Annotated in this window: 53 protein-coding genes and 4 tRNA genes (2 of these 57 cut by a window edge); 39 read left to right on the top strand and 18 right to left on the bottom strand. The window is 69.8% G+C overall.

All coding sequences use genetic code 11. The features are described from left to right. Positions 1–595 carry the start of a leucyl aminopeptidase gene (locus ACPEH0_RS03405; protein WP_366213013.1) on the bottom strand. 878 nt of this gene lie to the left of the window's left edge, so the window shows 595 of its 1473 coding nt (coding positions 1–595); the start codon lies at positions 593–595; its stop codon lies beyond the left edge, outside the window. A gap of 86 nt (positions 596–681) precedes the next feature. On the opposite strand from ACPEH0_RS03405, the gene ACPEH0_RS03400 reads away from it, so the two are divergent. The 5 genes from ACPEH0_RS03400 to ACPEH0_RS03380 all read left to right on the top strand — a co-directional run bounded on the left by ACPEH0_RS03400 (position 682) and on the right by ACPEH0_RS03380 (position 5917). Continuing rightward, positions 682–1611: a proteasome assembly chaperone family protein gene (locus ACPEH0_RS03400; protein ID WP_366213014.1), complete on the top strand. Its 930-nt coding sequence runs from the start codon at positions 682–684 to the stop codon at positions 1609–1611. 222 nt (positions 1612–1833) lie between these two features. Then, positions 1834–3153 carry an RNA polymerase sigma factor gene (locus ACPEH0_RS03395; protein ID WP_064002136.1) on the top strand — a complete coding sequence of 440 codons (1320 nt, stop codon included), beginning with the start codon at positions 1834–1836 and terminating at the stop codon, positions 3151–3153. Continuing rightward, on the top strand, positions 3150–3854 hold the full coding sequence (locus ACPEH0_RS03390) for a coenzyme F420-0:L-glutamate ligase (protein ID WP_064002135.1): 705 nt from the start codon (positions 3150–3152) through the stop codon (positions 3852–3854). The genes ACPEH0_RS03395 and ACPEH0_RS03390 overlap by 4 nt, the downstream gene beginning before the upstream one ends. An 11-nt stretch (positions 3855–3865) precedes the next feature. Beyond that, positions 3866–4879: a sugar-transfer associated ATP-grasp domain-containing protein gene (locus ACPEH0_RS03385; RefSeq protein WP_366213015.1), complete on the top strand. Its 1014-nt coding sequence runs from the start codon at positions 3866–3868 to the stop codon at positions 4877–4879. Positions 4880–4903: 24 nt separating this feature from the next. Next, positions 4904–5917: a sugar-transfer associated ATP-grasp domain-containing protein gene (locus ACPEH0_RS03380; RefSeq protein ID WP_217531711.1), complete on the top strand. Its 1014-nt coding sequence runs from the start codon at positions 4904–4906 to the stop codon at positions 5915–5917. Between the two features lie 61 nt (positions 5918–5978). Here ACPEH0_RS03380 and ACPEH0_RS03375 read toward each other — a convergent pair whose 3' ends face one another. Continuing rightward, positions 5979–6200, bottom strand: a complete 222-nt coding sequence (locus ACPEH0_RS03375; RefSeq protein ID WP_018186680.1) for a DUF7455 domain-containing protein — start codon at positions 6198–6200, stop codon at positions 5979–5981. A 194-nt stretch (positions 6201–6394) separates the two neighbouring features. On the opposite strand from ACPEH0_RS03375, the gene ACPEH0_RS03370 reads away from it, so the two are divergent. Both ACPEH0_RS03370 and ACPEH0_RS03365 read left to right on the top strand, forming a co-directional pair. Further along, positions 6395–8467 carry a DNA gyrase/topoisomerase IV subunit B gene (locus ACPEH0_RS03370; protein WP_423719407.1) on the top strand — a complete coding sequence of 691 codons (2073 nt, stop codon included), beginning with the start codon at positions 6395–6397 and terminating at the stop codon, positions 8465–8467. Between the two features lie 31 nt (positions 8468–8498). After that, entirely contained in the window at positions 8499–8747 is a 249-nt protein-coding gene (locus ACPEH0_RS03365; RefSeq protein WP_359918804.1) for a DUF4287 domain-containing protein, read from the top strand. 1 nt (position 8748) lies between these two features. Here ACPEH0_RS03365 and ACPEH0_RS03360 read toward each other — a convergent pair whose 3' ends face one another. The 3 genes from ACPEH0_RS03360 to ACPEH0_RS03350 are packed head-to-tail and all read right to left on the bottom strand — an operon-like array spanning position 8749 to position 12488. Further along, complete coding sequence (locus ACPEH0_RS03360; RefSeq protein ID WP_366213016.1) at positions 8749–9417, bottom strand: DUF4166 domain-containing protein; 669 nt, start codon at positions 9415–9417, stop codon at positions 8749–8751. Continuing rightward, on the bottom strand, positions 9414–10022 hold the full coding sequence (locus ACPEH0_RS03355) for an SRPBCC family protein (RefSeq protein ID WP_366213018.1): 609 nt from the start codon (positions 10020–10022) through the stop codon (positions 9414–9416). The genes ACPEH0_RS03360 and ACPEH0_RS03355 overlap by 4 nt, the downstream gene beginning before the upstream one ends. 12 nt (positions 10023–10034) lie before the next feature. After that, positions 10035–12488: a DNA gyrase/topoisomerase IV subunit A gene (locus tag ACPEH0_RS03350; RefSeq protein WP_366213019.1), complete on the bottom strand. Its 2454-nt coding sequence runs from the start codon at positions 12486–12488 to the stop codon at positions 10035–10037. Positions 12489–12563: 75 nt separating this feature from the next. Between ACPEH0_RS03350 and ACPEH0_RS03345 the strand changes: the two genes are divergently transcribed. After that, positions 12564–13694, top strand: coding sequence for an alkaline phosphatase family protein (locus tag ACPEH0_RS03345; protein WP_366213020.1), 1131 nt, complete (start codon positions 12564–12566; stop codon positions 13692–13694). A gap of 3 nt (positions 13695–13697) precedes the next feature. On the opposite strand, the gene sepH is transcribed toward ACPEH0_RS03345, so the two are convergent. Further along, the gene (gene sepH, locus ACPEH0_RS03340; RefSeq protein ID WP_217531700.1) at positions 13698–14720 is read right to left on the bottom strand and encodes a septation protein SepH; all 1023 of its coding nucleotides are present in this window, start codon (positions 14718–14720) and stop codon (positions 13698–13700) included. A gap of 218 nt (positions 14721–14938) precedes the next feature. Between sepH and ACPEH0_RS03335 the strand changes: the two genes are divergently transcribed. Continuing rightward, complete coding sequence (locus ACPEH0_RS03335) at positions 14939–15232, top strand: DUF4193 domain-containing protein (RefSeq protein WP_018186686.1); 294 nt, start codon at positions 14939–14941, stop codon at positions 15230–15232. 20 nt (positions 15233–15252) lie between these two features. On the opposite strand, the gene ACPEH0_RS03330 is transcribed toward ACPEH0_RS03335, so the two are convergent. Further along, positions 15253–15723 carry a DUF3093 domain-containing protein gene (locus ACPEH0_RS03330; protein WP_064002128.1) on the bottom strand — a complete coding sequence of 157 codons (471 nt, stop codon included), beginning with the start codon at positions 15721–15723 and terminating at the stop codon, positions 15253–15255. A 12-nt stretch (positions 15724–15735) separates the two neighbouring features. Between ACPEH0_RS03330 and dut the strand changes: the two genes are divergently transcribed. From dut to pepN, 7 genes are all read left to right on the top strand, one after another. Next, on the top strand, positions 15736–16185 hold the full coding sequence (gene dut, locus ACPEH0_RS03325; protein ID WP_217531698.1) for a dUTP diphosphatase: 450 nt from the start codon (positions 15736–15738) through the stop codon (positions 16183–16185). Continuing rightward, the gene (locus tag ACPEH0_RS03320) at positions 16182–16766 is read left to right on the top strand and encodes a DUF3710 domain-containing protein (RefSeq protein ID WP_064002126.1); all 585 of its coding nucleotides are present in this window, start codon (positions 16182–16184) and stop codon (positions 16764–16766) included. Before dut ends, ACPEH0_RS03320 begins: the two co-directional genes overlap by 4 nt. Then, positions 16763–17542: a DUF3159 domain-containing protein gene (locus tag ACPEH0_RS03315; protein WP_217531696.1), complete on the top strand. Its 780-nt coding sequence runs from the start codon at positions 16763–16765 to the stop codon at positions 17540–17542. Before ACPEH0_RS03320 ends, ACPEH0_RS03315 begins: the two co-directional genes overlap by 4 nt. 42 nt (positions 17543–17584) lie before the next feature. Beyond that, positions 17585–18226: an LON peptidase substrate-binding domain-containing protein gene (locus tag ACPEH0_RS03310; protein ID WP_366213021.1), complete on the top strand. Its 642-nt coding sequence runs from the start codon at positions 17585–17587 to the stop codon at positions 18224–18226. A gap of 150 nt (positions 18227–18376) precedes the next feature. Continuing rightward, entirely contained in the window at positions 18377–21241 is a 2865-nt protein-coding gene (locus tag ACPEH0_RS03305; RefSeq protein ID WP_366213022.1) for an aconitate hydratase, read from the top strand. Positions 21242–21315: 74 nt separating this feature from the next. Beyond that, positions 21316–23283, top strand: a complete 1968-nt coding sequence (gene dxs / locus ACPEH0_RS03300; protein ID WP_253034606.1) for a 1-deoxy-D-xylulose-5-phosphate synthase — start codon at positions 21316–21318, stop codon at positions 23281–23283. A 28-nt stretch (positions 23284–23311) separates the two neighbouring features. Beyond that, entirely contained in the window at positions 23312–25834 is a 2523-nt protein-coding gene (pepN, locus tag ACPEH0_RS03295) for an aminopeptidase N (RefSeq protein ID WP_359918789.1), read from the top strand. 56 nt (positions 25835–25890) lie between these two features. On the opposite strand, the gene ACPEH0_RS03290 is transcribed toward pepN, so the two are convergent. The 4 genes from ACPEH0_RS03290 to ACPEH0_RS03275 all read right to left on the bottom strand — a co-directional run bounded on the left by ACPEH0_RS03290 (position 25891) and on the right by ACPEH0_RS03275 (position 31092). Beyond that, positions 25891–28032 carry a 3-hydroxyacyl-CoA dehydrogenase NAD-binding domain-containing protein gene (locus ACPEH0_RS03290; RefSeq protein WP_359918787.1) on the bottom strand — a complete coding sequence of 714 codons (2142 nt, stop codon included), beginning with the start codon at positions 28030–28032 and terminating at the stop codon, positions 25891–25893. Between the two features lie 11 nt (positions 28033–28043). Then, the gene (locus tag ACPEH0_RS03285; protein WP_064002119.1) at positions 28044–29249 is read right to left on the bottom strand and encodes a thiolase family protein; all 1206 of its coding nucleotides are present in this window, start codon (positions 29247–29249) and stop codon (positions 28044–28046) included. A gap of 72 nt (positions 29250–29321) precedes the next feature. Then, positions 29322–30518, bottom strand: coding sequence for a ribonuclease D (locus tag ACPEH0_RS03280; RefSeq protein WP_217531684.1), 1197 nt, complete (start codon positions 30516–30518; stop codon positions 29322–29324). Then, positions 30511–31092, bottom strand: coding sequence for a DUF3000 domain-containing protein (locus ACPEH0_RS03275; protein WP_217531682.1), 582 nt, complete (start codon positions 31090–31092; stop codon positions 30511–30513). Before ACPEH0_RS03275 ends, ACPEH0_RS03280 begins: the two co-directional genes overlap by 8 nt. Before the next feature lie 25 nt (positions 31093–31117). Between ACPEH0_RS03275 and ACPEH0_RS03270 the strand changes: the two genes are divergently transcribed. Beyond that, positions 31118–32338, top strand: a complete 1221-nt coding sequence (locus tag ACPEH0_RS03270) for an alpha/beta hydrolase family protein (RefSeq protein WP_366213025.1) — start codon at positions 31118–31120, stop codon at positions 32336–32338. Here ACPEH0_RS03270 and ACPEH0_RS03265 read toward each other — a convergent pair. After that, entirely contained in the window at positions 32310–33014 is a 705-nt protein-coding gene (locus ACPEH0_RS03265) for a dihydrofolate reductase family protein (protein WP_359918781.1), read from the bottom strand. The genes ACPEH0_RS03270 and ACPEH0_RS03265 overlap by 29 nt on opposite strands. 64 nt (positions 33015–33078) lie before the next feature. Here ACPEH0_RS03265 and zapE point away from each other — a divergent pair, with 64 nt between their 5' ends. The 5 genes from zapE to ACPEH0_RS03240 all read left to right on the top strand — a co-directional run bounded on the left by zapE (position 33079) and on the right by ACPEH0_RS03240 (position 37356). Next, the gene (gene zapE, locus ACPEH0_RS03260) at positions 33079–34110 is read left to right on the top strand and encodes a cell division protein ZapE (RefSeq protein ID WP_217531678.1); all 1032 of its coding nucleotides are present in this window, start codon (positions 33079–33081) and stop codon (positions 34108–34110) included. Positions 34111–34305: 195 nt separating this feature from the next. Further along, the gene (locus tag ACPEH0_RS03255) at positions 34306–35523 is read left to right on the top strand and encodes an ammonium transporter (protein ID WP_366213027.1); all 1218 of its coding nucleotides are present in this window, start codon (positions 34306–34308) and stop codon (positions 35521–35523) included. Positions 35524–35712: 189 nt separating this feature from the next. Then, entirely contained in the window at positions 35713–36060 is a 348-nt protein-coding gene (locus tag ACPEH0_RS03250; RefSeq protein ID WP_366213028.1) for a hypothetical protein, read from the top strand. A gap of 100 nt (positions 36061–36160) precedes the next feature. After that, complete coding sequence (locus tag ACPEH0_RS03245) at positions 36161–36607, top strand: DUF6098 family protein (RefSeq protein WP_366213029.1); 447 nt, start codon at positions 36161–36163, stop codon at positions 36605–36607. 44 nt (positions 36608–36651) lie between these two features. Then, positions 36652–37356 (top strand): MBL fold metallo-hydrolase, encoded by a 705-nt coding sequence (locus ACPEH0_RS03240; RefSeq protein ID WP_366213030.1) that lies wholly within the window; start codon positions 36652–36654, stop codon positions 37354–37356. A 52-nt stretch (positions 37357–37408) separates the two neighbouring features. On the opposite strand, the gene ACPEH0_RS03235 is transcribed toward ACPEH0_RS03240, so the two are convergent. Next, positions 37409–37481: transfer RNA gene (locus ACPEH0_RS03235), tRNA-Val, on the bottom strand. Positions 37482–37640: 159 nt separating this feature from the next. On the opposite strand from ACPEH0_RS03235, the gene ACPEH0_RS03230 reads away from it, so the two are divergent. From ACPEH0_RS03230 to ACPEH0_RS03220, 3 genes are all read left to right on the top strand, one after another. Continuing rightward, positions 37641–37712, top strand: a tRNA-Gly gene (locus tag ACPEH0_RS03230). A gap of 55 nt (positions 37713–37767) precedes the next feature. Continuing rightward, positions 37768–37841, top strand: a tRNA-Cys gene (locus ACPEH0_RS03225). A 24-nt stretch (positions 37842–37865) separates the two neighbouring features. Next, a tRNA-Val gene (locus ACPEH0_RS03220) sits at positions 37866–37937 on the top strand. A gap of 90 nt (positions 37938–38027) precedes the next feature. Here the strand turns inward: ACPEH0_RS03220 and ACPEH0_RS03215 are convergent. After that, entirely contained in the window at positions 38028–38342 is a 315-nt protein-coding gene (locus ACPEH0_RS03215) for a hypothetical protein (protein WP_217531671.1), read from the bottom strand. Between the two features lie 136 nt (positions 38343–38478). Between ACPEH0_RS03215 and ACPEH0_RS03210 the strand changes: the two genes are divergently transcribed. Further along, positions 38479–38829: a YnfA family protein gene (locus ACPEH0_RS03210; protein ID WP_064002111.1), complete on the top strand. Its 351-nt coding sequence runs from the start codon at positions 38479–38481 to the stop codon at positions 38827–38829. An 18-nt stretch (positions 38830–38847) separates the two neighbouring features. On the opposite strand, the gene ACPEH0_RS03205 is transcribed toward ACPEH0_RS03210, so the two are convergent. After that, a complete protein-coding gene (locus tag ACPEH0_RS03205) occupies positions 38848–39891 on the bottom strand; it encodes an NAD(P)-dependent alcohol dehydrogenase (protein WP_217531669.1) in 1044 nt (347 codons plus the stop codon). Between the two features lie 76 nt (positions 39892–39967). Here ACPEH0_RS03205 and ACPEH0_RS03200 point away from each other — a divergent pair, with 76 nt between their 5' ends. Beyond that, the gene (locus ACPEH0_RS03200) at positions 39968–40480 is read left to right on the top strand and encodes a glycine cleavage system protein R (RefSeq protein WP_253034616.1); all 513 of its coding nucleotides are present in this window, start codon (positions 39968–39970) and stop codon (positions 40478–40480) included. A gap of 107 nt (positions 40481–40587) precedes the next feature. On the opposite strand, the gene ACPEH0_RS03195 is transcribed toward ACPEH0_RS03200, so the two are convergent. Further along, positions 40588–41754, bottom strand: a complete 1167-nt coding sequence (locus tag ACPEH0_RS03195) for an SLC13 family permease (protein ID WP_366213031.1) — start codon at positions 41752–41754, stop codon at positions 40588–40590. Between the two features lie 154 nt (positions 41755–41908). Between ACPEH0_RS03195 and thrS the strand changes: the two genes are divergently transcribed. Together thrS and ACPEH0_RS03185 are read left to right on the top strand one after the other, a co-directional pair. Next, positions 41909–43918, top strand: a complete 2010-nt coding sequence (gene thrS / locus ACPEH0_RS03190; protein ID WP_366213032.1) for a threonine--tRNA ligase — start codon at positions 41909–41911, stop codon at positions 43916–43918. Next, entirely contained in the window at positions 43915–44463 is a 549-nt protein-coding gene (locus tag ACPEH0_RS03185; RefSeq protein WP_311283716.1) for an HIT family protein, read from the top strand. Before thrS ends, ACPEH0_RS03185 begins: the two co-directional genes overlap by 4 nt. Positions 44464–44484: 21 nt before the next feature. On the opposite strand, the gene pdxY is transcribed toward ACPEH0_RS03185, so the two are convergent. Further along, positions 44485–45336, bottom strand: coding sequence for a pyridoxal kinase PdxY (gene pdxY, locus ACPEH0_RS03180; protein WP_217531657.1), 852 nt, complete (start codon positions 45334–45336; stop codon positions 44485–44487). Continuing rightward, on the bottom strand, positions 45333–46685 hold the full coding sequence (locus ACPEH0_RS03175; protein WP_366213033.1) for an aminotransferase class I/II-fold pyridoxal phosphate-dependent enzyme: 1353 nt from the start codon (positions 46683–46685) through the stop codon (positions 45333–45335). Before ACPEH0_RS03175 ends, pdxY begins: the two co-directional genes overlap by 4 nt. Before the next feature lie 39 nt (positions 46686–46724). On the opposite strand from ACPEH0_RS03175, the gene pdxS reads away from it, so the two are divergent. From pdxS to ACPEH0_RS03125, 10 genes are all read left to right on the top strand, one after another. Next, positions 46725–47615: a pyridoxal 5'-phosphate synthase lyase subunit PdxS gene (gene pdxS / locus ACPEH0_RS03170; protein WP_366213035.1), complete on the top strand. Its 891-nt coding sequence runs from the start codon at positions 46725–46727 to the stop codon at positions 47613–47615. Then, positions 47609–48202 (top strand): pyridoxal 5'-phosphate synthase glutaminase subunit PdxT, encoded by a 594-nt coding sequence (gene pdxT / locus ACPEH0_RS03165; protein WP_366213036.1) that lies wholly within the window; start codon positions 47609–47611, stop codon positions 48200–48202. The genes pdxS and pdxT overlap by 7 nt, the downstream gene beginning before the upstream one ends. A gap of 58 nt (positions 48203–48260) precedes the next feature. After that, complete coding sequence (locus ACPEH0_RS03160; RefSeq protein WP_217531651.1) at positions 48261–49025, top strand: YebC/PmpR family DNA-binding transcriptional regulator; 765 nt, start codon at positions 48261–48263, stop codon at positions 49023–49025. 53 nt (positions 49026–49078) lie between these two features. Beyond that, positions 49079–49642: a crossover junction endodeoxyribonuclease RuvC gene (ruvC, locus tag ACPEH0_RS03155; RefSeq protein ID WP_366213037.1), complete on the top strand. Its 564-nt coding sequence runs from the start codon at positions 49079–49081 to the stop codon at positions 49640–49642. A 61-nt stretch (positions 49643–49703) separates the two neighbouring features. Further along, positions 49704–50315, top strand: coding sequence for a Holliday junction branch migration protein RuvA (gene ruvA, locus ACPEH0_RS03150; protein WP_217531649.1), 612 nt, complete (start codon positions 49704–49706; stop codon positions 50313–50315). Beyond that, positions 50308–51339: a Holliday junction branch migration DNA helicase RuvB gene (gene ruvB, locus ACPEH0_RS03145; RefSeq protein ID WP_253034626.1), complete on the top strand. Its 1032-nt coding sequence runs from the start codon at positions 50308–50310 to the stop codon at positions 51337–51339. The genes ruvA and ruvB overlap by 8 nt, the downstream gene beginning before the upstream one ends. A gap of 76 nt (positions 51340–51415) precedes the next feature. Continuing rightward, entirely contained in the window at positions 51416–51865 is a 450-nt protein-coding gene (locus tag ACPEH0_RS03140) for a preprotein translocase subunit YajC (protein ID WP_311283723.1), read from the top strand. 38 nt (positions 51866–51903) lie between these two features. After that, complete coding sequence (secD, locus tag ACPEH0_RS03135; RefSeq protein ID WP_366213038.1) at positions 51904–53619, top strand: protein translocase subunit SecD; 1716 nt, start codon at positions 51904–51906, stop codon at positions 53617–53619. Further along, positions 53619–54608, top strand: coding sequence for a protein translocase subunit SecF (gene secF / locus ACPEH0_RS03130; protein WP_217531645.1), 990 nt, complete (start codon positions 53619–53621; stop codon positions 54606–54608). The genes secD and secF overlap by 1 nt, the downstream gene beginning before the upstream one ends. A 69-nt stretch (positions 54609–54677) precedes the next feature. Then, on the top strand, positions 54678–56918 hold the 5' portion of the coding sequence (locus tag ACPEH0_RS03125) for a RelA/SpoT family protein (RefSeq protein WP_359918755.1). It continues 27 nt past the right edge of the window; only the first 2241 of its 2268 coding nucleotides appear in the window; it begins with the start codon at positions 54678–54680; its stop codon lies beyond the right edge, outside the window.

The raw sequence follows: 56918 nt of genomic DNA, 5'->3' as shown, positions 1-56918 counted from the left end.
CGTCGACGGGGAGCCCCGCGACGGCCTCGATGGCGCGCTCGGCGAGATCGGCGGGTCCGAGCCACTCCGCGGGCACGTTGACGAGGTCCTTCACGAGGGCGACGGCGGACCCGGTGACGTCGACCGCGCGCAGCTCCTCCGGGTCGACGTCGGCCGACAGATGCAGGACGACGTGGGAGGCGCGGGCCTTCCCGGACTCGGAGGACTTGTATCCCTCAAAGCGGTATCCGCCGAGGACCGCGCCTTCGGCCGCGGCGCGCCAGTGCGCTTCGGCGTGCGGGAGGGCGACGGCGAGCCGGGCGAACCCCGTCGTCGTGCGCACGGCGGCACCGACGGCATCCCGGATCGCCTCGGCCGAGGGTGCAGAGCCGGTCCCCACGACGAAGAGGGGGAGCGCGGTGGCGGCGGGGGCGAAGACCCGGGTCGTGGTCCCGGGGGTGCCGCTGAATCCGATGCCGCGGAGGACCTCCTCGACACCCGGCCAGTCCGCGAGGACCGACGCCGCGTCGTCGAGCGGCGGGAGGGCGAGGATGATCGCGTCGGCACCGCCGTCGCGTGCAGGAGAAGTGGACACGGTCAGCTCGGGGTACGGCATGAAATCCATCCTATGGACGGGGGCGTTCGCTCAGAGCGGGACGGGTGGCGCGCCGCCTGCTTCGGGCGTGCTCCTACAGTGGAGACATGCCCCTGTCTGGTCCCCTCTACGAGCGCATCACGACGGCGCCGCCCGTGCCCGCGGGCCTTCCGCTGGTCGTCGCGTTGACCGGCTTCACGGATGCCGGTTCCGCGGTCACCCGCGTCGTCGACCACCTGCACACCGAGCTCGACCCGCAACCGGTCATCACCTTCAACCCGGACGTGCTGTTCGACTACCGCGCCCGCCGGCCCCTCATCACCTTCAACGGCGACCACCTCGAGGATTACCAGCCTCCCCGTCTCGACCTCGCGCTGGTCCACGACTCGCTCGGTCAGCCCTTCGTTCTGCTGTCCGGCTACGAGCCCGACTTCGCCTGGGAGGCCTTCGTCGACACCGTCGTCGGACTCGCCGAGGGGCTGCAGGTCCGGTCGGTCACGTGGGTGCACGCGATCCCGATGCCGGTGCCCCACACGCGGCCGCTGGGGACGACGGTCAGCGGCAACCGCGCCGACCTCACCGAGGCGCACTCCGTATGGAAGCCCCGCACCCAGGTCCCCTCGACCGCCGGGCACCTCCTCGAGTACCGGCTCTCGGATGCCGGTGTCTCCGTGTCCGGGTTCGCCCTGCTGGTGCCGCACTACCTCGCGGAGACGGACTTCCCCGCGGCGGCGATCGCCGCGCTCGACAGCGTCTCCGTCGCGACCGGTCTCGTCTTCGACAGCGACACCCTCCGTGAGGAGAACCGGGAGTACCTCGAGAAGGTGGACGACCAGGTCGCGGCCAGTGAGGAACTGACCGCCATGCTCGGCAACCTCGAGAGCCGTTACGACGCTTACATGGCGGGCTCGACGCAGGCCCAGCCGATCATCCACACCGGCGATCTGCCGTCCGCCGACGAGCTGGCCGCCGAGCTCGAGCGGTTCCTCGCGAACCGTCCCGCCGGCGACGACGACCGGCGCCCCGGGCTCGGCTGAGTCGCACCCCGCGCCGCCGTGACAGCATTCCGCCGGGGAATGCGCACAAGGTATTCGGTGTTGACACGGGTACGTCCTTCATGCATCCGAGACGTATGAGAGAATGGACGAAATGACCCGTTGTCGGGCCCGTGGAGTCGCTTCCGTGCGAGTCCGGCGGACTTGACAAGGGTCTTACTAGTGTCCGAAACCCGGCGGAGTGCCGTCGGTGAAAGGCGAAACGTGACTTCGAGCACGAGGACCACCCGTACACGCGCGGCCGACACGGTCGACGACGCCGAAGCGGTCGAGCCCGAGGCGGCGACCACCCCGGCGAAGAAGGCCCCGGCTCGCAAGGCCGCGGCGAAGAAGCCGGCCGCGACGAAGGCGTCCCCGGCCAAGGCACGCGCCAAGAAGGCAGCCGACGACGAGGACGAAGACGAAGAAGTCGACGAGGTCGAGATCGACGTCGACGCCGCCGACGATGCCTCGGACGACGACACGAAGAAGGATGCCGAGAAGGCGGACGGCGAGGACGAGGACGAGCCCGCGAAGCCTGCCTTCACCGAGCCGCTCCCGACGGGCGCGATCGTCATCTCCTCCTCGGACGACGACGAGGTCCCGGTCTACTCGACGCAGATCACCGGTGCGACCGCCGACCCGGTCAAGGACTACCTGAAGCAGATCGGCAAGGTCCCGCTCCTCAACGCGGCCGAAGAGGTCGAGCTCGCGATGCGGATCGAGGCGGGCCTGTTCGCCGAGGAGAAGCTCTCGCACATGACGGCGGCCGAGAAGTCGTCGCAGCTGGGTCTCGACCTGCAGTGGGTCGCCCGTGACGGGCAGCGCGCCAAGAGCCACCTGCTCGGCGCGAACCTGCGACTGGTCGTCTCGTTGGCCAAGCGCTACACCGGTCGCGGCATGCAGTTCCTGGACCTCATCCAGGAGGGCAACCTCGGCCTCATCCGTGCCGTCGAGAAGTTCGACTACACCAAGGGCTTCAAGTTCTCGACCTACGCCACCTGGTGGATCCGTCAGGCGATCACCCGCGCGATGGCCGACCAGGCGCGCACGATCCGCATCCCCGTCCACATGGTCGAGGTCATCAACAAGCTGGCCCGCGTGCAGCGGCAGATGCTCCAGGACCTGGGTCGCGAGCCCACGCCCGAGGAGCTCAGCCGCGAGCTCGACATGACGCCCGAGAAGGTCATCGAGGTCCAGAAGTACGGCCGCGAGCCCATCTCGCTTCACACGCCCCTCGGTGAGGACGGCGACAGCGAGTTCGGTGACCTCATCGAGGACACCGAGGCCGTGGTCCCCGCCGACGCCGTCGGTTTCACGATGCTGCAGCGTCAGCTGGAGTCCCTGCTCGACTCGCTCAGCGAGCGCGAGGCGGGTGTCATCCGGATGCGGTTCGGCCTGGGCGACGGTCAGCCCAAGACGCTCGACCAGATCGGCGACACGTTCGGCGTCACGCGTGAGCGGATCCGTCAGATCGAGTCCAAGACGATGGCGAAGCTGCGGCACCCGTCTCGGTCGCAGTCGCTGCGGGACTACCTCGAATGAGCGGCGCCGCGAACGAGGGCAAGGAGCTCACGCGAGCGGTCGACGGCGCGACGTACGCCCGGATCCCGATCCGGACGCACGTCGTCATGCCGGGCGAGGACATCGACGAGATCGTCGCGACCTACGCCTCGCCCGAGCTCCAGCCCGGTGATCTGCTGTTCGTGACGGAGAAGATCGTCGCGATCACGCAGGGCAGGTCGTACCTCGTCGAGGACATCGCGCCGCGCCCGCTCGCGCGTTTCCTCTCGCGCTACGTCGTCAAGACGAAGTACGGCATCGGCCTGGGCATGCCCGAGACGATGGAGATGGCGCTGCGCGAATGCGGGACGCCCCGCATCCTGTTCGCCGCCGGCGTCGCCGCGATCACGAAGCTGTTCGGACGACGGGGTGACTTCTACCGGATCGCCGGCGACAAGGCGCGCTCGATCGACGGCCCGACTCCGCACACGATCCCGCCGTACAACAAGGCGGTCGTGCTCGGTCCGAAGGAGCCGGCCGCCGTGGCCGCGCGCCTGAAGTCCCGTCTCGGCGGCGCGTTCGAGGTGGCGGTCGTCGACATCAACGACATCGGCGGCAACATCCTCGGGTCGACGCTCGACAAGGCGGGGGAGCAGCGGCTCGTCCGCATCCTCTCGGACAACCCGCTCGGCCAGGGACACCAGTCCACGCCGCTCGGCATCATCCGTCCGTCGAAGGGCTGACCGTGGGCGCCGTGAACAGGCTCTACCGCCGTGCCCGCTTCTTCGTGCGCCGGGTGGTCAACTTCGACACCGAGCGTGTGCTGCAGTTCGCCCGTCAGTCCGCGCGGCTGTCGAAGGCGCCGCTGTGGTGGGTCGTCGCCGACATGGCCTGGTGCTCGGTGCGCTACGAGACGACGTTCGAGAACTACTCGGAGTGGGACTTCCGCATTCTCAAGGGTCGTGAGCGTAAGACGTACATGACCGACCCCAAGTCGTTCCACCTCTCGCGACGCCTCAACGACAACGCGCAGCGGGCGATCTTCGACGACAAGCTCCAGTTCGCCACCCGTTTCGGGCCCGAGTTGGGTCGTCAGTGGCTCGACCTCGGTGAGTCGGATGCCGCGGCCTTCGCCGCCTTCGTCGCCCGCCACCCGCGCATCATCGCCAAGAACCCCGGCGGCGTGGGCGGCAACGGAATCACGCTCGTCGACTCCGCCGACATCGGGGACGTCGACGCCTTCCGCGATCGGCTGCTCGCCGACGGTCAGACGCTCGTCGAGGAGGTGCTCGTGCAGCATCCCGACATGGCGGCGCTGTACCCCGGGAGCGTCAACTCGCTCCGGATGGTGTCCTACCTCGATCCCGACGGCGAGGTGCACGTCCTCGCGGGTGTGCTGAAGATCGGCAACGGCGGGGTCATCGACAACTTCAGCAACGGCGGCATGTACACGATGCTCGACGAGCAGGGTCGTGCCCTCCACGCCGCCAGCGACGAGGAGGGGTGCCCGTTCGCCGAGCACCCCGCGACGGGAACACCCATCACGGGGTTCCAGGTGCCGCTCTACGACGAGGTGCTCGAGCTCGTCGACCGGCTCGCGCGTCGCGTGCCGGCCTTCCCGTACATCGGGTGGGACATCGCCATCACGCCCGACGGCCCCGTCGTCATCGAGGGCAACCACAACTCCGGCGTCTTCCAGTCGAAGCCCTCGGTCTCCGGCATCCGTCGCGGTCTGCTGCCCCGCTACCGCGCTGCGATGCGCTTCTGACCGACCCCAACCGAAGGGACCGACATGCGCCGCATCCGCGTCCGCCTGCAGTACCTGATCCGTCGCGCACGCAAGCTTCGCCCGGGCAACCTCGTCGAGTTCGCGCGGACCGTCCAGCGGGTGTCGAAGGCGCCGCTGCCGGTGATCATCGCGGACATGCTGTGGTGCTCGGTGCGCTACGACATGGCGTTCCGCGACTACGCGGTGTGGGACATCCGGCTCCTGAACGCGCGTGAGCGGAAGACGTGGATGACGCATCCGAAGTCCTTCCGCATCACGAAGATGTACAACACGCCCGAGGGGCGCTCGAAGCTCGAGGACAAGCGCCGGTTCGCCCGCGAGTACGCCGATCTGCTCGGTCGCGAGACGATCGATCTGCGGGACGTCGACGACGCGCAGCTGGCGGCGTTCCTCTCCCGGCACCCGCGTGTGCTGGCCAAGCCCAACGAGGGTCACGGCGGCGGGGGGATCGAGCTCCACGAGGTCGGCCCCGACGTCGACCCGGCGCGGTTCCGGGCCGAGGTGACCGCCCAGGGCCAGACGGTGCTCGACGAGTTCATCGTGCAGCACCCCGAGATGTCGGCGCTGTACCCGGACGCGGTCAACACCGTCCGGCTCATCACGTTCCTCGACAAGGACGACCGTGTGCACCTGCTGGCGGCCGTGCTGCGCATCGGCAACGGCGACGTCATCGACAATTTCGCCTCGGGCGGGATGTTCACGATGCTCGACGACGAGGGCGTCGCGCTGTACCCCGGTGTCGACAAGAACAGCAACGTCTATCGCGAGCACCCCGTGACGGGAACGCCGATCGTCGGATTCCGGGTGCCGCTCTACAGCGAGGTCCTCGATCTGGTCGCCGCCCTCGCCCGTCGGACGCCCGAGGCGCCCTACGTGGGGTGGGACATCGCGATCACCGCGAACGGTCCCGTCGTCATCGAGGGCAACCACAATTCCAGCGTCTTCCAGCCGAAGCCGTCGGCGTCGGGCGTGCGAACGGGCCTCCTCCCGGTGTACCAGGCGGCCGTCGGCTTCTGACCTGCAACGCGAAAGCCCCCTGCATGGCAGGGGGCTTTCGTCGTGATCGGGATGCCGCGGCTCAGACCGACTCGGTCAGGCGGGCGGTTTCGTCGTGCCACGAGGTGGCGACGGCGCGGAGCTTCTCCTCGTACTTGCGGCCGTGGTGGGCGCAGAACAGGAGTTCGCTCCCGTTGACCTCGGCGGCGATGTAGGCCTGGGCTCCGCAGGAGTCGCAGCGATCCATCGCCGTCAGGCGGTGTTCGAGGACGGCTCCGGGCTCGGTGGTGGTCGACGTGCTCATGTCAGGTGCCTCCTCGTACTGCTCATGACGGGTGAACTGTCACGCAATACAACCACGCCGATGTTGCGGGTATGCCGCCATTGCATGACATTTCGCTGTGCGCGTACGGTATGTGCCCGCTGTGCGTGGCGACCTCGTGACGGCGTGTGTGTCGGTCGGCGTGGTGTCGGGGGTGCCGCATACGATGGGAGATCGTGACAGCCGAGTATTCCGCCCATCATCTCCAGGTCCTGGAAGGGCTCGAGGCCGTGCGCAAGCGGCCCGGTATGTACATCGGCTCGACCGACTCCCGCGGACTCATGCACTGCCTCTGGGAGATCATCGACAACTCGGTCGACGAAGCCCTCGGCGGACACGGCGACCGCATCGAGATCATCCTGCACGCCGACGGCAGCGTCGAGGTCCGTGATCGGGCGCGCGGCATTCCGGTGGACGTCGAACCGCGCACCGGCCTGACGGGTGTCGAGGTCGTGTTCACCAAGCTGCACGCGGGTGGCAAGTTCGGCGGTGGGTCGTACGCGGCATCCGGTGGTCTCCACGGTGTCGGCGCGTCCGTCGTCAACGCCCTCTCGGAGCGGCTCGACGTCGAGGTCGACCGGGCGGGCAAGACATACGCCATGTCGTTCCACCGGGGTGAGCCGGGCGTGTTCGAGGGCGACTCGCCGTCATCCGGATTCCGGCCGTTCGAGAAGTCCAGCGAGCTGCGCGTCGTCGGCAAGGCGGCGAAGGGTGTCACGGGTACCCGCATCCGCTACTGGGCGGACCGGCAGATCTTCACGAAGGACGCAACGTTCGATCTCAGCGAGCTGGAGCAGCGCGCGCGTCAGACCGCGTTCCTCGTCCCCGGTCTCGAGATCGTCATCGTCGACCAGCGGACAGCGGACACCGTCGAGACGAGCTATCGCTTCGACGGAGGCATCTCGGAGTTCGCCGATTTCCTCGCCCCGGATGCGCCGATCACGGACACGTGGCGTCTGACCGGCACCGGCACGTTCACCGAGACGGTGCCCGTCCTGCAGGCCTCCGGAGCCATGGTCCCCACCGAGGTGCAGCGCGAGTGCGAGGTCGACATCGCGCTGCGATGGGGGACGGGCTACGAGACGGTCACCCGCTCGTTCGTGAACATCATCGCGACGCCGAAGGGCGGCACGCACCAGCAGGGCTTCGAGCAGGGCCTCATGAAGACGCTGCGCGGGCAGATCGAGTCGAATGCCCGCAAGCTCAAGGTCGGTGCGAACGACAAGATCGAGAAGGACGACATCCTCGCGGGACTGTCGGCGGTGCTGACCGTCCGCCTGCCGGAGCCCCAGTTCGAGGGCCAGACGAAGGAGATCCTGGGCACGCCGGCCGTCCGCAACGTCGTGACATCGGTGGTCTCGAAGGAGCTCGCCGCCAAGTTCGCCTCGACGAAGCGGGACGACAAGGCGCAGACCGCCCTGCTGCTCGAGAAGGTCGTCTCCGAGATGAAGGCCCGGATCTCGGCGCGCACGCACAAGGAGACCCAGCGCCGGAAGAACGCGCTCGAGTCGTCCTCGCTGCCGACGAAGCTCGCCGACTGCCGGACGAACGACGTCGCCGAGTCGGAACTGTTCATCGTCGAGGGGGACTCGGCGCTCGGGACGGCCAAGCACGCCCGCAACAGCGAGTACCAGGCACTGCTGCCGATCCGCGGCAAGATCCTCAACGTCCAGAAGGCGTCGATCAGCGACATGCTCTCGAACGCCGAGTGCGCCGCGATCATCCAGGTGATCGGTGCCGGTTCGGGCCGCTCCTTCGACCTCGAGGCCGCCCGCTACGGCAAGATCATCCTGATGAGCGACGCCGACGTCGACGGCGCACACATCCGCACGCTGTTGCTCACCCTCTTCTTCCGGTACATGCGGCCCCTCATCGAAGAGGGTCGGGTGTACGCCGCCGTGCCGCCGCTGCACCGCGTCGTCGTCATGAACCCCGGCGCCAAGCCCAACGAGACGATCTACACCTACAGCGAGCAGGAACTCCACACGCTGCTTGCGAAGCTGACGAAGTCGGGCAAGCGGTGGCAGGAGCCGGTGCAGCGCTACAAGGGCCTCGGCGAGATGGACGCGGACCAGCTCGCGACGACGACGATGGACCGCGCGGGACGCACTCTCCGCCGCGTCCGGGTGCAGGACGCCGAAGTCGCTTCCACCGTGTTCGAGCTGCTCATGGGATCCGAGGTGGCGCCCCGCCGGGACTTCATCGTCACCTCGAGCGAACGGCTGGATCGCGAGCGGATCGACGCCTGACCCGGCGCCTCCTCGGGTCTACCCTGGGCTCATGACCTCCCACCGCGTCGTCGCTCCCGTGATCGCCCCCGGCGACAAGCCGAAGGGGCCGGCGTCGTACTTCCCGAGCATCGAGAAGACGTATGGGCAGTCCGTGCAGCACTGGCTCGACATCGCGGCCGACGCGCTCGACACGAGGACGCACATGGAGACGGTGGGGCTCCTCAAGGAGGAGCACGGCCTCGGCCACGGCCACGCGAACGCGATCGTCGCCTACGTCAAGGCGAAGCTGACCGCCTGACTCAGAGGCGCCGCTCGTGGCGACGCGGCTTCAGATGAGCCGGGGCGTCGGACGCCGGCATCCACTCGCACGTGAAGGACCCTCGGTAGCCGAAGAGGTACCCGAAGCGGTCGTTGTCGACGCGGAGGTCGACGTGGAACCGTCCGTCGGTCTCGTCGAACCGCTCGCGGAGAGTCGCGCGGCCGCTGAACAGCATCGGGAAGCGGAAGGCGACCGGCCCCTCGTAGAAGCGCTGCGCGCCGCTGCGCAGGAGGAGTGACCCGTCGGGCTCCGCCGACACGTCGAGGTCGACCGCGAGGTGCTGGTGGGTCCCCAGGTAGTCGACGATCCCGTCGGGCCCTGCCACCATCGTCGCGTCGAAGCGGCGCCTCCTGCCGCGGACCCGGTACTCGCGCACGAAGGTGACCGTCTCCCGTCCGTACGGATCGAGGTAGGGGTAGTTGGCGATCGTGAAGGGGACGTCGGCGCCCACGTCGGGGACGAGGATGTTGCGAAGGCGCCCGATCTGCAGGAACGGCACCGTCCACCACGGGCCGCGCGTGATCCGCGTCATGACCCCGCGTCCCACGCAAGCCATGCCGCCCGTCAGCCCGACGTCGAAACGACGCTGGAGCTGCGGGTGCAGACGATCGAAGTCCGCTCCCATCGTGGTGCGAAAGAGCGAGGTCATGTCGGCTCCCGAAGGTCGGCGAGGGTTGCCGGCGCATCGTCGAGGGCGTGCCGGCCGGCGGGTCGACGACCGCACCGCGCCGCGCGAGGTCGGTCCGCGCGCCACCAGGCCAAGACGGAGACGAGGCCCCACCGCTCCGGTGCGACCCCCGTCTCGGCCCAGATGCGCAGCCGGTCGAAGCTCCACGCCGTCGCCCAGCCGAGAAGCGGACGCACGAGGACGTCGGCGGGGCCCCACCCGGGGTCGTAGTCGTACCCCGTCACGAATCGCACCCGGCCGTCGCGCAGGGGGATGTACCGCCAGTACCCCCGTCCGCGGCGTATCGGAGAGAGTCGATCGGTCGTCGAGAAACGCAGCGCCGACGTCCGGGTGCGGTCGGGCCGCAGGCGCTCGCCCAGGCTGACACCCGTGCCCCGCACCGTGTGGAGCGGCGTCCGACGTTCGTACGTGAACCGCTGCCTCCCGGACGCGTCGGTGCCCGTCGGCTGGATGCGCGAGAACCGGACGTCCCAGCGCGGGTGCAGCTCGGGGTCCTGGGTGAGCGCCCAGAGGTGCTCCATCGGCGCGGCGATGTCGATCTCCACATGGATGCCGCGCCGAGCCACGCCCGTGCCGCCTCAGGAGACCGCGGTGCCGATGGCGCCGATGACGGCGTCGAGGACCTGACCGGAGGCGTCGCGTTTCGCACCCGGTTCGGGCAGCTGCCGGACCGAGCCGTCCGCACCCACGGCGCGGGGGCCATCGCCCACCCAGGCGAGGATGAGCGCGTCCTCGCCGCGGAGGAATCGCTGCGCGCGCACGCCGCCGGTCGCACGACCCTTGGCGGGGAACTCGGTGAACGCGGAGACCTTCGCGGACCCGGCATCCGTCCCCGGCAGGGCCGCGGTGGATCCGGCGACGGTCGCGACGACGGTGTCGTCGGTCGCGGCCACGGCGGTGAAGGCGATCACGCGGGCGTCGCCTGTGAGACGGATGCCGGCCATGCCGCCCGCCGAGCGGCCCTGGGGACGCACGGCCGCGGCATCGAACCGCAGCAGCTGGGCGTCGGTCGTGACGAAGACGAGTTCGGTCCCGTCCGGCGCGAGCGCCGCCCCGACGACGGTGTCGCCGGGCTTGAGCGCGATGATCTCGACGTCCGGCTTACCGGCCGGGAGCTCGGTCGCCGCGACCCGCTTGACGACGCCCTGCGCCGTGCCCAGCGCGATCGGCGCGTCGGCCGTCAACGGGACGAGGGCGAGCACATGCTCGTTCGCGCCCAACCCGAGGTACTGCGCGGCGCGTGTGCCGGCCGCCAGCTGCACCGAGTTCGCCGGGACCGAGGGGAGGTCGACCGGGGTGAACCGGACGAGGCGTCCGAGCGTGGTCACCGCGCCCAGGTCGCCGCGAGTCGTCGTGTCGACCGCCGACCGGATGGCGTCGTGCTTGGACCGGCGGGCCGGCGGCACGATGCCGCCTCCCGGTACGTCGGGCACCAGCTCGGCGCGCACCATGCGACCGGTCGCGGAGAGGAAGACGCGGCACGGCGCATCCGCGATCTGCAGATCGGCAGGGGCAGCGGCGCGGCCGCGCGGGGTGACCGGTCCGCCGTTCATGAGCAGGGTGCGGCGCGGCGTGCCGAAGGCCTCGGCTGCGGCATCCAACTCCTTCGCGACCTGACGGCGCAGGAGCACGTCGCTGGCCAGCAGCTCCTCCAGTGCGGCGATGTCGGCCTTCAGGGTGTCGCGCTCGCTCTCGAGCTCGACACGCGAGAACTTCGTCAGCCGGCGCAGGCGCAGTTCGAGGATGTACTCGGCCTGCGGCTGCGACAGGTCGAACACGTCCATGAGTCGCATGCGGGCCTGATCGCTGTCGTCCGAGGTGCGGATCACCTGGATGACCTCGTCGATGTCGAGGATGGCGATGAGGAGGCCCTCGACGAGGTGGAGGCGTTCCTGCTTGCGGGCGAGCCGGTAGCGGCTGCGCCGCGTGACGACCTGGATGCGGTGGTCCAGGTACACCCGCAGGAGGTCCTTCAGCCCGAGCGTCTGCGGCTGACCCGCGACGAGGGCGACGTTGTTGATGCCGAACGAGTCCTCGAGCGGAGTCAGGCGGTACAGCTGCTCGAGCACGGCGTTCGGGTCGAAGCCCGTCTTGATGCCGATCACGAGCCGCAGACCGTTGTTGCGGTCGGTGAGGTCGGTCAGGTCCGAGATGCCGGTGAGCTTCTTCGCCGTGACGGCGTCGCGGATCTTCTCCATCACCCGCTCGGGGCCGACCATGTAGGGGAGCTCGGTGACGACGATGCCGGTGCGGCGCGGGCCGAGCGATTCGATCGACGTCTTCGCGCGGGTGCGGAAGGAGCCGCGCCCGGTCTCGTACGCCTCCTTGATGCCGTCGAGTCCGACGATGACGCCGCCGCCGGGGAGGTCGGGACCCGGCACGAACTCCATGAGCTCGTCGAGGGTCGCGTCGGGGTGCTCGAGCAGGTGGACGGCGGCCGAGACGACCTCGATGAGGTTGTGCGGCGCCATGTTGGTCGCCATGCCGACGGCGATGCCGGTCGCGCCGTTGACGAGGAGGTTCGGGAAGGCGGCCGACAGCACCTCGGGCTGCTGGAACTGGCCGTCGTAGTTCGGGATGAAGTCGACGACGTCCTCGTCGAGGTTCTCCGTGAGTGCGAGGGCGGATGCCGCGAGTCGGACCTCCGTGTACCGCGCCGCGGCAGGGCCGTCGTCGAGCGAGCCGAAGTTGCCGTGCCCGTCGACGAGCGGGACGCGCAGGGCGAAGTCCTGGGCGAGGCGGACGAGCGCGTCGTAGATCGCGGAGTCGCCGTGCGGGTGGAGCTTTCCCATGACGTCGCCGACGACGCGCGCGCTCTTGACGTGGCCGCGGTCGGGGCGCAGCCCCATCTCCGACATCTGGAACAGGATGCGGCGCTGCACCGGCTTCAGGCCGTCCCGCGCGTCGGGCAGGGCGCGCGAGTAGATGACCGAGTAGGCGTACTCCAGGAAGGACCCCTGCATCTCGTCGGCAAGATCGACGTCCTCGATGCGTTCAACGGCGGGAGGGGGAGGGGGAGTGCGCGATGCCATGGCCTCGATCGGTCTTCGGGAGATGCTGCCAGGGGTCAGGACGGCGGCGGGGCACCGTGTGGAAGACTGACCCGGATGACTGCCAGCCTACCCGCGGACCCGCCCACGGCCCGGAGCCTCACCGGTGTCGTGCCGCAGATCCTGGCGTCGCTGCAGGGGCGCGGCGAGTGGTTCGCGCCGGCGCGATCGGCGATCGTCGTCATGGTCGACGGACTCGGTCGATCGAACCTCACCGCCCGCGCCGGGTACGCCCGTTTCCTCGCCGGACGCATGACGAAGAAGGATGCCGCGCGCACCGTCTTCCCCGCGACGACCGCAGCGGCGCTGACGAGTCTGCTCACCGGGGAGTCGCCGGGCCGGCACGGCCTCGTCGGCTACCGCGTGCGGGTGCCGGGCACCGACCTGGCACCGAATCAGCTCAAGGGCTGGGAGACCGACGGTCTCGATCCGCTCACGTGGCAGCGCTGCGCGCCGATACTCGAACGCGAGACCGCAGCCGGGCGACCCTGCTTCGTCGTCTCGTCGCCGCGGTACGCCGCGACCGGGTTCACCCGCGCGCTGCAGCGCGGCGCGGAGTTCATCGGGGCCACGACCATCGCGGAGCGCATGGAGCGCTCCGCGGATCTCGCGTTGCGGCATCCTGGCGCCCTCGTCTACACCTACATCCCCGAGCTCGACACGATCGCGCACGCGCGCGGGTGGGAGAGCGACGAATGGTCGGCCGCGCTGGAGACCGTCGACGTGGCGGCGCGCGATCTCGACACGGCGATGGGCGCCCATGCGGGTGCCGTCGTCACGGCCGACCACGGGGTGGTCGACGTCCCGCGGCACCGTCACCTGCTCCTGCAGGACGGCGATCCGCTGGTGGACGACGTCCGCATCGTGGGCGGCGAGCCGCGCATGCTCCATCTCTACGCGGAGAAGGGACGCGCGGACGACGTCTTGCGTCGGTGGCACGAGGCCGAGTCCGGAAGGTCCTGGGTGCTGTCGCGCGACGAGGCGGTCGCGGCGGGCCTGTTCGGCGAGGTCGTGGACGCGGAGGTGCTCCCTCGCATCGGCGACGTCCTGGTGGCCGCCCGCTCAGCGGTCGCGTACTACGACGGCCGGGAGTCGGACAAGCGGCCGCAGAGCATGATCGGGCAGCACGGATCACTCACCGATCAGGAGCGCGTCGTCCCGATGGTGCGACTGGGGTCGTTCGCCTGACGCTCAGCCGTCCTCGGTGCGGGCGCCGAAGACGATCTCGTCCCACGACGGCATCGACGTGCGTCCGCGGCGGCGCGTCTGCTCGGCCGGAGCCTCGCTCGCCTCGGTCTCGGTGGGTGCCGGCTCGTCGGGGGCGGACTCCTCGGGCGTCTCGAGCGCGTCGAACAGGGCGACCGGGCTCGACGACCGCTGTTCGGTCTGCTCCGTCGGCATCGGCTCGCGCTGTCCGCGGCGGCGGCGGAGCGCCTCGAGGAGGTCGGCCGTCTCCGCGGAGGTCACCGGGGCGTCCGGGGCACGCTTGATCGCGGCCTGCTGTACAGCTGCCGAGGAGGAGGGGCGATCGTCGGTCGCTTCGGCCGCGCCGTCGGGGGCGACGAGCCCGCGGGGACCGAACGATCCGCTGTCGAACCGCGAGGCATCCTTCTGCGGAGCGGTGTCGAGGGCGCGCAGGCGAGGGATGAGGCCCTCCGGGAGGGAGCCTTGCCGGGAGAGCTGCGTCGCGTCGGAGTTCTGGGGTGCGAGCGAGGATCGGCGGGGGTCGAACGACCACCGCGCGTCGTGCTCGACCTCGCCGACGGTGAACTCGAGCTTCACGGTCCAGCCGTTCTGGTCCTTCCAGCTCGTCCACCGTTCGCCGGTCGCGCCCGCCTCGGCGAGCTTCGCGCGCACGGCGTTGCCGAACGTGGGCTGCGCCCCGGGGTCGAGCTCGCCGCCGATCAGCACGGTCACGGCGAGGGCCTGGTCGACGACGTGCTCGCGCTCGGCGAGGACGGGCCCTTCGAAACGCTGGACGTCCTCGACGCGGACTCCGAGCAGCTGGGCGACGTCCTCAGCCGACATCCCGGCACGGATGTGCGCCTGGATGTCGCGGGGGTTGGGGCGGGCGAGTCGAGGTTCGGCGTCGCGCTGCAGGCGGCGCAACTGCGTGCGCAGCGCCTCGTCGACGGCGAGCGAGAAGCGGTCGCCGGCGTCGGTCGCGAGCATGAGGCGACCGTCCTCGGTGCCGATCACTTTGAGCTGTTCCATGCGGACGTCCTCCAGATCCAGCGTGTGCGCCCATGGTGTCACGGCGGGCGCCCGGCGACGGGAATATCCGGGGCGTGCCGCGAGTTTGCGGTGAGGCCCCTCCGAAAGGCGGCGGCGACCCGGCGGCCCATTTGCGATTCACGGGTGCGTGATGCAAACTATGGCCGCCCGAACGGGCCGCACCCACTGCAACACCCCGAAAGTTGAGACGTTCTCGCATGGCCACGGATTACGACGCCCCCCGCAAGACCGAAGACGACAGCGAGTCGATCGAGGCTCTGAAGGAACGCGTCCCGGACAAGATGTCCGGCTCGGTCGACGTCGAGGACTCCGACAACCCCAGCGGTTTCGAACTGCCCGGCGCCGACCTCTCCGACGTCGACCTCGACGTCGTCGTCCTGCCTCCGCAGGAGGACGAGTTCACCTGTGTCGAGTGCTTCCTCGTGAAGCACCGCACCCAGATCGACCACCAGACCTCGATCGGTGCCATCTGCACCGAGTGCGCGGCCTGACCGGCCCCGACCTTCAGGTCTCAGCGACCCCGCTGCGCGCGGGTGATCATCGCCGCCACCCTCTCGGGGGTGCGGGACGAGAACACCCACCGCGCCGTGGGGTCGTCCTCGTCTGCGACGGGAACGCGGACGACACCGTCGATGCCTCCGCGCAGGAGGTGCCAGTCGTCGCGGCGGAGGTCGCTGCCGCGGGCGGCCCGCGCGGCCTCGCCGGCGAGGATCTCGGGCTCGCCGAGGTCGCTGACGGCGATGTGCGCGCGGCCCACGCGGAGCTCGCCGTCGCTCACCGAGACGACCGGAGCGCCGGCGATGAGTGCCGAGACGAGGCCCACGCCGACGGCCAGACCGACCACGAGCGCGAGGGTCGTGTCGATCGGCGCGAAGGTCACCGCGGCCATCGGTGCGCACACCGCGGCACTGACCAGCAGCCACAGCGACGGGCTCAGCCGCTCGCGGTACGAGGGGGGAGCGGAGCGGTCGGTGTTGTGCATTAGCCTCGGGGGGTGATCGATACCGTGGACGTTCCCATTATCTCGGCTCAGGTCCCCGTCTACGCGCACCCGGGCGACGCGGGCGCCGACCTCGTCGCCACGGAGCGGGTCCGACTCGCCCCCGGGCAGCGCGCCCTGATCGGCACCGGCGTGCGCATCGCGTTGCCCGACGGCTACGTCGCCTTCGTCGTACCGCGCAGCGGTCTCGCGGCGAAACACGGCATCACGGTGGTCAACTCCCCGGGGACGGTGGATGCCGGCTACCGCGGCGAGATCAAGGTCACGCTGTTGAACACGGATGCCGCAGAGGCGTTCGACGTCGCGCCCGGCGACCGCATCGCCCAACTCATCGTCATGCCCGTCTCGCGGGCGACCTTCCTCCCCGTCGACGCGCTTCCCGACAGTGTGCGCGGCGACGGGGGATTCGGATCCACCGGCTATACGACAGGACAACCCGCATGAGCGACGAGCTCGCCCCCAAGTCGGCACCGAGCGATCGTGCCAGCAACGGTCCCTTCGACGAGGCGGAAGCCAATCCCGTCCGTCCGTACATCGATCTCGGCGGCGTGAAGGTGCTGCCCCGCGAGGGCCTGAACCTGCGTCTCGAGGTCGAGGAGCAGACCAAGCGCATCGTGGCCGTCGGCCTCGATTACGCCGGCTCCACGCTGCAGGTCCAGCCCTTCGCCGCGCCGCGCTCGAGCGGCCTGTGGGAGGAGACGCGTGAGCAGATCCGACAGCAGGTGCGCCAGCAGGGCGGTCGCGTCGAGGAGCGCGAGGGCCCGCTCGGTCCCGAGCTGCTCGCCGAGGTCCCCGTCGCGGGAGCCGACGGCGCGGCCGGCAAGCGTCTCGCCCGGTTCGTGGGTGTCGACGGTCCCCGGTGGTTCTTGCGCGGCGTCATCGGCGGAGCCGCCGCGAGCGACATCGACGCTGCGGCGCAGGTCGAGGACCTCTTCCGATCGATCGTCGTGGTGCGGGGAGCGACCCCCATGCCGCCGCGCGACCTGATCCCGCTGAAGATGCCCGCCTCTCCCGGCAGCGCATGACCGCGTCGCAGGACCAGGGCGGATCCGACGAGCCCTCGACGCCCCGCCCCGACCTCGTCCCCCCGGTCGCATCCGAGGGTGCGACGGCGTCCGAGCTGCTCGGGCAGGCCCTGGGCGGTGCGGCGAAGCGGGCCGGACTGGATCCGGCCGAGGATGCGACGACCGGTCACGTCGTCTGGCGGGCGATGGGGGGATGGCGCGGCATCGCCGAATCCGTCCTCCCCGGTCTCGTCTTCGTCGTCCTCTTCACGGTCACCGGGCAGGACCTCGTGCTGTCGCTCGTGGCGTCGGTCGGGCTCGCGGCCGTGTTCACGATCATCCGCCTCCTCCAGCGGTCGCCGGCGGCCGCCGCCTTCGGCGGTCTCGTCGCGACGGGTGTCGCTGCCGCGCTCGCGCTGTTCACCGGTCGCGGCGAGGACAACTTCGTCCCCGGGCTGATCACGAACGCCGCGTACGGCACCGGTCTGCTGATCTCGGCACTGATCGGCTGGTCGCTCATCGGACTCGCAGTCGGCTTCCTCATGAACGAGGGCACCGCGTGGCGCGCCGACCGACGCAAGCGTCGTGCCTTCTTCTGGCTCACGATCGCGTGGGCGGCGTTGTTCTACGCCCGGCTGGCCGTGCAGCTCCCGTTGTACCTCGCGGGAGAGGTCGCAGCACTCGGCACGCTCAAACTCGTCATGGGTCTTCCGCTGTTCGCCCCGATGGTCGCCGTGACATGGCTCGCGGTCCGGGCGCTGTACCCGCCCCGTGTCCCGCGCCTCGACGAGAGCTGAGGAACGACCCCACCGGCGCCGCGGGGCTGATTGACTGAGCCCATGGACGCCGTGCCCATGTTCCCGCTGGGAAGCGTGCTGCTCCCGCACACGCCGCTCGCGCTGCGCGTCTTCGAGCCGCGGTACCTCACGATGATCGGGCGGCTGCTCGATGCCGACGACCCGTCGTTCGGGGTGGTCCTGATCGAGCGCGGATTCGAGGCCGGGGGCGGCGACGAGCGCGCGATGCTCGGAACCCTGGCGCGCATCGTCCGGGTCGAGGCGGGCGCCGAGGACCTGTTCGTGATCGCGGTGGGAGGGGAGCGGATCGCCGTCGACAGGTGGGGTGAGGACGACCCGCATCCCGTGGCGGACGTGTCACCGGTCGCGCCGCTCGCCTGGGACGAGGACCTCCTGCCGCTGCGCCGTGAGGTGGAGCGCGTCGTGCGTCGTGTCGCAACGTTGGCTGCGGTCCTCGACGAAGCGCGGTGGGACCCGGATGCCGAGGTGGCCGACGATCCCGTCGTTTCGACGTGGCAGCTGGCAGCCATGGCCCCGCTGGGGGAGTACGACCGGTTCCGCCTGCTGGGTTCCACGAGCATCGCGGAGCTGCTCGAACGGCTGCGCGGGATGTGCCTCGAGGAGGAACCGGTCCTCGTCGCCCGGATCGCGGATGCGGCCGATACGGACGACGGGGATGTCTGACACACGTGCCGGAGGCGTCCGTGAGGTATCTTGATATCAAGATAGATTTCGCCCGTCACGGTAAGGCAGACCTCACTAGCCGCCGGGACCGGGCGGGGCGAAGATGGGAGGGCCGGCTCACGCCGCGGCCGCCGACGAAGGAGAGCACACGTGTCCACTGTTGACAGCTTCGGTGCGAAGAGCACACTCACGGTCGGCGACACCGACTACGAGATCTTCCGCATCGACACCGTTCCCGGCTACGAGAAGCTTCCGTACAGCCTCAAGATCCTCCTCGAGAACCTGCTCCGCACCGAAGACGGTGCGAACGTCACGAAGGAGCAGATCGAGGCTCTCGGGAACTGGCAGCCCGACGCCGAGCCGAACACCGAGATCCAGTTCACGCCCGCACGCGTCGTGATGCAGGACTTCACCGGTGTCCCGTGCATCGTCGACCTCGCCACGATGCGCGAGGCCGTGACCGCCCTCGGCGGCGACCCCAACAAGATCAACCCGCTCTCGCCCGCCGAGATGGTCATCGACCACTCGGTCATCGCCGACCTCTTCGGCAGCGAGAACGCTCTCGAGCGCAACGTCGAGATCGAGTACGAGCGCAACGGCGAGCGGTACCAGTTCCTGCGCTGGGGCCAGACCGCCTTCGACGACTTCAAGGTCGTCCCGCCCGGCACCGGCATCGTCCACCAGGTCAACATCGAGCACCTGGCCAAGGTCGTCTACGACCGCACCGTCGACGGTGTGCTGCGCGCCTACCCCGACACCTGTGTCGGCACCGACTCGCACACCACGATGGTCAACGGCCTGGGCGTGCTCGGCTGGGGCGTCGGCGGCATCGAGGCCGAGGCCGCGATGCTCGGCCAGCCCGTCTCCATGCTGATCCCGCGCGTCGTGGGCTTCAAGCTGACCGGTGAGATCCCCGCCGGCGTGACCGCCACGGACGTCGTCCTCACGATCACCGACATGCTCCGCAAGCACGGCGTCGTCGGCAAGTTCGTCGAGTTCTACGGCGAGGGCGTCGCCCAGGTGCCGCTCGCCAACCGCGCCACCATCGGCAACATGAGCCCCGAGTTCGGCTCGACCGCCGCCATGTTCCCCGTCGACGACGTCACGCTCGACTACCTGCGTCTGACCGGTCGCGACGAGCAGACCGTCGCGCTCGTCGAGGCGTACGCGAAGGCGCAGTCGCTGTGGCACGACCCGGCGCGCGACCTCAGCTTCAGCGAGTTCATGGAGCTCGACCTCTCGACGGTCGTCCCCTCCATCGCCGGCCCGAAGCGCCCGCAGGACCGCATCCTGCTCTCCGAGACGAAGAGCCAGTTCGAGAAGGACATCCTCAACTACGCGGATGCCGCCGAGGAGGACTCGGTCGAGATCGAGGGCACGTTCCCCGCCTCCGACCCGGGTACCACCCCGGGTGTCGAGCACGAGACGGTTTCGGCCGAGGGCGTCTCGCACCAGCACGACCACGAGCACGTCCCCTCGATGATCTCGAGCGGTGCCCGCCACGCGGCATCCAAGCCGGTCAAGGTCACGACGCCCGACGGGCAGTCCTACCTCCTCGACAACGGCGCGGTGACCCTCGCGGCCATCACCTCGTGCACGAACACGTCGAACCCGTCGGTCATGATCGCGGCGGGACTGCTCGCCAAGAAGGCCACCGACAAGGGCCTGAAGCGCAAGCCGTGGGTCAAGACGACGCTCGGCCCCGGCTCGAAGGTCGTCACGGACTACTACGAGAAGTCCGGGCTCGACAAGGCGCTCGAGGCGCTCGACTTCTACACGGTCGGCTACGGCTGCACGATCTGCATCGGCAACTCGGGCCCGCTCATCGACGAGGTCTCGGCGGCCATCAACGAGAACGACCTGGCCGTCACCGCGGTGCTCTCGGGCAACCGCAACTTCGAGGGTCGCATCAGCCCCGACGTGAAGATGAACTACCTCGCGTCGCCGCCGCTGGTCGTCGCCTACGCCCTCGCCGGGTCGATGAACTTCGACTTCGAGACCGACGCCCTCGGAAAGGACGCGGACGGCAACGACGTGTTCCTGAAGGACATCTGGCCCTCGCCCGACGAGGTGCAGGAGGTCATCGACCACTCGATCTCCCGCGAGCAGTTCATCAAGCAGTACTCGACCGTCTTCGACGGCGACGAGCGCTGGAAGAACCTGCCCACGCCCACTGGTCCCGTCTTCGAATGGGACGAGGACTCGACGTACGTCCGCAAGGCGCCATACTTCGACGGCATGGAGCGCACCCCCGCACCGGTCACCGACATCTCCGGCGCGCGCGTCATGGCGACGCTCGGCGACTCGGTCACGACCGACCACATCAGCCCGGCCGGGAACATCAAGGCGGGGACCCCCGCCGCGCAGTACCTGACCGAGCACGGGGTCGCGCAGAAGGACTTCAACTCCTACGGCTCGCGCCGCGGGAACCACGAGGTCATGATCCGCGGCACCTTCGCCAACATCCGCCTGAAGAACGAGCTCGTGGCCGCCGTCAACGACGGCAAGGTCGTCGAGGGCGGGTTCACCCGCGACTTCACGCAGCCGGGCGGCCCGCAGTCGTACATCTACGACGCGAGCCAGAACTACCAGGCGCAGGGCACCCCGCTCGTCGTCTTCGGCGGCAAGGAGTACGGCTCGGGCTCGTCGCGCGACTGGGCGGCCAAGGGCACCAGCCTGCTGGGCGTCAAGGCGGTCATCACCGAGAGCTTCGAGCGCATCCACCGCTCGAACCTCATCGGCATGGGTGTCGTGCCGCTCCAGTTCCCCGAGGGGGAGAGCTGGAAGTCGCTCGGCCTCGACGGCACCGAGATCGTCTCGATCACGGGTCTCGAGCAGCTCAACGAGGGCGTCACCCCGAAGACGGTGAAGGTCGTCGCCGAGCCCAGCGAGTTCTCGCCCGAGGGCAAGCAGACGATCGAGTTCGACGCGGTCGTCCGTATCGACACCCCCGGTGAGGCCGACTACTACCGCAACGGCGGCATCCTGCAGTACGTGCTGCGTTCGCTCGTCTGAGCTCCGTTGTCAAGAGGACCCCGGCTCCGCGTGGAGTCGGGGTCCTCTCGCGGACGGCCACGTAGACTCTGGACATGAGTCTTCTCGAGGGAATTACCGGTCCACGTGACCTCGACCGATTCTCGAGCGAGGAGCTCCACATCCTCGCCGACGAGATCCGGACCTTCCTCGTCGAGAACGTCTCGCGGACCGGTGGCCACCTCGGGCCCAACCTCGGCGTGGTCGAGCTCACGATCGCGCTCCACCGTGTGTTCGACTCGCCGAACGACCCCATCATCTTCGACACGGGGCACCAGTCCTACGTCCACAAGCTGCTGACCGGGCGACAGGACTTCTCGAAGCTCCGCTCCCGCGGCGGCCTCGCCGGCTACCCGCAGCGATCGGAGAGCCCCCACGACGTCGTCGAGTCCTCGCACGCGTCGAGCTCTCTCAGCTGGGCCGACGGCGTCTCGCGTGCCCTCACCCGCACCGGGCGCAAGGACCGTCACGTCGTCGCCGTCGTCGGTGACGGATCGCTGACGGGCGGGATGACGTGGGAGGCGCTCAACAACATCTCCGACGACAACGACCGCAACCTCGTCATCGTCGTCAACGACAACGGCCGGTCGTACGCGCCGACCATCGGTGGCATGGCCCGCTACCTCAACCGCGTGCGCACCGCCGACAGCTACCAGACGCTCCGTCGCAGCTCCGCGCACGTCTCACGCCTGTTCGGCCCGATCGGGCGCGCCGTCTACCGCGGTGTGCGCGGCGGCACGCACGGGTTCCTCTCCCGATTCACGAACAACATCGCGCTCTACTCCAACCTCGACATCAAGTACCTCGGTCCCGTCGACGGGCACGATCTCGACGCGATGGAGGAGACCCTCCGCCTCGCGAAGGAGTACGGCGCCCCCGTCATCGTGCACGCGATCACCGACAAGGGGCGCGGCTTCGAGCCGGCCCGGCGTGACGAGGCCGACCAGTTCCACGCGGTCGGCAAGATCGACCCCGTGACGGGTGAGCCCATCGGAGCCTCGGATGCCGTGGCGTGGACCGACGTGTTCGCGGACGCGCTCGTCGACGCCGGCGACCGGCGCGAGGACATCATCGCGATGACCGCCGCGATGCTCCGCCCGACAGGTCTGCAACCGTTCGCGCAGCGGTTCCCCGACCGCGTGTACGACGTGGGCATCGCCGAGCAGCACGCGGTCGCCTCGGCCGCCGGTCTCGCCTTCGGCGGACTCCACCCCGTCGTCGCGATCTACGCGACCTTCATGAACCGCGCGTTCGACCAGGTCATGATGGACGTCGCCCTCCACAAGGCGGGCGTCACCTTCGTCCTCGACCGCTCGGGTGTCACCGGCCCCGACGGCCCCAGCCACCACGGCATCTGGGACCTCGCCATGCTGCAGCTCGTCCCCGGCATCCGTCTGGCGGCACCCCGCGACGGCGAGCGGCTGCGCGAACTGTTCGACGAGGCCATCACGGTCGAGGACGCCCCGACCGTCGTGCGCTTCCCGAAGGGGTCCGTACCCGACGCCCTCGAGGCGATCGAGCGGCTCGAGGACGGTACTGACGTCCTCTACCGCAGCGGTGCGGAGGACGTGCTCCTGGTCGGGATCGGACCCATGGCCCACCTCGCCGTCGCCGTCGCCGAACGTCTGCGCGCGCAGGGCATCGGGTCGACCGTCGTGGATCCTCGATGGGCCGTGCCGATCCGCCCCGCGATCGTCGACCTGGCGGCATCCCACCGCCTCGTGATCACGATCGAGGACGGCATCCGCGTCGGCGGCGTCGGCACCCGGGTCCGGCAGGTGCTGCGCGAGGCCGGTGTGTCGACCGCGGTCGATGAGCTGGGGCTCCCCGACGAGTTCATCGACCACGCGAGTCGCGAGCAGATCCTCGCGGATGCGGGGCTCACGGCACCGAAGATCGCGCAGGACGTGGTCGCTCAGGTCCTCGGCACGCGCGTGCCGATCGCCCGGCAATCGACCGACGACGCGGTGTGGTCCTCGCAGGACGTCGAACTGCGCGGCCCCGCCGACTCCGCGTCGGACTGACGTCGCGCCTGCGTGACAGCATGGAGGGATGCAGACACCGCAGCATCCCGGCGATGAGAACCTGAGTCGAGAGGATGCCGCGGGCCGCGCATCCGTCGTCACGTTAGAGACGATCGAGGTCGACCTCGACGTGCGATCGGCGTCCGACCCGGCGCGCGAGGACTTCGAGACGCAGAGCATCCTCCGCTTCGACGCGGCGACCCCGGAGACCTGGGTGGACTTCCTGGGCGCGTCGGTCGACGAGGTGGAGATCAACGGGGAGACCCGAAAGGTCGACTGGGACGGCGCCCGCATCCGACTGACGGGCCTGGCTGAACGCAACACGGTGCGGATCCGCGCGCGCGGCCGGTACAGCCGGTCGGGTGAGGGTCTGCACCGCTTCGCCGACCCGGTCGACGGCGCGGTGTACCTCTACACGCAGTACGAGCCCGCCGACAGCCGCCGGGTCTACCCCTGCTTCGAGCAGCCCGATCTGAAGGCGCGGTGGACCTTCCACGTCACGGCCGCGGGCGACGGTGTCATCCTCTCCGGCGGTGCGGAGACCGGGCGCACCGACGTCGACGGCGGCGTCCGGGTCTCGTTCGCCGAGACGCCGCCGCTCTCGAGCTACGTCACCGCGGTCGCGGTGGGCCCGTACCACCGTGTGGACGGTGTGTGGCGAGGCGAACGCCAGAGCGTCGACCTCGGGGTGCTCTGTCGTGCCTCGCTCGCGGAGCACCTCGACGCGGACGAGATCCTCGACATCACCCGTCGCGGCCTGGACTTCTTCACGAGCGCGTTCGACCAGGACTACCCGTGGGGCAAGTACGACCAGATCTTCGTCCCGGAGTACAACCTCGGCGCGATGGAGAACCCCGGACTGGTGACCTTCACCGAGGCGTACGTCTTCCGGGGAGCGGCGACGGCGGCCCAGCGCGAAGCCAGGTCGAACACGATCCTGCACGAGATGGCCCACATGTGGTTCGGCGACCTCGTGACGATGCGGTGGTGGGACGACCTGTGGCTCAAGGAGTCGTTCGCCGACTTCATGGGGACCCACGCCAACGTCGCGACGGGGCTCCACCCGGATGCCTGGGTCACCTTCGCGAGCCGGCGGAAGGGCTGGGCGTACGTGCAGGACCAGCTGCCGACGACGCATCCGATCGTCGCCGACATCCCCGATCTCGAGGCGGCCAAGCTCAACTTCGACGGGATCACCTACGCCAAGGGCGCCTCGGTCCTGAAGCAGCTCGTGGGCTTCGTCGGCGAGGAGGCGTTCTTCCGCGGGGCGCGCCGCTACTTCGCGTCGCACGCCTACGGCAACACGACGCTGGAGGACCTCCTGGCGGCCCTCGAAGAGGCCTCGGGCCGCGACCTGCGGTCGTGGAGTGCCGCGTGGCTCGAGACGACGGGTCTGCCCACCCTCAGGACCGAGCGCGCCCCCCTCGCAGTCGTGCAGGACGTCGCGAGGCCCCATGCCGTCCGCGTCGGGCTCTGGGACGACGAGGGCGGGCGGCTCGTGGCCCGCGGCGACGTCGCCGTCGACCTGTTCGAGGAGCGGACGGTCGTGACCGCCCCCGTCCTCCCCGACGCCGCTGTGGTCGTGGCGAACGTCGACGACCGGTCGTACGCGAAGGTGCGGCTCGACGACCGGTCGCTCGCCGCGGTCCAGGAGGGTCTGTCGACCGTGCCGGATGCGGTCGCGCGGGGCGTCGTCTGGGCTGCGCTGTGGAATGCCGTCCGGGACGGCGAGCTCGCGGCATCCGTCTACCTCGCCATCGCGGCACGGCATGCGCCGCAGGAACCGCACCCCGCCCTGCTGGCGGACGTCCTCGCGCACGCGGCCTTCGCGGTCCGCCACTACGTCCCGGACGCCGCCCGTGCCGCGGCGGCGGATGCGTGGCTCGACACCGCCGGGGCCGCGATGGACGCCGCGGCCCCCGGTTCGGACGCGCAGCTCATCTGGGCTCGTGCCGTCGGGGTGGCCGCTGAGCTGTCGGACGGTCGCGCCGAGCTGATGACGGCGATCCTTGACGGTCGGGCCCCGACTCCCGAGGGGCTCGCGCTCGACCCCGACCTGCGCTGGGGGTGGGTGTTCGGACTCGCCGCCTCGGGCCGGGCGGACGCGACGCGGATCGAGGAGGAGGCGGCGCGGGATGCCACGTCGTCGGGCCGTACGGCGCGTCTCGCCGCCCTCGCGGCCCGGCCCGAGGCATCCGTCCGTGCCGATGCGTGGCGCGCGGCGTGGGACGACCCGACGCTGACGAACGATCATCTGGACGCGGTCATCCGGGGCGTCCGGGCGGGCCAGAGCCGGTCGCTCGTCGCGGCGTTCGACGACGACTACTTCGCCCGCATCCTGCCGGTCTGGCGCTCGCGCAGCATCGAGATCGCGGCGCGTCTGGTGCGGGGGCTGTTCCCCGCCACGGAGGACACCGCGGCGGTCGACGCGTGGCTGGCCGAACATCCGGACGCGCCGGGCTCGCTCCGCCGCATCGTCCTCGAGGAGCGCGACCACCTGGCGCGCGACCTGCGGGTCCGTGCGGCCCAGGCGGTGCTCGAGGCACGCTGACACACGGAAGCGGCCCCGGGGATCCACCCCGGGGCCGCTCCCGTCCTGCCGTCCGATCAGGCGATGCCGCGGATCGGCGGGTGGTGGAACGTGTCACCGAACACCCGCTCGCTGGCTCCCTCGCGGTCGAGGTACGGCGTGGCGCCACCGTCGATGAAGGGCCAACCCGCGCCGAGGATGAGGCAGAGGTCGATGTCCTCGACCTCGGGCACGACGCCCTCGTCGAGCATCAGCTTGATCTCCTGCGCGAGGCCGTCCTGCACCCGGCGGAGGATCTCCTCAGCGGATGCCGGTGTCGATCCGGTCGCCTTCTTCGCGACCTTCTCGGCGGCCTTCGTGAAGCCGGTCACCCGGCCCCCCTTGTCCTTCTCGACGACCGCGTCGAGCGCGGCGAGCTCGTGGAAGTTCTCGTTCGCGTAGAACCGGTCGGGGAAGGCGCGAACCATCGTGTCCTGCACGTGGGCGGCGACCTTCCAGCCGACGAGGTCGATCAGCTGGAACGGCCCCATGGGCAGGCCCAGCGGAGCGAACGCCTTCTCGACATCGGCGACGGGTGTGCCCTCGTAGACGGCGCGGGCCGCCTCGCCCATGACCTTGGCGAGCAGTCGGTTCACGACGAAGCCGGGCGCATCGGCAGTGAGGACCGCGTTCTTGCCGAGGCCCTTCGCCACGACGAACGCGGTCGACAGGGCGGCATCCGAGGTCTTCGGCGTCTTCACGACCTCGATGAGCGGCATGACCGCGACCGGGTTGAAGAAGTGGAAGCCGACGAGCCGCTCGGGGTGAGCGAGCTTCGCGCCGATCTCCTCGACCGACAGCGACGAGGTGTTCGTCGCGAGGATGGCGTCCTCGGCCACCACGGCCTCGATCTCGGCGAAGACGGCCTGCTTGACGCCGACCTCTTCGAAGACGGCTTCGATGACGAAGTCGCAGTCCGCGTACGCGGACTTGTCCGTCGTCCCGGTCACGAGGGCGCGCAGCTTGTTGGCGGTGTCGCCGTCGAGCCGGCCCTTCGCCTCGAGCTTGCCGATCTCGTCGTGGATGTACGCGACACCCTTGTCGACGCGCGCCTGGTCGAGGTCCGTGATGAGCACGGGCACCTGCAGCTTGCGCACGAACAGCAGCGCGAACTGGCTGGCCATGAGTCCCGCACCGATGACGCCGACCTTCGTGACCTTCTTCGCGAGAGCCTTGTCGGGCGCACCGACCGGCCGCTTCGCGCGCTTCTGCATGAGGTCGAACGCGTACATGGATGCCGCGAATTGGTCGCCCGTGACGAGCGAGGCGAGCGCCTCATCCTCCCGCGCGAAGCCCTCGGCCTTGGTGCCGCTCTTGGCCTTGTCGAGCAGGTCGAGAGCCACGTACGGCGACCGGGGCACCGTTCCGATCTTCGACTCGAGCATGCCGCGGGCCATCTTGATCGCGATGGGCCACTTGGTGAGGCGCTCGATCTTGCCGGGGGCGTTCTTACGCTCGACCTTGACGGCGCCGGTGAGGACGTCGTCGGCCCAGCGCAGCGACGATTCGAGGTAGCTCGAGGCGGGGAAGATCGCGTCCATGATGCCGAGGTCGTACGCCTGCTGCGGCTTGAGCACCCGGTTCTGCTTCAGCGGGTTCGAGATGACGACCTCGAGGGCGTTCTCGATGCCGATGAGGTTCGGCAGCAGGTACGCGCCGCCCCAGCCGGGGATGATCCCGAGGAAGACCTCCGGGAGGGCGATCGCCGCAGCCGAGGCATCCACCGTCCGGTAGGTCGAGTTCAGCGCGATCTCGAGGCCGCCGCCGAGCGCGAGCCCGTTCACGAACGCGAACGAGGGCACGCCGAGGTCGGACAGCTTGCCGAGCACGTAATGGCCGAGCTGGGCGATGAGTCGCGCGTTCTCCACCGAACCGACGTTGCTGACCTCGCTGAGGTCGGCGCCGGCGGCCAGGATGTACTGCTTGCCGGTGATGCCGACGGCGTCGATCTCGCCCGCGGCCGCGCGCGTCGCCAGGGTGTCGAGCGTCGCGCCGAGCTCGGTGAGCGTCGCCGGGCCCAGCGTGTTGGGGCGGGTGTGGTCGCGGCCGTTGTCGAGCGTGATGAGGGCGAGGACCTTGCCGCTGGCGAGCGTGATGTCGCGGACGGGGGAGTGGGTCACGACCTCGCTGTCGGAGAGGGCGAGAAGGGGCGAGAAGTCGATCCGGTCGTAGTTCGTCATGGTCGGCTGCCTCACTTCTTCTTCTTGCCGTTGTAGTGCGGGTTCTCCCAGATGACGGAGCCTCCCTGTCCGAGGCCGACGCACATCGCGGTGAGGCCGTAACGGACGTCGGGTCGCTCCGCGAAGTGCGCCGCCAGCTGGATCATGAGGCGGACACCGGATGCCGCCAGCGGGTGCCCGAGTGCGATCGCGCCGCCCCAGGGGTTCACGCGCGGATCGTCGTCGGCGATGCCGAAGTGGTCGAGCAGCGAGATGACCTGCACGGCGAAGGCCTCGTTCAGCTCGAACAGGCCGATGTCGTCGATCGTGAGGCCCGCCTTCTTCAGCGCCTTCTCGGTCGAGGGGATCGGGCCGATGCCCATGATCTCGGGCTGGACGCCCGCGAAGGCGAACGAGACCATCCGCATCTTCGGCGTGAGCCCCAGTTCCTTGACCGCGCCGCCGCCGGCGAGGAGCGACATGGTCGCGCCGTCGGTGAGCGGGGAGGAGGTGCCGGCCGTCACGCGACCGTGCGGGCGGAACGGCGTCTTGAGGGCGGCGAGGTCGGCCATCGTCGTCTGCGGACGACGGCCCTCATCCTCGGTCGCCAGTCCCCACGCGCCTTCGGCATCCTTCACCGCGACGGGGACGAGGTCGGGCTGGAACTTGCCGGCTTCGTAGGCGGCCTGCGCCTTGTGCTGGCTCAGCATGCCGAACCGGTCGGAGCGCTCCTTCGTGAGCTGCGGGAACCGGTCGAAGATGCGTTCCGCCGTGACCCCCATGTTGAGGGCGCCGGGGTCGACCATCTTCTCGGCGACGAACCGCGGGTTGGGGTCGGCGTTGCCGCCGATCGGGTAGTGCCCCATGTGCTCCACACCGCCTGCGAGCGCGACGTCGTACATGCCGACGCCGATCGCCCCGGCCATCGTGGTGACGCTCGTCATGGCGCCCGCGCACATCCGGTCGATGGCGAAGCCGGGGACCGTCTGCGGGAGCCCCGCGAGGATCGCCACCGACCGCCCCAGGGTCAGCCCCTGCTCGCCGGTCTGGCTCGTCGCGGCGATCGCGACGTCGTCGACGCGCTCAGCCGGGACGTCGGGGTTCCGTTCCATGAGGCCGATCGTCGCCTTGACGGCGAGGTCGTCGGCGCGCGTGTTCCAATACATGCCCTTTTCGCCCGCACGCCCGAACGGGGTGCGCATTCCGTCGACGAAATAGACGTCCGAAAGCTCGGCCACACTGCCTCCAATGATTGGGTTCCCACCCAGCCTAAGGAGGCCGCGATACCGCGAAAATCGGTTGGGTCGAACCTACGAAGCGGTCTCGGATGCCGCGTCGGGCACCTGCACGGAATCGACAAAGGCCGTGGCGATCACCTGTGCAGTCTGTGCAATCTGCCACGGGCGCGCGCCCAGCTCCCCGAGGGCGTCGCCGATCGACTCGGCCGTCACCTCGGCCGGCGGATGCCAGGCCACGCGGCGGAGCAGGTCGGGCGTCAGGAGGTTCTCCGTCGGCATCCCCAGCTCTTCGGCGCGCGCCTCCACGAGAGGCCGGGCGGCCTTCAGGCGCGCGTCAGCCGCGGGGTTGCGGTCGGCCCATGCGCGAGGCGGCGGCATTCCGTCACCCGGGCCCCGCTCGGCGGGCAGGGCGGGATCTGCGCGCCCCGCCTCGATGGCCGCCCACCAGCGGTCCAGCTGGCTGCGGCTCGCGCGTCCCGTGAACTCCTTCACGCGGGCGAGGTCCTGCTTGGTCGCGGGGTCTGCGATGACGGCCGCGACCAGCGCGCGGTCGGGCACGAGCCTTCCCGGGGAGACGTCCTCTTCGCGGGCGTAGTCCTCGCGGGCCTGCCACAGCGCACGGGCGACGGCGAGCGCGCGGCGACCGCGCACCGTGTGGAGCCCGCTCAGCCGGCGCCACGGCTCTTCGCGCGGCGGCTTGGGGGCGCGGGTGCGCACTGCCTCGAACTCCTCCTGGGCGAAGGCGGTCTTGCCCTGTTCATCGAGTTCGGTCGCCAAGGCGTCGCGGACGTCGATCAGGTGCAGCACGTCCAAAGCGGCGTACTCGAGCCACCCCTGGGGGAGCGGCCGGGTCGACCAGTCCGCCGCTGAGTGCGCCTTGGCCAGGGTGATGCCGAGCGTGTCCTCGACGACGGCGCCCAGACCCACCCGATCGTGACCGAGCAGTCGGGCGGCGAGTTCGGTGTCGAAGATGCGGGGCGGCTCGAGTCCGGCCTCGCGCAGCGACGGCAGATCCTGGCTGGCTGCGTGCAGCACCCACTCCTCGTCGCCGATCGCCGCCTGCAGGGCGGAGAGGTCACCGATCGCGGGCGGGTCGAACAGGAACACCTCGCTGCCGCGCCGGTAGACCTGGATGAGGTAGGCGCGTTGCGAGTAGCGGAAGCCCGACGCCCGCTCGACGTCGACGGCCACGGGACCGTGACCGGCCGCCAGGCGCGACGCTGCGGCCGCCGCCGCATCCAGATCGGCGATGACCTCGTATTCAGCCACGTGTACTCCGCTGTCCGCCGAACACGGCGATGTTCTCCGAACCCGGGGGGAGCCCTGCCAACATGCAGACCAGCTCGCCCCAGGCGTCCATGTGACCGGTCGGATCCCCGTCGGGGGACCACGACGCGCGGAGTTCGATCTGCGCTCCGTCGCCCTCGGCGGCCAGCGTCCCGAAACCCTTCGAGAGGGTCTTGGTCGCTGTGCCGGATGCCGCGTGGAACGTCGCTCCGCGCGCTGCGAGGGCATCGACCAGCCATGACCAGGCTACGTCGGCCAGCAGGGGATCGGTGCCGATCTCGGGTTCGAGAGGGGCCTGCGCGAAGCAGACGATCCGCCAGGGGCCGCCCCAGGCATCCGGTTCCGAGGCGTCGTGGAGGATGACGATCCGGCCCGTCCCGTAAGGGGATTCACCGTCGTCGTCCGGACGCACGTCGCCCGCGAAGGCGATGGCCTCGGGAGCGAGGGATGCCGGTGCGGCGATCTCGCGCACGACGAAGTCCTCGCGGAAGTGCAGGGCGCGCAACGCGTCGCTCACAGCGAGGAACTCCGGCGTCCCGGTCGGGGGTTCGGTCACGGCGACAGACTAGAGTGAGGGCACCATGAAGGCTTCCAGGCGCGCCGTCCCCGACGCGGCCCGACCCGGGACCGTTCCCACGATGCGCAGCACGGTCGTCGCACTCACCACGGCGCTCGTCAGCACGACGGGACTGCTGGCCCTCCTCGCCGGTCGCGTCGCGCGGCGCGTCGTGACGCTCTCCGCTCGGGTGCCGGACACGACCCTCGTCGACGTCGACGTCGCCGCGCAAACCATCACGCTCTCGCGCTCGGCGGACACCGTCCTCCCGGGGCGTTACGGCCTGTTCACCACCGGGACGCAGAGTTACATCAAGCTCGGCACCGTGCTCGCCGCGGGGACGGACACCGTCACCCGGAAGCTCCTCACGCAGATCGACGAGTCGGATCGCCTCGACGCCGCCGCAGCCTTCAGCGGGTGGTACTTCTCCGATCCCGCCGAACTGCATCTCCCGTTCGAGGAGGTCTCGGTCAGCACTTCGCTCGGGTCGTGCCCCGCGTGGGTGTTCCCCGCGGGCGGCGGGAGCGACGTCTGGGCGGTGCACATCCACGGACGCGGCACGACGCGTGCGGAGACCCTGCGTGCCGTGCCGGTCTTCCATGCCGCGGGGATCACCTCGATGCTCACCTCCTACCGCAACGATGCCGACGCCCCGCGCAGCAGCGGGGGGAGTTCGGCACTGGGCGCGACCGAGTGGCGCGACGTCGACCGCGCGATCGGCTACGCCCGTCGCGCCGGGGCGCGGCGCATCATCCTCATGGGGTGGTCGATGGGCGGCGCGATCGCGCTGCAGCTGGCGGCGGGATCCGCCCACCGCGACCTCATCGTCGGCGTCATCCTCGACTCGCCCGTCGTCGACTGGCGCCGCGTGCTGACGCACCACGCCGACCTCACCCGCATCCCGCGCCCGCTGACGCATCTCGCCCTCGACGCGCTGACCCGCCCGTGGGCGTCGTCGCTGACGGGGGCGGGCGACCCGATCCCGTGGGACCGTCTGGACGTCCTCGCCCGGGCGGACGAGCTCGTCGCACCGATCCTGATCCTGCACAGCGCGGCGGACGACTTCGTGCCGCCGGCGGCCTCCCGTGCGCTGCGGGATCGACGTCCCGACCTCGTCACGCTCGATGAGTTCGAGGGGGCCCGGCACACGAAGCTGTGGAACTACGACGAGGAGCGCTGGACCTCGGACATCCGCGACTGGCTGTCGGCGCGGGGCCTCACCGGCGACGCAGACGCAGGTAACTGAATCCGTCGTCGTCGACGAGCACGCCCGCGGGTGTCGTGTCGACGGCGTCCGCCAGCGGCAGGAACGGTCCGGCGCTCGGGACCAACCGGGGCGCTGCCGTGATGCAGTACTCGTCGACGACGTCGGCCGCGGCGAACTGTCCGGCCAACGACGGGCCGCCCTCGCAGACGATGCGTCGGATGCCGCGGTCGGCGAGTGCGGAGAGGATGCCGGGCACCGGCATCCGTCCGTCGTCCAGCGTGACGCGGACGATGGTGACACCGGGCACGGGGCGCGGGGTCGGCGCGTCCGGGGGCAGCAGGAGGAGGACCTGGTCGTCGGGTCCGTCGGCGGCGGGTTCGAGTCGGTGCCCGGCGAGGTCACCCGCTCGCGACACGACCACGAGGCGGGAGCGACGGGGGAGGACGTACCCCTCGGCTCGCACGGTCTGCGCTCCCACGACGACGGCGTCCGCGCCCGCGCGGATGACGCCCAGGATCGCGCGGTCGGCGCGGTTCGTGAGGGTGTCACTCGTGCCGTCCGGGCCGACGGCCGACCCCGTCAAGGAGGTGATCATGTTGAGGCGGACCCAGGCGTCCGCGGCCGGCGCGTACCGGTCGGCCAACCATGCGCGCCCCTCGGGCGTCGCGGCATCCACCCGCTCCCCGGTCGACGGCAGCACCTCGGTCACCCACACGCCGCCATCCTCGCACGCGCTGCGGGCCGCGAAGGGGACTGCGCCCGGCGGCTAGGCTGGTCGGGTGCCCCTCACCTCCTCCGGAACCACGCACCTGAGCGAACGCGATCCGAAGGTGAGCGGTGCCGAGATGGTCGCCGCTCTCGTGCCGCCGCCGCAGTTCGACGAGGCGACGTTCGCGACCTACCGCGCGGACGATGCGTATCCCTCGCAGCAGGAGGCCAAGGACCTGCTCGAGGTCTTCAGCTCGGGTCGCGGCGCACCCGCCGCGCGGGGCGGCTTCTTCCGACGCGCCAAGCGCGAAGCGCCGATGAAGCCGGGCGTGTACCTCGACGGCGGTTTCGGTGTCGGCAAGACCCACCTGCTCGCGGCGATCTACCACGCGATGCCGGCACGCCGGAAGTACTTCGGCTCGTTCATCGAGTACACGGCGCTCGTCGGGGCGCTGGGCTATCAGAAGACCGTCGAACTCTTCCGCGGCGCGGATCTGCTGTGCATCGACGAGTTCGAGCTCGACGACCCGGGCGACACCATGGTGATGACACGACTCATCGCCGAGCTCGTCCCCACCGGCACGAAGCTCGCCGCCACCTCCAACACCCCGCCGAATGCCCTGGGGGAGGGGCGGTTCGCCGCGCAAGACTTCCTGCGCGAGATCCACGCGATGGCGGAGCACTTCCAGACCATCCGGATCGACGGCACCGACTACCGCCAGCGCGCCGTAGACGGTCACGCGGTCGTCCTCGACGACGCCGGGTACGAGAGCGCGATGACGGATGCCGCGGCATCCGCTCTCGTCTCCGATGACGACTTCGGGGCGTTCATCCGACACCTCGCCTCGGTGCACCCGTCGCGGTACATCCGCCTCATCGAGGGGATCGGGACCATCGGCCTGCGGAACGTGGTCGGATTCGACGACCAGTCCGCCGCCCTGCGCTTCGTGGCGTTCGTCGACCGCGCGTACGACGCGCAGATCCCGATCCGCGCCACCGGGACTCCGCTCGATTCCGTGTTCCGCGAGGACATGCTCGCGGGCGGATACCGCAAGAAGTACCTCCGCGCCGTCTCGCGCCTGGTGGCTCTCACCCACTCGTAAGGCGCAGGACGCCTCACTCGCAGAGGCGGGAAACGTGATGTTTACCTGCTCGACCCGCTCGTAACCGGCGCGAAACACGACGCATCCCGCCGCGGAAACTCGACGGCGCCAAACTGATCGCGCCCGACAGCGCTGCCTACCCGAATGAACAGGCGCGCCGGGACCGAGTTACACAACACATGAGTGAGGAACTTCATGGACAGCGGAAACCTCGCGTGGTCTGTCGCCGCGACAGCCCTCGTACTCTTCATGACGCCGGGCGTCGCGTTCTTCTACGGGGGTCTCGTCAAGGCCAAGAGCGTCGTGAGCATGATGATGCTCAGCTTCGGCGCCATGGGTCTCATCGGCGTCCTCTGGATCCTGTTCGGGTTCAACATGAGCCTCGGCGGAGGCACGTTCGCCTTCTCCGGTAACCCGTTCGTCGACTTCGGGCTCGCCGCGGCGGACAGCGACACCCTCGTCGGCGCCACATACGGAGCCACCTTCGCGATCATCACGGTGGCCCTCATCTCGGGCGCGATCGCCGACCGCGCGAAGTTCGGCGCGTGGATGATCTTCGCGGGCATCTGGGCAACGGTCGTCTACTTCCCCGTCGCCGCCTGGGTGTGGGGCGACGGCTGGATCTTCAACTGGGGTGACAACACGGGGCTGCCCGGAGTCATCGACTACGCCGGTGGTACCGCTGTCCACATCAACGCCGGTGCAGCCGCTCTCGCCCTCGCGCTGGTTCTGGGCAAGCGGGTCGGGTTCCAGAAGGGCATCCACAAGCCCCACAACGTGCCACTCGTCATGCTCGGTGCCGCGATCCTCTGGTTCGGCTGGTTCGGCTTCAACGCGGGTGCCGAGGGCACCTTCGGTCTGCTCGGCACCGAGGACCAGGCCGTGGGCACCATCGTCATCAACACGCTCGGCGCCACCGCCGCCGCGATCCTGGGTTGGACTCTCGTCGAGAAGCTCAAGGACGGCAAGGCGACGTCGGTCGGGGCAGCCTCCGGTGCAGTCGCCGGTCTCGTCGCCATCACCCCCGCGTGCGCCGCTCTGGCGCCGGGATGGGCGCTCCTGCTCGGTGTCATCGCCGGCGCGGTCTGTGCCCTCGCGATCGAGCTGAAGTGGAAGCTTGGCTACGACGACTCGCTCGATGTGGTCGGCGTGCACCTCGTCGGCGGTCTCATCGGCACCCTGTACCTCGGCTTCTTCGCGACCGGCACCGGCCTGTTCACCGGTGGTGACGCGGGCCAGCTGATCTCGCAGACCGTCGCCGCCTTCGCGGTCCTCATCTACTCGTTCGTGGTCGCCTTCGTCATCGGCTTTGCGATCGAGAAGACGATCGGCTTCCGGGTGAAGAACGAGGACGAGATCGCCGGCATCGACACCGTCGTCCACGGCGAAGAGGGTTACGCTCTCGTCGACTGATACGCACCTCGCACCGAGGGGGCGCCGCGGACCATCCGCGGCGCCCCCTCCTCTGTGCAGGGGCCGGAGTCTTGCGCTCGTTCCGTCTTCCGCCCTAGGTTGGCGGGGAAGCGCTTTCCTGCGCTTGCCGACCCGTCTCCGGCGGCGGAGCCCCGTGCGAAGGACCTGTACCGACAGGGCGGCCTGCAGGTGGCGATCTCCTCGCGCACAGAGCACCCCGAAGCCGCAGCCCTGTTCCTCGACTACGTGGTCAACAGCCCCGAGGCGGGCGAGATCTTCGGTACGACCCTGGGATTCCCGGCATCCACGAGCAAGCTCGAGGGCGCAACGCTCGAAGGTCCGGATCAGCAGGTCGCCGACTACATCGAATCCGTGTCAAACCCCATCGGTGACGCACCCCCGGCGGCCGTGGTGGGCTACGGCTCCCTCGAGCAGAAGTTCTGGGATCTCGAAAAGGAGCTCGGTCTCGGAACGAAGACCGTGGATGCCGCGGTGAGCGAGTTCTTCACCGAGGCGGAGGTGATCCTCGCCAACTGAGAAACTGCATCGCTGGTCCGCGCCGTCCACACGGCGACGGCGCGGAGCGGCGATGTCAAGGCCCTCCGGGCGGTGCAAGCCGATCCGTACGTTGCGTCGCATGTCCGCGGCCGCCGATCGTCCCACCTCCACCCTGCTCGTCATCCACCGCCTGGCCGAACTCGCCGCTCTGGTGCGCGCCAGCCCGGGCCTTCACGTGCGCTGGTCGGAAGGCCCCGCGCAGGATGCGGAGCCGACGAGCATCGATACCGAGAGCGGGCTCCGACTGCCGGGACTCTCGGTCAATCCGCTGGACGCCGAAAGCTGGTGGACCCGGCCGCTCGAGGACTGGCTCGCGCGCCAGCTGTCGCAGTATCGGCATCTGCAGGACGAGAACCCGGACCGCTTCGCATGGGTCCTGCGGGGTGAGCTCGCCGGTCGGGGTCCCGACTGTGAGCCGCTGCTTTCGAATCCCGAAGCGATCGCGATCCTCGACGAGCAGCTGCTCCAGGAAGCGGAGGATCGCTACCGCGGCGAGTTCGACGCGGGTCGGGGGCCGGAGGGATGAAGGCGTCGACGGCCTGGGTGGAGGATCGTCCCGGATTCTTCCGTATGACAGTGGCGGCCACGAACTGCTACCTGATCAGGGATACCGACGGCGTGACGCTCGTCGATGCCGGACTGCCGGCGACGGGAAGGGTCCTCGACGTCCTCCTCGGCGACCTGGGCCTGCGACGCCAGGACATCGATGCCGTCCTCCTCACACACGCGCACTTCGACCACGTCGGCCTCGCTCACGGACTGCGGGCGTCGGGGGTCCCCGTGCGTGTCCACCCGGATGATCGTCGGCTGGCGCGGCATCCGTACCGGTATCGTCCGGCCGTGGCTCGGATCCCGTATCTGCTCACCCACCCGGGCGGCATCCCTGTGATCGGTCGGATGGCAGGGGCGGGTGCGCTGGCGGTGCGCGGGGTGGACGCGGAGGCATCCCTTCCATCCGGCGGCGTCCTGGATGTGCCGGGTCGTCCCACGGTCGTGCACACACCCGGTCACACCGACGGGCACTGTGCGTTCTACTTCGCGACGCGCGGCGTCCTGTTGTCCGGCGACGCGCTCGTCACTCTGGATCCGTATACCGGCAAGCGCGGTCCGCAGATCGTCGCGAATGCGGCCACGAAGAATGCAGCGACCGCGCTGCACTCCCTCGACGCGCTCGAGGCGACCGAGGCGGGCGTGGTGCTGACGGGGCATGGGGACCCCTGGATCTCGGGGATCGCCTCAGCTGCTCGACGGGCCCGGGTCGTCGGTCCACACTGATCCGGACAAGGGCGAAGCCCCGGCGGTCTGGGACCTGCCGGGGCTTGTTCGGTGGGCGATGCCGGACTCGAACCGACGACCTCTTCCGTGTGAAGGAAGCGCGCTACCAACTGCGCCAATCGCCCGAATGACACTCGGGCCGGTGTCCGAGCATACCGGATCGCGAGGCTCCGACCGAACCGACGGAAGCCCGATCGGGTGACACGCGCGGGGCGTACTCGGTTTTGCGCTGGCGCCGGAATCGTCTAGTGTTTAACGAGTGCCGGAGAGATCCGGAACGAAATGCGGATGTAGCGCAGTGGTAGCGCATCACCTTGCCAAGGTGAGGGTCGCGAGTTCGAATCTCGTCATCCGCTCGAGTGTGGGGATCTTCCTCCGGGGAGATCGCGTCACGTGGGTCAAACCACACACGGTGGCGTGGCCGAGTGGCTAGGCAGCGGCCTGCAAAGCCGTCCACACGGGTTCGAATCCCGTCGCCACCTCCACTCACAACTCAACAGCCTTCACAGGCGCGATTGGCGCAGCGGTAGCGCGCTTCCCTGACACGGAAGAGGTCACTGGTTCGATCCCAGTATCGCGCACAGACAAACCCCCGGTCATCCGGGGGTTTTTTGTTGTGCGCGGGCGGCGCTGTGCGGGCCCGAGGCGCCCCGGGCCCGCACAGCGAGGGTTCAGCCGACGGCTGCGACCTGCTCCGTCTCGGGCAGCTCGTGGAGTCCGGCGGGGGAGTTCGCGGCAGCCATCAGGCGCTCGACCCACTCGTGGTTGAGCGGGATGCGGGCGTCGCCCCGCCGGCGGAAGGCGAGGCTCGATGCCCGGTTCATCCACACGGTCGTGCGGCCGGTGCCTTCACCCGCGGCCCGCGACCACGTGAAGAGGAAGGCTTCGCCGCGGCGGAGCTTGGCGTAGATGACGGCTTCGAGGTGCGCGAGAGTGCGATCGTCGATGTCGAAGCGTGTGGTGCTGTTGTAGGCGAGGAGTCCCATGGAACCGACCCTGGTCGAGGCGTACAGAAGGGCGGAGCTGCGGTCTCCACGGTCATCCTCTCACCCGCGCGGGCCATCCCCGCGCACCGGCCGGACGTGTCGCACGGTCGTCACAGGTCGCTGAGACAATGCGGACATGACCACCGCCCGGATCATCGTCCTGTTCGTCCTCGCCGCCGTCGCCGAGATCGGCGGCGCCTGGTTGATCTGGCAGGCCGTGCGGGAGAACCGAGGATGGTGGTTCGCGCTGCTCGGGATCGTCGCCCTCGGCGCCTACGGCTTCGTCGCCGCCCTGCAGCCCGACGCTCATTTCGGACGGGTGCTCGCCGCGTACGGCGGAGTGTTCGTCGCGGGATCCTTGGCCTGGGGGATCGTCGTCGACGGGTTCCGCCCCACCGTGTGGGACTACGTGGGCTCCGGTGTCGCCCTGGTCGGGGCCGCGATCATCATCTTCGCGCCGGTGGTGACCGACGCCGTCGACGGATGATCGCGACCCCGCGGCCGATCAGGGGACGATGACCGCGCGCCCCCGCACCTTCCCGGCCGCGAGCGCCTCATAGGCCTTCGGGCCGTCGTCGAGGGAGTACCGCTGCACCTCGACCGACACCTGACCCGATCGTGCGAGGTCGAGCACCTCGATCAACTCACTGCGCGATCCCCAGTACGGGATGCGGACGGCGGCGTCGTAGGCGATGGATCCGAAGCCCACATGAGCAGTGCCCCCGCCGATCCCGACGATGGTCACGTCGGCGTCGACGGCCGCTGCGCCGACCGCGGTGGCGATTGTCGGTTCCGCACCGACGAAGTCGAACACCGCATTCGCCCCCAGGCCGCCGGTGAGGTCGCGGATGGCGTCGACGGCGTTCTCATCGCTCAGGACGGCGTGATGCGCGCCGACCTCGCGCGCGAGCGCCAGCTTTTCGTCGTTCACGTCCAACGCGATGACCGTCGTCGCCGACACCGCACGCAGGATCTGGATCGCGACGTGCCCGAGACCGCCCGTCCCGATCACCACGGCGGTCGTGCCGGCGCCGAGCTTCGGCAGCGAGGTCTTGATCGCGTGATACGGGGTGAGCCCGGCATCCGTCAGGGAGACGTTCTTCACGGGGTCCAGATCGCCGAGCGGAACGAGGTGACGGGCGCTGTCGACGATCATGTACTCGGCCATCGATCCGGGTGCGCCGAGGCCGGGAGGCATGATCCCTTCGGACTGCGCGTTCGTGCAGTAGTTCTCCTTGCCCTGCGCGCAGTTGCGGCAGCGCCCGCATCCCCACGGACCGTACACAGCCACGGCGTCCCCGACCTGCAGGTGCTCGACGCCCTCGCCGAGCTCTTCGACGATGCCCGCCCCCTCGTGCCCGAGGGTCAACGGCAGGGGGTACCCCGCGGCGGTGTACTCCTCCTCGCTCAGCCCCATGACGAACTCGTCCGAGTGGCAGACGCCCGCCGCGGTGACCTTGAGCAGCACCTGCCCGGGCCCTGCAGTCGGCTTCTCGATCTCGACGACCTCGGGGGGTGAACCAATGCGCGTGTACTGGAGTGCCTTCATGCGTGGCACGCTACGCCGCATGCGTCTCGCGGCGCATGCCCCTGCGCCGCGGCATCCCGACCGATAGGATCCCGCCATGGCCCACCTCGTGCTCACTGTGGTCGGCGACGACCGTCCCGGACTCGTCAACGCCCTCGCCGAGCAGGTCTCGGCCGCGGGAGGCAACTGGGAGCGCAGCGAGCTCGCCGAGCTGGCCGGCGCCTTCGCCGGCATCGTGCTCGTCTCGATCGACGACGACCGCGAGGCCGACCTCGTCACGGCGCTCGAAGGACTCGACGGGATGCTGCGCGTCACCGTCCACGGCGGACACGTGGCCTCGGTGACCGAACCCGTCGAGCGCGCGATGGAGGTCACCGTCCTCGGCAACGACCGCCCCGGGATCGTGCGCGACGTGACCGCGGCGATCGCCGCCCACGCGCTCAGCATCGACACCTTCCGCAGTCGGACGCTCGACGCGCCGATGGCGGGCGGGACCCTCTTCGAGGCGACGGTCGCGTTCCGCGTGCCGGCCGGAGCGGATGCCGCGCCGGTGACGGCCGCGCTGGAGGAGCTCGCGGGCGAGATCCAGGTGGACCTCACCGTCGCCTGACGTGCACTGCGTCGACGAGATCCGCTCCCGCCTGCGGGCCGCAGCCGACCCGTCCCGCGCGGGCCGCGGGGAAACCGCCGCGGCGCGCCTCCTCGACGACGCGCAGGTCAGCGCAGGAGCAGCGGGACGGTCGCGGCGGCGACGACGAGGGGAGCCGCGACGAGACCCCACAGGATGAAGCGACGCCACGGCAGGTGCACCCCCGCCGCCACGAGCCGCTGATGCCAGAGGAGGGTGGCAAGCGACGCCCACGGCGTGATGAGCGGCCCGGCGTTCACGCTGATCAGCAGGGCGGCCAGGCGCTCCGGCGTGTCCGCCGTCGATTCGAGCAGCAGATACGCGGGAAGGTTGTCGAGCGCATTCGCGATCACGAGCGCCGTTCCCGACATCCGCAGCAGGTCGACCGGCGCCGACCCCGATCCGGCCACGGCCGTCGCCAGCTGTCCCGAGCCCCACGCCTCGAGGGCGGCGACGGCCGAGAAGAGTCCCGCGGCGAACACGAGCAGCGACCACGGCACGAGCCGCAGCCCCAGCGCCTTCGGCGAGCGCCACGCGAACAGACCGATCAGGGCGAGCGCCGCCACCGTCGCCGGGATCCACGGCTCGATCCCGCTCACGAGCAGCGGCAGCAGGGCGAGGACGATGACGGATGCCGCAAGGAGCTGCACCCGGTCGCTCACCCGCGGCGGCGGGGCCACCGTGAACGAGCCGACCAGCGAGCGCCGATGGATGACCCATAGGAGGGCGACGGTCACGAGGACGGCGACGGCGGCGGACGGTCCGAGCAGGAGCACGAACGACGTCGGGTCGGCGGCCCCCGGCATCCGGGCCAGGGCGAGGAGGTTCGTCAGGTTCGACACCGGCAGCAGGAGCGACGCGGTGTTCGCCAGCCACACCGTCGCGAGGGCGAACGGCAGCGGCGGCAGCCCGTTCGCGCGTGCGACGGCGATCACGACGGGGGTGAGGAGGACGGCGGTCGTGTCGAGCGACAGGAAGGCGGTGGTCACGATCGCGAGGGCCACGACGAGTGCCCAGAGCAGAGCGGTGCGTCCACGCGACATCCGGGCCAGCCACGACGCGGTGACGTCGAAGACCCCGGCCTTCGCCGCGAGCTCCGCGACGACGGTGACCGCCACGACGAACGCGAGGATCGGGAGCACGCGCTCGGCGACCACGCCGAGCTCGGAGAGAGGCAGGATGCCGGTGGCGACGGCGACGATCGCGCCCACGAGCAGGACGAGCCCCGCGAGAGCGAGCTTCACGGCATCCATCATCGCCCCTCCCGGCGGCCCGTTAGACTCGCATGATGCAGAACAGCCGGGTGTCCCACCTCGCCGGCACGCGAACGCCGCGGGCCTGAGCGGGCGGAGCGCGTGCAGCGTTCGAAGCTGAGTCACCGTGATCCGAGCCACCTCTGGAGATCTCCCCTTGTCTGATCCGATCGCCCCGGCGGATGTCGCCCTTCCCGCCGACGGTTTCGCCCTGTTCCCCGACCGCTCCGTCGTCGCGCTCCGCATCCGCGGCGAGCTGAAGGACCTCGCGACGGTCGTCGACTCTCTCGACGGCGTCGAGCCGGTCACCGTGTCGAGCCCCGACGGGCTGAACATCCTGCGCCACTCGACGGCCCACATCCTCGCGCAGGCCGTGCAGCGCGTCCGCCCGCAGGCGAACCTCGGGATCGGCCCGCCGATCACCGACGGCTTCTACTACGACTTCGGCGTCGAAGAGCCCTTCACCCCCGAGGACCTCAAGGCCATCAAGAAGGAGATGGAGCGCATCGTCCGTGAAGGACAGCGTTTCGTCCGCCGTGTGGTGAGCGATGACGAAGCCCGCGCCGAGCTCGCCCATGAGCCGTTCAAGCTCGAGCTCATCGGGCTGAAGGGCGGGTCGCAGGAGGCGGCCGAGGGCGCGTCCGTCGAGGTGGGCGGCGGCGAACTCACCATCTACGACAACGTCACCCGCGACGGTGAGACCGCGTGGAAGGACCTCTGCCGCGGGCCCCACGTGCCGAGCACCCGTGTCGCCGGCAACGGCTGGGACCTCACCCGCGTCGCCGGCGCCTACTGGCGCGGCAGCGAGAAGAACCCGCAGCTGCAGCGTATCTACGGCACCGCGTGGCCGTCCAAGGACGAGCTGCGCGCCTACCAGCACCGCCTCGAGGAGGCCGCCAAACGCGACCACCGCAAGCTCGGCAAGGACCTCGACCTCTTCTCCTTCCCCGAGGAGATCGGGCCCGGCCTGTCGGTGTTCCACCCCAAGGGCGGGATCATCCGGTACGAGATCGAGCGTTACATGCGCGAGAGTCTCCTCGCCAACGGATACCAGGTCGTGAACACGCCCCACATCACCAAGGGCGACCTGTTCATGACGAGCGGTCACCTGCAGTGGTACGCCGACGGCATGTACCCCCCGATGGTGCTGGATGAGGTGGTGGATGCCGACGGCCACGTCTCGCGCGAGGGCCAGGAGTACTACCTCAAGCCCATGAACTGCCCGTTCCACAACCTGATCTTCCGCTCGCGCGGGCGCAGCTACCGCGAACTGCCGCTGCGGCTCAGCGAGTTCGGCTCGGTCTACCGCTACGAGAAGAGCGGCACGCTCGCCGGCCTGACCCGCGTGCGGGGGATGACGCAGGACGACACCCACATCTACGTGGCGTCCGACCAGGTCAAGGGCGAACTCGAGCACAGCCTCGAGTTCGTACTGAAGACCCTGCGCGACTACGGGCTGAACGACTTCTACCTCGAGCTGTCGACGAAGGAGGAGGGCAACCCCAAGTTCATCGGCGACGACAGCCTGTGGGACGAGGCGACGCAGACCCTGCGGGAGGTCGCCGAGGGTTCCGGTCTCGAGCTCGTGCCCGACCCGGGCGGCGCCGCGTTCTACGGCCCGAAGATCTCCGTCCAGGCGCGGGACGCGATCGGACGCACCTGGCAGATGTCGACGATCCAGCTCGACTTCAACCAGCCCGAGCGGTTCGAGCTCGAGTACACCGGTCCCGACGGTGAGAAGCACCGTCCGGTCATGATCCACCGTGCGCTGTTCGGGTCGATCGAGCGGTTCTTCGCGATCCTCCTCGAGCACTACGCGGGTGCTTTCCCGGTGTGGCTCGCTCCTGTTCAGGTCGTCGGCATCCCCGTCGCCGAGGAGTACGGGCCGTACCTCGACGAGATCGTGGCGCGCCTGCGCGCCGAGGGCGTCCGCGCCGAGGTCGACCACTCCGACGACCGCATGCCGAAGAAGATCCGCACCCACACGACCCAGAAGGTCCCCCTTCAGCTCATCGCGGGGGAGCAGGACCGTTCGGGGGGCACGGTGTCGTTCCGGTTCCGCGACGGCTCGCAGACCAACGGCATCCCCGTCGACGAGGCGATCGACAAGATCGTCGCGGCGATCGCGGACCGTACGCTCGTGAACACCGCGGAGGACCTGGCATGACGGACGACGACCGCCGCGTGGAGGTTGCCGCCGAGCTGGCGGGCGTGCCCGACGAGTTCCAGCGACTGTGGACGCCGCATCGGATGGCCTACATCCAGGCGGGCCCCGAGCCACTGAAGCACGACTGCCCGTTCTGCGCCGCCCCGGGCAAGACCGACGAGGAGGGTCTCATCGTCGCGCGCGGTGAAACCGCCTACGTCCTGCTGAACCTCTTCCCGTACAACTCGGGACACCTGCTGGTCTGCCCGTACCGTCACTTCGCGACGTACGACGACGCGACCCCGGAGGAGGTCGCCGAGATCGGCGCGCTGACCCAGGTCGCGATGAGGGTCCTGCGCACGGTCGCGAAGTGCGACGGGTTCAACCTCGGCATGAACCAGGGCACGGTCGCCGGTGCGGGCGTCGCGGAGCACCTGCATCAGCACGTCGTGCCGCGCTGGGCGACGGACGCGAACTTCTTCCCGATCATCGCCAAGACGAAGGCCCTGCCGCAGTTGCTCGGCGAGGTTCGGCAGGCCGTGGCCGACGGCTGGCCCGTCATCTGACGAGCCGGCCGCCCCGCCACGTCAGCGGACCTGCGTGACCTCGAACTGCATGCGCGGGTGGGCGTAGGCCTCCTGCGCCTCGATCAGTCGGAGCTCGCGCGAACCCGCGTCGTACGTCTGCTGCAGCAGGTCGAAGACGCTCGAGGTCGTCCGCGCGAGGGCGTCCGCCGCGTCGCCGGTGCGGCGGAAGTGCGCCGTGAACAGGGCTGCCGTGACATCACCCGAGCCGTTGGCCTTCATCGGGATGTGGGGGGTGCGGACGATCCACGCGCCGTCGTCCGTGACCGCGAGCATCTCGATCGTCCCCTCGGGGCGGTCGGGACGCTCGACGCTCGTGACGAGGACCGTCGACGGGCCCATCGCCCGGGCGGCGTCGACCGACGCGAGCGTCGACTCGAGGTCCGACGGCTCGGTCCCGGTGAGGAACCCCAGTTCGAACTGGTTCGGGGTGATGAGGTCGGCGGCCGGGACGACCCGCTCGCGCAGCAGGACCGGGATGGCGGGGGCCACGAAGCATCCGCTCTTCGCGTTGCCCATGACGGGGTCGCACGCGTAGATCGCGCTCGGGTTGGCGGCCTTCACGCGGGCGACCGCGTCGAGGATGACGTCGCCGATGCCCTCGCCGCCCTGGTACCCCGAGAGGACGGCGTCGATCTCGCCGAACGCGCCGCGCTCCTCGATGCCGGTGATGACGTCGGCGACGTCCTGCGGGCTGATGAGCGGGCCGCGCCACGCGCCGTACCCGGTGTGGTTCGAGAAGTTCACGGTGTACACCGGGTACACCTCGACGCCGATGCGCTGCAGCGGGAACACCGCGGCGGAGTTTCCGACGTGACCGTACGCGACGGCGGACTGGATGGAGAGGATCTTCACGGGGCGGTACTCGCTTCCGGTGAGGGCGCGATGGCTCGCGCCGAGGCGGCGACGTCGGCGGCCAGGCGCGCGAGGTCGGTGTCGGACAGATCGTGGACGGTCAGGCGCAGGCGGTGGGTCGCCGCGGGATCGGCGAGGACGAACTCGTCGCCGGGACGGGCGAGCCACCCACGACGCATGAGCTGCTCGGCGACGGCGCGGGCGGGAGCGGGGACGCTCACCCACACGCTCAGCCCGTCGCCCGCCGCGGTGGGCAGGCCGAGTCGCGTGAGCTCCCCGGCGAAGCGGTCGTTACGTGCGCGGTAATGGCGTGCGGCGCGCTCCACCCCGGCCAGGACGGCGTCGTCGGAGACGAGCGCGAGCACGAGACGCTGCAGCAGGTGGCTCACCCAGGTGGACCCGGGGCTCAGTCGGCGCGCCAGGCGCTCGGCGGTCTCGGTGTCGCTCGCGGTGACCGCGACGCACATGTCGGGCCCGAGGAATTTCGACACCGAGCGGATGAGGGCCCACCGTCGGTGCCCGGGCCCGATGATCGAGTGGTACGGCTCGCGCGAGAGCATCGAGAAGTGGTCGTCCTCGATCACGAGGACATACGGATGCTGCTCCAGCACGGCGCGCAGCTGCGCCGCCCGCTCGGCCGTCAGGCTCACACCGGTGGGGTTCTGCGCGCGCGGGGTGCACACGATGGCGCGCACGCCGGCGTCGAGCGCGGCGCGTAGTCCGGCGACCGTCATCCCCTGATCGTCGACGGGGATCGGGACCGGCCGGTAACCGCCGATCCGCACCGTGCGGAGGGCGGAGAGGAAGCAGGGATCCTCGAGCCCGACGGCGTCGTCGCGGGTGAGGGCGTCGGCGAAGAGGCGCTCGAGCGCGTCGACCGCGCCGCCCGTGATGGTGAGACGCAGCTCGGCGCGTTCGGGCAGATCCTTCGCGATCCACTGAGACGCCCACGTTTCGAGGTCGGGGTCGATCGTCGGTTCGCCGTAGAGGACGGGCCGACCCGCGAGGCTCGACAGCGCATGCGAGGGGTCCGGGATGAGCGCGGGGTCCGGGTTCCCCGTCCCGATGTCGCGCAGCACGGTGTCGGCGGCGAAGCCCTCCTGCGCCGGGTCGGAGCGCGGCGCGACGCGGGTACCGGCGCGGCCGGCGGTCTCGACCGCTCCGGCGGCGGCGAGGAGGCGGTACGCGGCGACGACCGTGTTGCGGTTCACCCCGACGAGGTCGGCGAGTGCGCGGACGGAGGGGAGCGCGGCGCCGGGGGTGAGGTCGCCGCGGTCGATGAGGGCACGGATGCTGTCCGCGATCTCGGCGGCGGTCTCGCCGCCGATCGTCAGGACATCGTCTGCCATGGGACGAGTCTATGTCCGTGTCATGCTAACTTTTGGCCTATGCCAACGAACACGACTGGAACCGCGCGGGTGAAGCGCGGCCTCGCCGAGATGCTCAAGGGCGGCGTCATCATGGACGTCGTCACCGCCGACCAGGCCAAGATCGCCGAGGACGCCGGCGCCGTCGCCGTCATGGCGCTCGAACGCGTGCCCGCCGACATCCGCGCCCAGGGTGGGGTCGCCCGCATGAGCGACCCCGACCTCATCGACGACATCATCGCGTCGGTCTCCATCCCCGTGATGGCCAAGGCGCGCATCGGGCACTTCGTCGAGGCGCAGGTGCTGCAGGAGCTCGGTGTCGACTACATCGACGAGTCCGAGGTGCTCTCACCCGCCGACTACGTGAACCACATCGACAAGTGGGACTTCACGGTGCCGTTCGTCTGCGGGGCGACGAACCTCGGCGAGGCCCTGCGACGCATCACCGAAGGTGCGGCCATGATCCGCTCGAAGGGCGAGGCCGGTACCGGCGACGTGTCCGAGGCGATGAAGCACATCCGCAAGATCCGTGGTGAGATCGCCGCTCTCTCCGCGCTGCCGAAGGACGAGCTCTACGTCGCGGCCAAGGAACTGCAGGCGCCCTACCAGCTCGTCACCGAGGTCGCCGAGACCGGCACCCTGCCCGTCGTCCTCTTCGTCGCCGGCGGTGTCGCGACACCCGCGGACGCGGCCATGATGATGCAGCTCGGAGCCGACGGCGTCTTCGTGGGCTCGGGCATCTTCAAGAGCGGCAACCCCGCCGAACGCGCCGCGGCGATCGTCAAGGCGACGACGTTCCACGACGACGCGAAGGTGATCGCCGACGTCTCGCGGGGGCTCGGTGAGGCGATGGTCGGCATCAACGTCTCCGACCTCGCCGCACCCCACCGGCTCGCCGAGCGGGGATGGTGACCGCTCCCCGCGTCGGCGTCCTCGCCCTCCAGGGCGACGTCCGCGAACACACGCGCGTGCTCGCCGAGCTCGGCGCCGACGTCGTCCCGGTCCGCCGGCCGGAGGAGCTCGCGCAGGTGCAGGGGCTCGTGCTCCCGGGGGGCGAGTCGAGTGTCATCGACAAGCTCGCCCGCGCGTTCGGGATGCACGAGCCCATCCGTTCCGCCATCGCGGAGGGGATGCCGGTGTACGGCACCTGTGCCGGCCTCATCCTCCTCGCCGATCGCCTCGCGGACGGGATCGCCGGGCAGCAGACGTTCGGCGGCCTGGACGTGACGGTGCGCCGGAACGCGTTCGGTGGCCAGGTCGAGTCCTTCGAGACCGAGCTCTCGGTGCCGGCGGTCGGCGAGCCGCCGGTGCGCGCGACCTTCATCCGCGCCCCCGTCGTCGAAGAGGTCGGACCGGCGGCCGAGGCGATCGCCGCCCTCCCCGACGGCAGGGTCGTGGGGGTGCGCCAGGGCGCGGTCATCGGCCTCTCCTTCCACCCGGAGCTCGATGCCGAGACGCGTTTCCACGAGTTGTTCCTTGCGAGCGTGCGCGACGCGTAGCGGCCTCATGTCGGCACGGTCGTAGACTGGACCCCGCGCTTTTTCCGAGAGGAGTCCCGTGAGCGGACATTCCAAGTGGGCCACCACGAAGCACAAGAAGGCCGTCATCGACGCGCGTCGTGCGAAGTCGTGGGCGAAGCTCATCAAGAACATCGAGGTCGCCGCCAAGCTGGGTGGTGCGGACCTGCAGGGCAACCCGACCCTCTTCGACGCCGTCCTGAAGGCGAAGAAGACCTCGGTCCCGAAGGACAACATCGACCGCGCCATCAAGCGCGGCGCCGGCATCGGCGGCGAGTCGGTCGAGTACACCTCGATCATGTACGAGGCCTACGGACCCAACGGCGTGGCGCTCATGGTCGAGTGTCTGACCGACAACAAGAACCGTGCCGCCGCGGAGGTCCGCACGGCCCTCACCCGGAACGGCGGCACCCTCGCCGATCCGGGATCGGTCGCGTACAACTTCACCCGCAAGGGCGTCATCGTCGTCTCCGGTGAGGGGACGACCGAGGACGACCTCATGATGGCGGCTCTCGAAGCCGGTGCCGAGGAGATCGAGCCGCGGGCCGAGGGCTTCGAGGTCGTCACCGAGGCATCCGATCTCGTCTCGGTGCGCACCGCGCTCACCGACGCCGGCATCGAGTACGACTCGGCCGACGTCGAGTTCGTCCCGAACCTCAAGGTCGAGATCGACGCCGACACCGCGCGCAAGATCTTCCGCCTCATCGACGCCCTCGAGGACAGCGACGACGTGCAGAACGTCTACGCCAACTTCGACCTGACGCCCGAGGTCCAGGCCGAGCTCGAGACCGACGACGAGGACTGACTCCGCAGGCGCGCCGACGAGCGGATGCCGCACCTCCCGCCTAGCGTGGGGGAGTGGCATCCGCTCTTCGCGTCCTCGGCATCGATCCGGGACTCACCCGCTGCGGCGTGGGGGTCGTCGACGTGCGCGCCGATAGATCGGCCACGCTCGTGCACGTCGGTGTCGTCCGTTCGGCGACCGATGCGCCGATCGAGCAGCGGCTCGCGAGCATCGCGGCCGGCATCCGCGCGGTGATCGCCGATCACGGGCCTGACGTCGTGGCCGTCGAGCGGGTCTTCGCCCAGCAGAACCGCAACACGGTCATGGGGACGGCGCAGGCCAGCGGCATCGCGCTGCTGCTCGCCGCCGAGCACGGGCTGCCCGCCGCGACGCACACGCCCTCCGAGGTCAAGGCCGCCATCACGGGGTACGGCAACGCCGAGAAGCTGCAGGTGCAGACGATGGTCGCGCGGGTGCTGCGCCTCGACGCGCTGCCTCAGCCCGCCGACGCCGCCGACGCGCTGGCCCTCGCGCTTTGCCACGCGTGGCGTCGCGGTCCGGCCGCTGGAGGCGCCGCCGCGGCGCTCACCCCCGCCCAGCGTGCGTGGGCCGCCGCTGAGAAGGCGACGCGACGCTGAGACCGCACGTCCCAGGTGTGTCGCTCGAACATAGGTCCGAAGGCTCGCTTAGGCTCGGATCATGATCTCCTCGCTGCGCGGCCGTGTGCTGCACCTCGAACCCGACTCGGTCGTCATCGACGTGCACGGGGTCGGTTACGCGGTCGCCGTCACGGCGCAGCACGCGCGGCAGCTCCACCTCGGCGATGAGGTCTTCGTGCACACCTCGATGATCGTCCGCGAGGATGCCATGCTGCTGTTCGGCTTCGAGGACCGGTCCGAACTCGACGTGTTCGGCCATCTGCTCAGTGTCTCGGGTGTCGGACCGAAGTCCGCGCTCGGGGTGCTCTCGGCCCTCACAGTCGATCAGATCGCGACCGCGGTCGCCGATGAGGACGACGCGCCCTTCCGCCGCGTCTCGGGCATCGGCCCGAAGACCGCCAAACTGATCGTCGTGCAGCTCGCCGGCAAGCTCACCGCGCCGGCCCGCGCGACGCCCGGCGTCCCCGCCGCGCAGGGTCTCGGCGTGCAGCTGGCGGCGGCGCTCGTCGCGCTGGGGTGGAGCGAGCGCGTCGCGACGGAGACCGCCGAGAACGTCCTGGCCGAGGCGCCCGCGGGAGCCACCGTGCCGGCGCTGCTCAAGCTCGCTCTCGCCCATCTCGGTCCCGCACGTGCGGAGCGCACCGGTGTCTGAGGCCCGCGACCAGCGCCTTCCCGAGGACGAGGGCGAACTCGCCGTCGAAGGCGCGCTGCGCCCGGGGTCGCTCGCCGAGTTCGTCGGTCAGATGAAGGTGCGCGGGCAGCTGCAGTTGCTGTTGGATGCCGCCCGCATCCAGCAGCGTCCGGCCGACCACATCCTGCTGTCGGGCCCTCCGGGGCTCGGCAAGACCACCCTCGCGATGATCGTCGCGCACGAGAGCGAGCGTCCTCTGCGGATGTCGAGCGGACCCGCGATCCAGCACGCCGGAGATCTCGCCGCCCTGCTGTCGAGCCTGGTGCCCGGCGAGGTCCTCTTCATCGACGAGATCCACCGGATGGCGCGCTCGGCCGAGGAGATGCTGTACCTCGCGATGGAGGACTTCCGGGTCGACATCATGGTCGGCAAGGGGGCCGGGGCCACCAGCATCCCGCTCGATCTCGCTCCCTTCACCCTCGTCGGCGCGACGACGCGGTCGGGAATGCTGCCGAACCCGCTGCGCGACCGGTTCGGCTTCACCGCCCACCTCGAGTACTACGAGCCGATCGAGCTCGAGCAGGTCATCGCCCGTTCGGCGGTGATGCTCGACGTCGACCTGCCGGCGGCATCCCGCGCCGAGATCGCACGTCGGTCGCGCGGCACACCCCGCATCGCGAATCGGCTGCTGCGCCGGGTGCGGGACTACGTCGTGGTCCACGGCGGCTCCTCGACGCAGGCGACGACGGCGGACGTGTCCGCCGCGCTCGACCTGTACGACGTCGACGATTTGGGACTCGACCGGCTCGACCGCGCGGTGCTCGACGCCCTCGTACGCCGCTTCCGCGGCGGCCCCGTGGGGCTCAACACCCTTGCGGTGACGGTGGGGGAGGAGGCCGACACCATCGAGTCGGTCGTCGAGCCCTACCTCGTGCGCATCGGCTTCATGGGGCGCACCCCCCGCGGGCGCGTCGCGACCCCCGAGGCGTACGCGCACCTGGGCATCCCCCGCCACGACGGGGCGCTGACCCTCGATGACCTATAATCGCTGAAGGCTCCGGCCTCCCACCCTCTTCGCCGCATCGCTGCGGCGTGCCCACCCGAAAGGCGGACACCCGTTCATGTTGCTTCTCTCCCAGCAGAACACCACGCAGGCCACCGGAGGCAACTTCTTCACGGACTACGGCCTGCTCATCCTGCTGGCGGGTCTGCTCGTCTTCATGTTCATCAGCTCGCGTCGTCGCACGAAGCGGATGAAGGAGGAGCAGGAGAAGAAGGCCCTGCAGATGGTGCCCGGCGTGAAGGTGCTGCTCCAGGGCGGCCTCTACGGGACGATCGTCGAGTACGACCCGACCGACCTCTCGAAGCCTGCCCACGTCGAGCTCGCCCCGGGCATGGTCGTCGAGGTCCACAGCCAGGCGATCCTGCGCGCCGTCGAGGAGGAGGAGCCCGTCGTCGATGAGACCGAGCAGGTCCCCGGTGACGACGTGATCGTCTCCCGCGACGAGGCCGACGTCGACCCGCGCCCGGTCGACGGCACCCCCGACGCGGACGACAAGCCCAAGGCCTGACCTCACCGCTCCGGCGGCCCCTCACGAAAGTTCCCTCCGTGGCTTCATCCACCCCCGTCCGGCGCGCGTGGCGCGCACTGATCGGACTCCTGGCCCTGACGGCCGTCCTCTTCGGCGTGAACGCCGCGGGCGTCTACCTGTTCGAGCGGAGCTCGTGGGTTCCCGAGCTCGCCCTCGACCTGCAGGGCGGCACGCAGATCATCCTGCAGGCGCAGACGGAGGAGGGGGCGCAGCCCACCGCCGACCAGATGCAGCAGGCGGTCTCGATCATCCGCCAGCGCGTGGATGCCTCGGGTGTCGGTGAGACCGACATCACCACGCAGGCGGGCAACCAGATCGTCGTCCAGCTCCCGGGCATCGCCGACGAGGAGACCCGCGACCGCATCGGCCGTTCGGCGCAGATGCAGCTGCGCGCGGTGCTCTACACCGCCGCTCCGACGAACACCTTCATCGGCGAGGACGGCAAGGAGACGCCCTACCCGACCCCGGGCCCCTCGCTGAACGCGACGCCCACCCCGTCGCCGACCAACGGCAGCGACTTGTCGTGGGCGACGGAGGAGGTCCAGGCCGAGTTCCTCGCCTACGACTGCGCGAACCCCGCGAACGACGCCGCACAGGAGCCCGCCGACCAGCCGCTCATCACGTGCGACGCCGACGGGTCGGCGAAGTACCTGCTCGGACCGGTCGAACTCGACGGTTCGGCCATCTCGGACGCGTCGAACGGTCTCAACTCGCAGAACGGTCAGTGGGCCGTCAACATCGTCTTCGACAGCGCCGGGACGGAGACCTTCGGCGAGATCAGCCAGCGTCTGTTCAACCTGCAGCCGCCGCAGAACCAGTTCGCCTTCGTGCTCGACGGCGAGGTCATCTCGGCCCCGTCGATGAACGCGGTCATCACCGACGGCAAGCCGCAGATCACCGGCAACTTCGACCAGGAGACCTCGAAGACCCTCGCCGACCAGCTCAAATACGGTGCCCTGCCGCTGAGCTTCGAGGTGCAGAGCAGCAACGCGATCTCGGCGACGCTCGGTTCCCAGCAGCTGCTGATCGGCCTCGTCGCGGGGCTCATCGGTCTCGCCCTCGTCGCGGTCTACTCGCTCGTGGTCTACCGCGCGCTCGGGTCGGTCATCATCGCCTCGCTCGCCGTGATGGGCATCCTGACCTACATCACGCTCTGCATCCTCGCCTGGCGCATGGGCTTCCGCCTGTCGCTGGCCGGTGTCGCGGGCCTCATCGTGACGATCGGCTTCACCGCCGACTCGTTCATCGTCTACTTCGAGCGCATCCGAGACGAGCTCCGTGACGGCAAGTCGATCACGAGTGCGGTGGAGGACGGCTGGGCACGCGCCAAGCGGACGATCTACATCTCGAAGTCGATCAACATCCTCGCCGCCGTGGTGCTTTACATCCTCGCCGACGCGACCGTGAAGGGCTTCGCCTTCACGCTGGGTCTCACGACCGTCATCGACGTGCTCATCTTCGTGCTCTTCACCCACCCGGTGCTGCAGCTGCTCGCGCGCACGTCGTTCTTCGGGGGCGGACACCCGCTGTCCGGGCTCGACCCGACCGCGCTCGGCGCGGTGTATCGCGGCCGTGCGCAGTTCCGCGCCCCGGTGGCCGCGGGCGGAAAGTCGCAATCCGACAAGCGGTCGTCGAGGTCCCGCAGTGAGGCGGTCCGCCGCCAGACGATCGCCGAGCGCAAGCTCGCGCAGCAGAGCGGCGATACCCGCTCCGCAGGGGAGGGGGACGACTGATGCGCTCCATGAACGATTTCGGTAACGACCTGTACACGGGGAAGGTCTCCTTCCCGTTCGTCGGCCGTCGGCGCCTCTGGTTCCTCATCGCGGCGATCCTCGTGATCGGTTCGGCGCTGGTGCCGGTCTTCCGCCCCATCCAGTTCTCGATCGAGTTCACGGGCGGCTCGCAGTTCACCGTCAACGACGTCGCCTCTCCGGATCAGCTGCGCGCGACCGATGCGGTGCAGTCAGTGGTCCCGGATGCCGCGACCCGCGTCACGACGGTCGGCGACGACAGCCTGCGCATCCAGACCGACCAGCTGGGTGAGCTGGAAACGCGCCAAGTGACCTCCGCCCTCGTCGAGGCGTTCAACGTTCCGGATGACAGCGTGAGCTCGTCCTTCATCGGTCCGAGCTGGGGTGAGAGCGTCACCCGGCAGTCGTTGTGGGGTTTGGCGATCTTCCTCGTGCTGACGTTCCTGATCCTGGCGCTGTACTTCCGCACGTGGAAGATGTCCGTCGCGGCGATGATCGGTCTCGTCGACGTGCTCGTCGTGACGGTCGGGGTGTACGCGCTATTCGGGTTCGAGATCTCCCCGGCGGCCGTCATCGGCTTCCTCACGATCCTGTCGTACTCGCTGTATGACACGACGGTCGTGTTCGACAAGATCCGCGAGAACACGTTCGAAGACGGGGAGAAGTCCGGGAGGACGTTCGGCGAGTCGGTCAACCTCGCGGTGAACCAGACGCTCGTCCGCTCGATCAACACGACCGTCGTGGCCGTGCTGCCGACGGGAGCGATCCTCTTCATCGGCGCCCTGTGGCTCGGTGCGCAGACGCTCACCGACATCTCGCTCTCGATCTTCGTCGGAACGATCGTCGCGGCCTATTCGACGCTGTTCGTCGCGGCCCCGCTGTACTCGCTGCTGCGCGAGAACGAGTCCGACCTCAAGGCGCGGGATCAGCGCGTCATCGAGGCCCGTTCGGCCGCCGTCGCCGCGGTCTGAGCCGGATGCGCGCGGGCGTAGGATTGTCCTCCAGTTCCACGCGCGTGCGGACAGACGGGAGGCGATCGCATGGCTGAGGCGGTCACCCCGACAGGAACCGCGAACGGGGGCCAGTCGCTGCGCCGACTCGTGCCGCGCATCTTCTCCCGCGCCCCCTCGCGGGACGCGCTCGAGGAGCTCATGCGCACGGTGCGCATGCACCACCCCAAGGGCGACATCGCGATCGTGGAGCGGGCCTACCGCACCGCCGCGAAGGCGCACGCGTCGCAGAAGCGTCAGAGCGGCGAGCCGTACATCACGCACCCCCTCGCCGTCGCGCAGATCCTCGCCGAGCTGGGCCTCGGCCCCCGCGCCATCGCGGCGGCCCTCCTGCACGACACGGTCGAGGACACCGACTACTCGCTCGACCAGTTGACGGCGGACTTCGGCGACGAGGTCGCGATGCTCGTGGACGGCGTCACGAAGCTCGACAAGGTCAAGTACGGCGATGCGGCACAGGCCGAGACCGTGCGGAAGATGATCGTCGCGATGTCGAAGGACATCCGCGTGCTCCTCATCAAGCTCGCCGATCGCCTCCACAACGCGCGCACGTGGGGCTTCGTTCCGCCCGAGAAGGCCGCCAAGAAGGCCCGCGAGACCCTCGAGATCTACGCGCCGCTGGCGCACCGCCTCGGCATCCAGACCGCGAAGAGCGAACTCGAGGACCTCTCGTTCGCCGTCCTGCACCCGAAGCTCTACGCCGAGATCGACTCGCTGGTCAAGCAGCGCACCCCGCAGCGCGAGCAGTACGTGCACACGGTCATCGACGCCGTGGAGACGGACCTACGCGATCTCCGTATCCGCGGTCGTGTCATGGGTCGGCCGAAGCAGCTCTACTCCGTGTACCAGAAGATGGTGGTCCGCGGTCGCGAGTTCGACGACATCTACGACCTCATCGGCATCCGGATCATGGTGAACACGGTCCGCGACTGCTACGCCGTGCTCGGCGCGATCCACGCGCGGTGGACCCCGATCCCCGGGCGGTTCAAGGACTACATCGCCACGCCGAAGTTCAACCTCTACCAGTCCCTCCACACGACCGTGATCGGTCCCGGCGGGCGCACGGTCGAGATCCAGATCCGCACCCACGAGATGCACCAGCAGGCCGAGTACGGTGTGGCGGCGCACTGGAAGTACAAGGAGCAGATCGCCGGCGGCAAGGCCGACTCCAAGGCCATCGACCAGGACATGGCCTGGCTGGCGCACATCTCGGACTGGCAGGCCGAGACCGCCGATCCGGGGGAGTTCCTCGACTCGCTCCGGTTCGAGATCGGTGCGAAGGAGGTCTACGTCTTCACGCCGAAGGGACGAGTCATCGGTCTTCCGGCCGGGGCGACCCCCGTCGACTTCGCGTACGCCGTCCACACCGAGATTGGCCACCGCACGATGGGCGCGAAGGTCAACGGCCGCCTCGTGCCGCTCGAGTCCGAACTCCACTCGGGTGACGTCGTCGAGGTGTTCACCTCGAAGAACCCGGATGCCGGGCCGAGCCAGGACTGGCTGGCGTTCGTCAAGAGCACCCGGGCGCGCAACAAGATCCGCGGCTGGTTCACGAAGGAGCGCCGCGACGAGGCGGTCGAGCAGGGCAAGGACGCGATCGCCCGTGCGATGCGCCGCCAGAACCTGCCGATGCAGCGTCTGATGAGCCAGGACTCGTTCACCGCGGTGGCTCACCAGTTGCGCTACGAGGACGTCACCGCCCTCTACGCCGCAGTCGGCGAAGGACACGTCTCGACCCAGTCCGTAATCGAGAAGGTCACCGCGCTCGTGCGCTCGGAGGAGGAGGACACCTCCACCGGTCCGATCGACCTGCCCGCCGTCGGTCGGTCTAAGGCGCCGCGCGGCGGCGACTCCGGCGTGCTGGTGCGGGGTGCTCCCGACATCCTCGTGAAGCTCGCCAAGTGCTGCACGCCGGTGCCGGGCGACGAGATCGTCGGGTTCGTCACGCGCGGCAGCGGGGTCTCGGTCCATCGCGCGGACTGCACGAACGCGGCGGCGTTGCGCGACCAGCCCGATCGGATGATCGAGGTGTCGTGGGCGCCGACGTCGAAGAGCGTGTTCCTCGTTCACATCCAGGTCGAGGCGCTCGACCGGTCGGGCCTGCTGAGCGACATCACGCGGGTGCTCAGCGAGCACCACGTGAACATCCTCTCGGCATCCGTTCAGACGACCAACGACCGCCTCGCCCTCAGCCGCTACGTTTTCGAGATGGGCGACACGGTGCACCTCGACCGCGTGCTGAACGCCGTCCGCCGGATCGACGCCGTGTAC

Source organism: Microbacterium sp. NPDC079356, assembly GCF_049545465.1.
Taxonomy (GTDB): Bacteria; Actinomycetota; Actinomycetes; order Actinomycetales; family Microbacteriaceae; genus Microbacterium; species Microbacterium gawkjiense.
Note: the sequence above shows the minus strand (reverse complement) of the source record. Positions and strands in the feature narration are given on the sequence as shown.

What these genes read in the sequence shown, in the direction of transcription:
- ACPEH0_RS03310 (WP_366213021.1), top strand. Translation starts at nt 17,585, where the DNA reads ATGGACGCCGTGCCCATGTTCCCGCTGGGAAGCGTGCTGCTCCCGCAC.
- ACPEH0_RS03210 (WP_064002111.1), top strand. Translation starts at nt 38,479, where the DNA reads ATGACCACCGCCCGGATCATCGTCCTGTTCGTCCTCGCCGCCGTCGCC.
- ACPEH0_RS03270 (WP_366213025.1), top strand. Translation starts at nt 31,118, where the DNA reads ATGAAGGCTTCCAGGCGCGCCGTCCCCGACGCGGCCCGACCCGGGACC.
- ACPEH0_RS03140 (WP_311283723.1), top strand. Translation starts at nt 51,416, where the DNA reads ATGTTGCTTCTCTCCCAGCAGAACACCACGCAGGCCACCGGAGGCAAC.
- ACPEH0_RS03335 (WP_018186686.1), top strand. Translation starts at nt 14,939, where the DNA reads ATGGCCACGGATTACGACGCCCCCCGCAAGACCGAAGACGACAGCGAG.
- ACPEH0_RS03320 (WP_064002126.1), top strand. Translation starts at nt 16,182, where the DNA reads ATGAGCGACGAGCTCGCCCCCAAGTCGGCACCGAGCGATCGTGCCAGC.
- pdxS (WP_366213035.1), top strand. Translation starts at nt 46,725, where the DNA reads ATGCCAACGAACACGACTGGAACCGCGCGGGTGAAGCGCGGCCTCGCC.
- ACPEH0_RS03200 (WP_253034616.1), top strand. Translation starts at nt 39,968, where the DNA reads ATGGCCCACCTCGTGCTCACTGTGGTCGGCGACGACCGTCCCGGACTC.
- ACPEH0_RS03345 (WP_366213020.1), top strand. Translation starts at nt 12,564, where the DNA reads ATGACTGCCAGCCTACCCGCGGACCCGCCCACGGCCCGGAGCCTCACC.
- ACPEH0_RS03400 (WP_366213014.1), top strand. Translation starts at nt 682, where the DNA reads ATGCCCCTGTCTGGTCCCCTCTACGAGCGCATCACGACGGCGCCGCCC.
- ACPEH0_RS03315 (WP_217531696.1), top strand. Translation starts at nt 16,763, where the DNA reads ATGACCGCGTCGCAGGACCAGGGCGGATCCGACGAGCCCTCGACGCCC.
- ACPEH0_RS03255 (WP_366213027.1), top strand. Translation starts at nt 34,306, where the DNA reads ATGGACAGCGGAAACCTCGCGTGGTCTGTCGCCGCGACAGCCCTCGTA.
- ACPEH0_RS03240 (WP_366213030.1), top strand. Translation starts at nt 36,652, where the DNA reads ATGACAGTGGCGGCCACGAACTGCTACCTGATCAGGGATACCGACGGC.
- ACPEH0_RS03365 (WP_359918804.1), top strand. Translation starts at nt 8,499, where the DNA reads ATGACCTCCCACCGCGTCGTCGCTCCCGTGATCGCCCCCGGCGACAAG.
- ACPEH0_RS03390 (WP_064002135.1), top strand. Translation starts at nt 3,150, where the DNA reads ATGAGCGGCGCCGCGAACGAGGGCAAGGAGCTCACGCGAGCGGTCGAC.
- secF (WP_217531645.1), top strand. Translation starts at nt 53,619, where the DNA reads ATGCGCTCCATGAACGATTTCGGTAACGACCTGTACACGGGGAAGGTC.
- ACPEH0_RS03380 (WP_217531711.1), top strand. Translation starts at nt 4,904, where the DNA reads ATGCGCCGCATCCGCGTCCGCCTGCAGTACCTGATCCGTCGCGCACGC.
- sepH (WP_217531700.1), bottom strand. Translation starts at nt 14,720, where the DNA reads ATGGAACAGCTCAAAGTGATCGGCACCGAGGACGGTCGCCTCATGCTC.
- ACPEH0_RS03245 (WP_366213029.1), top strand. Translation starts at nt 36,161, where the DNA reads ATGTCCGCGGCCGCCGATCGTCCCACCTCCACCCTGCTCGTCATCCAC.
- ACPEH0_RS03330 (WP_064002128.1), bottom strand. Translation starts at nt 15,723, where the DNA reads ATGCACAACACCGACCGCTCCGCTCCCCCCTCGTACCGCGAGCGGCTG.
- ACPEH0_RS03195 (WP_366213031.1), bottom strand. Translation starts at nt 41,754, where the DNA reads ATGATGGATGCCGTGAAGCTCGCTCTCGCGGGGCTCGTCCTGCTCGTG.
- ACPEH0_RS03185 (WP_311283716.1), top strand. Translation starts at nt 43,915, where the DNA reads ATGACGGACGACGACCGCCGCGTGGAGGTTGCCGCCGAGCTGGCGGGC.
- ACPEH0_RS03290 (WP_359918787.1), bottom strand. Translation starts at nt 28,032, where the DNA reads ATGACGAACTACGACCGGATCGACTTCTCGCCCCTTCTCGCCCTCTCC.
- ACPEH0_RS03360 (WP_366213016.1), bottom strand. Translation starts at nt 9,417, where the DNA reads ATGACCTCGCTCTTTCGCACCACGATGGGAGCGGACTTCGATCGTCTG.
- ruvA (WP_217531649.1), top strand. Translation starts at nt 49,704, where the DNA reads ATGATCTCCTCGCTGCGCGGCCGTGTGCTGCACCTCGAACCCGACTCG.
- ACPEH0_RS03205 (WP_217531669.1), bottom strand. Translation starts at nt 39,891, where the DNA reads ATGAAGGCACTCCAGTACACGCGCATTGGTTCACCCCCCGAGGTCGTC.
- ACPEH0_RS03350 (WP_366213019.1), bottom strand. Translation starts at nt 12,488, where the DNA reads ATGGCATCGCGCACTCCCCCTCCCCCTCCCGCCGTTGAACGCATCGAG.
- dxs (WP_253034606.1), top strand. Translation starts at nt 21,316, where the DNA reads ATGAGTCTTCTCGAGGGAATTACCGGTCCACGTGACCTCGACCGATTC.
- pepN (WP_359918789.1), top strand. Translation starts at nt 23,312, where the DNA reads ATGCAGACACCGCAGCATCCCGGCGATGAGAACCTGAGTCGAGAGGAT.
- ACPEH0_RS03175 (WP_366213033.1), bottom strand. Translation starts at nt 46,685, where the DNA reads ATGGCAGACGATGTCCTGACGATCGGCGGCGAGACCGCCGCCGAGATC.
- ACPEH0_RS03375 (WP_018186680.1), bottom strand. Translation starts at nt 6,200, where the DNA reads ATGAGCACGTCGACCACCACCGAGCCCGGAGCCGTCCTCGAACACCGC.
- pdxT (WP_366213036.1), top strand. Translation starts at nt 47,609, where the DNA reads ATGGTGACCGCTCCCCGCGTCGGCGTCCTCGCCCTCCAGGGCGACGTC.
- ACPEH0_RS03215 (WP_217531671.1), bottom strand. Translation starts at nt 38,342, where the DNA reads ATGGGACTCCTCGCCTACAACAGCACCACACGCTTCGACATCGACGAT.